The organism is Streptomyces sp. NPDC001204 (genome assembly GCF_053598035.1).
Genome location: NZ_JBSFJL010000037.1, coordinates 1 through 55,391 on the forward strand (window position 1 = coordinate 1; position 55,391 = coordinate 55,391).

Consider the following 55,391-nt stretch of genomic DNA (forward strand, 5'->3'; position numbering starts at 1 on the left):
GCGGCGCCCCCCGCCACCCCCCCCCCGCCCCCCCCCCGCGGGGGGGGGGGGCCCGGGGGCGGCCGGTCGGGGTGTGGTGACGGTCGATGTGAGGCGGCACGCCCGGTGGCGGCCTGCGGGGGCGGTCGGTGGTGCCGACCGACCCGTGGCGGGAGGACGCGGCCGAACGGAGTCGGCAGGGCGGTCGGGAACGATCAGGACGTGATCCGGTCCGGAGACGGGGCCGGGCCGGTCGGCCGGCCCGTGCGGGTCAGCCCGCCAGGTTGTCCGCCAGTTCGTCGGCGAGGTTCGCCTCGGTGCCGGGGATGCCGAGGTCGGAGGCCCGCTTGTCGGCCATGGCCAGCAGGCGGCGGATACGGCCGGCGACGGCGTCCTTGGTCAGCGGGGGGTCGGCGAGGGCGCCCAGCTCCTCCAGGGAGGCCTGCTTGTGCTCCATGCGCAGGCGTCCCGCGGCGGCGAGGTGCTCGGGGACGTCGTCGGCGAGGATCTCCAGGGCGCGGGCCACCCGCGCGCCGGCCGCGACGGCCGCGCGCGCCGAGCGGCGCAGGTTGGCGTCGTCGAAGTTGGCCAGGCGGTTGGCCGTGGCGCGCACCTCGCGGCGCATCCGCCGCTCCTCCCAGGCCAGCACGGACTCGTGGGCGCCCAGACGGGTCAGCAGGGCGCCGATCGCGTCGCCGTCACGGACCACCACCCGGTCCACGCCCCGCACCTCCCGGGCCTTCGCGGCGATGGACAGCCGGCGCGCGGCACCGACCAGCGCGAGGGCCGCCTCCGGGCCCGGGCAGGTCACCTCCAGGGAGGAGGAACGGCCCGGCTCGGTGAGCGAGCCGTGGGCCAGGAAGGCGCCGCGCCAGGCGGCCTCCGCGTCGCAGGTGGCCCCCGAGACCACCTGCGGCGGCAGGCCGCGGATCGGCCGGCCCCGACCGTCGACCAGACCGGTCTGGCGGGCCAGCTGGTCACCGCCCGCGACGACGCGCACGACGTAGCGCGAGCCGCGGCGCAGCCCGCCCGGCGCCATCACGATCAGCTCGGAGCTGTGACCGAAGATCTCCAGGATGTCCCGCTTCAGGCGCCGTGCCGCCATGGCGGTGTCCAGTTCCGCCTCGATCACGATCCGTCCGCTGACCAGGTGGAGGCCGCCGGCGAACCGCAGAAGGGCGGAGACCTCCGCCTTCCTGCAGCAGGTCCGGGTGACGGGGAGCCGGGAGATCTCGTCCTTCACCGCTGCCGTCATCGCCATGGGCCGATCCTTCCATGCATCCGAAAAATACGGTCGTACGCGGCGGCCAGCAGCTCCGGGTCGTGCCGCGGAGTTCCGTCCCTCCGGGCCACCGGCGCGAGCTCGACCGCGGCGCCGAACCGCTTGGCGGCCTCGGTCAGCACTTCGCGGTCGGGCACGGCGGCCTCGTCGGCCAGCACCACGTCCAGGGCGAGTTTAGGGGCGTGTCGTCCCAAAACCTCCAAATGACGCTGCGGGGAGAAGCCCTCGGTTTCTCCCGGCTGCGGCGCGAGGTTCAGGGACAGCACCCGGCGTGCCCTGGTCGCGGTGAGCGCGTCCAGAAGCTCGGGCACCAGCAGGTGCGGAATGACCGAGGAGAACCAGGAGCCGGGTCCGAGCACCACCCAGTCCGCGTCCAGGACCGCGTCCACGGCCTCGGGCACGGCGGGCGGGTCGTTCGGCACCAGGTGCACGGACTGCACCTCGCCCGAGGTGAGCGCGACGGTGGCCTGGCCGCGCACGGTGTCGACGTCCTCGGGCCGCTCCGGATCGTGCCCCTTGACCAGGGCCTGGAGCTCCAGGGGCACGGCGGACATGGGCAGCACGCGCCCGTGCGCCCCCAGCAGCTTGCCCACCAGGTCCAGCGCCTGGACATGGTCGCCGAGCTGTTCCCACAGGGCGACGATCAGCAGGTTGCCCACCGCGTGGTCGTGCAGGTCGCCCTGGGAGGTGAAGCGGTGCTGGATCACCCGGGCCCAGGTCTGGCCCCAGTCGTCGTCGCCGCACAGCGCGGCCAGCGCCTTGCGCAGGTCCCCGGGCGGCAGCACGCCCAGCTCGTCGCGCAGGCGCCCGCTGGAGCCCCCGTCGTCGGCCACCGTGACGACGGCGGTGAGGTCGCCGGTGATCCGGCGCAGTGCGGCGAGCGAGGCGGACAGGCCCATGCCGCCGCCGAGGGCGACCACCTTGGGCTGAGCGCCGCGGCGGCGCGCCCGGCCGCCCCGCGCCTCGGCCGGGCGCCCCGCGCGCGCCGCGATCGCCTGACGTGCCGAACGCCCCTCCGGCACCACCCGGCGCAGCCTGCTCAGCCGCGGAGTACGTCCGCTCACTCGCGCCCCATGTCCCGGTGGACGACGACGGTCTCCACGCCCTCGGCCGCGAGCCGCGCGGCGAGCTTCTCCGACGTGGCCACCGAGCGGTGCTTGCCGCCCGTGCAGCCGATCGCGATGGTCACGTACCGCTTGCCCTCGCGCCGGTAGCCGGCCGAGATGAGCCGCAGCAGCTCGGCGTAGCGGTCGAGGAACTCCTTGGCGCCGGGCTGGTTGAAGACGTACGCGGCGACCTCGTCGTTCAGGCCGGTGTACGGGCGCAGTTCGGGAACCCAGTGCGGGTTGGGCAGGAACCGCATGTCGGCGACCAGGTCGGCGTCGACCGGCAGGCCGTACTTGAAGCCGAACGACATCACGGTGGCCCGCAGTTCGGGCTCCTCCTCGCCGGCGAACTGGGCGTCCATCTTGGCGCGCAGTTCGTGCACGTTGAGGCTGGAGGTGTCGATCACCAGGTCGGCGTCGCCGCGCAGCTCGCGCAGCAGCTCACGCTCGGCGGCGATGCCGTCGACGATGCGTCCGTCGCCCTGGAGCGGGTGGGGCCGGCGCACCGACTCGAAGCGGCGCACCAGGGCCTCGTCCGAGGACTCCAGGAAAACGATCCGCCGGGTGACGTTCTTGGCCTCCAGGCCGGCCAGGGACTCGCGCAGGTTGTCGAAGAAGCGGCGGCCGCGGACGTCGACGACGACCGCGATGCGTGCCACGTTGCCCTGCGAGCGGGCACCGAGCTCCACCATGGTGGGGATCAGCGCCGGCGGCAGGTTGTCGACGACGAACCAGCCGAGGTCCTCCAGACATTTGGCGGCCGTGGACCGGCCTGCCCCGGACATGCCGGAGATGATCACCAGCTCGGGAATGGCCGCGTCGGGGACGCCGGCCGTGTCGATGCCCGTACTCACCTGTGCTCCGTTTTCCTTGGCCGCGCGCTCGTTCCGTTCCTCGCGTGGTCCCTCGTGGGACTGATCTCGCTCGGCGCTTCGCCGTGCGTCGTGCTCGGTCATGTCTCCTGCCCCCGTCGGTCGTCCGGAACGCCCGTGGACACGGGCGTCTCCGCGTCATCCGCCGTCGTCGCCGGTGGCGCTTCTTCCACGTCTTCCATGATCTCTCCAGTCGCCGTGTTGACGGCGGGTGCGGCCGGGGCCGCCTGGGCGAGTGCCGCGGCGATGGTCTCGGCCGTCTTGCGGCCTATACCGGGTACCCCGCAGATCTGGTCGATTGTCGCGGACCGCAGCCGCTTCACCGAGCCGAAATGCTTGATCAGCGCCTGTTTGCGTGTCTCGCCGAGGCCGGGCACGTCGTCCAGGGGCCCGGCCCGGAAGCGCTTGGCCCGTCTGGTGCGCTGGTAGGTGATGGCGAACCGGTGGGCCTCGTCGCGCACGCGTTGCAGCAGGTACAGGCCCTCGCTGCTGCGGGGCAGGACCACCGGGTCGTCGTCGCCGGGCAGCCAGACCTCCTCCAGGCGCTTGGCCAGTCCGCACACGGCGATGTCGTCGATGCCGAGTTCGTCAAGGGCCCGCTGGGCGGCCGCGACCTGGGGCTGCCCGCCGTCGACGACGACGAGCTGGGGCGGGTAGGCGAAGCGCTTGGGACGGCCGTCGTCCTCGGTGAGGGCACCGACGGGGCCGCCGGGTGCGCCGTCGAGCGAGCCGTCGAGGGAGCCGCCGGGTGAGCCGTTCACGGGGACGTCCTCGCCGTCGGCCCACTCGCCGGTCCTCTCCTTCTCCGCGAGGTAGCGCCTGAAGCGGCGGGTGATCACCTCGTGCATGGAGCGGACGTCGTCCTGGCCCTCGCCGTGCCAGAGCTGCGTGTCTCCGGCACGACCCTTGATCTGGAAGCGGCGGTACTCGCTCTTGCGCTGGAGGCCGTCCTCGAAGACGACCATGGAGGCCACCACGTCGTCGCCCTGGAGGTGGGAGATGTCGTAGCACTCGATCCTGAGGGGGGCGCTGTCCAGGTCGAGGGCCTCGGCGATCTCCTCCAGGGCACGCGAGCGCGTGGTGAGGTCGGAGGCGCGCTTGGTCTTGTGCAGGACGAGCCCCTGCTGGGCGTTGCGCTGCACGGTCTCCATGAGGGCCTTCTTGTCGCCGCGCTGCGGGATGCGCAGCGAGACGTTCGACCCGCGGCGCTCGGCGAGCCACTCCTGGACCGGTTCGACCGGGTCGGGCAGGGCCGGGACGAGGACCTCCTTGGGCACGGCGTCCCCGCTCTCCTCGCCGTACAGCTGCTGCAGGGCGTGCTCGACGAGGGCGGCGGTGGTGACGTCCTCCACCTTGTCGGTCACCCAGCCGCGCTGGCCGCGCACCCGTCCGCCGCGCACGTGGAAGATCTGCACCGCGGCCTCCAGCTCGTCCTCGGCGACGGCGATGAGGTCGGCGTCGGTCGCGTCGGCGAGCACGACCGCGTTCTTCTCCATGGCCTTCCTCAGGGCCTCGATGTCGTCGCGCAGGCGGGCGGCCCGCTCGTACTCCATCTCCTCGGCCGCCTCCGTCATCTGCTTCTCCAGGCGGCGCAGATACGTGCCGGTGCGGCCGGCCATGAAGTCGCAGAAGTCCTCGGCCAGTTCGCGGTGCTCCTCGGCGGAGACCCGGCCGACGCAGGGTGCGGAGCACTTGCCGATGTAACCCAGCAGGCAGGGGCGGCCGGTGCGGGCGGCGTTCTTGAAGACACCGGCCGAGCAGGTGCGCACCGGGAAGACGCGCAGCAGCAGGTCGACGGTGTCGCGGATGGCCCACGCGTGCCCGTACGGCCCGAAGTAGCGCACGCCCTTCTTCTTGTGGCCGCGCATCACCTGCACGCGAGGGGACTCCTCGTTCATCGTCACCGCGAGGTACGGGTAGCTCTTGTCGTCGCGGTACTTGACGTTGAACCGGGGGTCGAACTCCTTGATCCAGGAGTACTCCAGCTGCAGCGCCTCGACCTCCGTGGACACCACCGTCCACTCCACGGACGCGGCCGTGGTGACCATGCTGCGGGTGCGCGGGTGAAGGTTCGCGAGGTCCTGGAAGTAGTTCGCCAGGCGCTGGCGCAGGCTCTTGGCCTTTCCGACGTAGATGACCCGGCGGTACTCGTCACGGAACCGGTAGACCCCGGGGGAGTCCGGGACGTCTCCCGGCTTGGGGCGGTAGCTGGAGGGGTCGGCCATGACTCAACCCTACTGTCGAGCACCGACACCGCGGCGGCCCTCCACGACCCGGGCCGCGACGTGCCCCGGCCGGGGCTGCTTCCTTGGCCAGGAGCGCACTCCTGTCGGGTCTCAGGTGTTGTCGGGACTTGGTCAACACGCTTCAATGCCTTGGAACTCGGGGCCGTGAACGACGGCCTACGGATGTGAAGAACCCTGCCTTCGCGCGGGGCGGCCCCGACGACCCGCGTGAGGGGTCCGCCCGCCGAGCCGCCCGCACCTTCACAGAAAGGCCCGCGCATGCCGCACGCCCCACAGCAGGCGGACGTCGCCACCGCGGAACTGGACACGGTCCTGCGGGGCGGCCCCTTCCACGTGGCGCTGCGCGCCGCGATCGCCGCTCGTGGACTGCCGTTGCAGCGCGTGCAGCACCATCTGACGCGCTACGGGGTGAAGGTCGGCGTCACCAGCCTCAGCTACTGGCAGCAGGGTGCCCGGCGCCCGCAGCGCCCGGAGTCGCTGCGGGCCGTACGGGCGCTGGAGGAGATCCTGCGGTTGCCGGACGAGTCTCTGATCCGGCTGCTGGCCGACGCCGACGAGCACACGGCCGGCGGGCGGCCCGCCGTCCGCTCCTACCGCTCCCTGGTCCGGGCCTCGGACGTGCTGCGCGGGCTGCTGGCGGAGCTGGACTGCCCGCCCGGCGGCGGGCTGCACGTGCTCGGGCACCACGAGCGGGTGCTGATCGGAGCGCGGCGCGAACTCGCGGGCCGCGAGTCCGAGCACATCGTGCGCGCCCACCGGGACGGCGTGGACCGTTTCGTGGCCGTCCATCACGGCGATCCGGGCTGCGCGCCGGAGCGGATGACCGTGCGGGCCCTGGAGAACTGCCGCACCGGCCGGATACGCCGGCACCACGACACCGGGGTGCTGGTGGCCGAGCTGCTCTTCGACACCCGGCTGCGGGCCGGCGACACGTTCCTGTTCCGGCACGGCGTGGACGACGGAACGGCCGGGACGACGCGCGAGTACGTCCGGGAGTTCTCCTCCGCGGGCGGCCAGTACGCTCTTCAGGTCCGATTCGACGCCGGCACCCTGCCGGTGCGCTGCCACCGGTTCACTCAGGCGTCGGCGGCGGCTCCGCGCAGCGGCCGCAGGGAGCTGCCGGTGAGCGAGCGGCACCGTTCGGTGCACCTCGTTGAGCCGCGCGTGCGGTCGGGGACCGTGGGGGTCGGCTGGGAGTGGGAGTGAGCGGGCCGGGCGACGGTGAACGTCAGGCGCCGGGTCCGGCGACGAGCCTGCCGCCCTCGGCCCGCACGGGCAGTTCGGGCAGCGGCGTGCTCGCCGGGGAGCGCACCACCTCGCCGGTCGTGGCGTCGAACTCGCTGCCGTGGCAGGGGCAGATCAGCTTCGTCCCCTGGAGCTTGTTGATCGGGCACTGCGCGTGCGTGCAGATCGTGCTGAACGCCTTGAGGGTGCCGTCCGCGCCCCGGCTGACCACCACGTTGTGGTCCCGGTACAGCTTGGCGCCGCCCTCGGGGACCTCGCTCTCGGCGCCGAGGTCGACCGGCGCGGTGGGCGTGGCGCGGGTCGTGACGCCGCCGCCGATCGGTCCGCAGGCGGTGAGCCCGAGCGCGACGGCGGGGGTGAGGGCCGCTCCCCGCAGGATCGTGCGGCGGCTGGCGGAGGGGCGGCCGGACATGAAGGCCTCCACTGGTCAAGGGGCTGGACAACGCCGACGATACCCACCGGGCCCGGACCGGACGGGGGCGGGTCGGACGGACGCGGACGACCCGGGCCGGCGTTGTACCACCGGCGCGCAATGGGATAGCTTCCCGGCCCGAGCTGTCCGAGAGAGGAACCGACTCGTGATCGTCGTCGCCGGTGAGGCCCTGATCGACCTGGTACCGCGGGGAAGGGGCGCCCTCGCGGACCTCAGACCGGCGCTCGGCGGCGGCCCGTACAACACGGCCGTCGCGCTGGGCCGCCTCGGTTCGCCCACGGCGTTCTGCTCCCGCACGTCGTACGACGCCTTCGGCGAGGCCCTGCTCGACGGGCTGCGGGGGGCCGGGGTGGACGTGTCCGGTGTGCAGCGCGGCGCCGAGCCGACGACGCTGGCGGTCGCCACGGTCGGCACCGACGGCTCCGCCGCGTACTCGTTCTACGTCGACGGCACCGCCGACCGTCTGTTCACAGCGCCCGCCGCCCTTCCCGCCGGAACCCGCGCGGTGTCCTTCGGCACCTGCTCGCTGGTGCTGGAGCCGGGCGCGACCGCCTACGAGGAGCTGATGCGGACGGCTTCCGCGCAGGGTGTGTTCACCGCGCTGGACCCGAACGTCCGGCCCGGACTGATCGCGGACGCCGACGCCTACCGGGCGCGTTTCGCGAGCTGGCTGCCCTCGGTGTCGCTGCTGAAGCTCTCCGAGGAGGACGCGGGGTGGCTGGGCGGCACTCCGCGCGAGTGGCTGGCCGCCGGGCCCGGGGCGGTGGTGATCACCCACGGCGGCGACGGGCTCACCGCGTACACCCGGGACGGCGCGGAGCACTCCGTTCCGGGCGAGAAGGTGGACGTCGTCGACACCATCGGCGCGGGCGACACCGTGAACGCGGCCCTGCTGCACGGACTGGCCGTGCAGGACGCCCTCTCCCCCGAGGGCCTCGCGGGCCTCGGCGCCTCGGGCTGGAGCCGGCTGCTGCGGTTCGCGGCCCGCGCGGCGGCGATCACTTGCTCGCGCGCGGGAGCGGAGCCGCCGTACGCGGCGGAGGTGGGCGCGCCGTAGACCTCCGGTGCGAACAGCGCCCCGCGGGCGTACCCGCGGGGCGCTTGCCGGACTGGCTCAGGCCTTGCGGGCCCGCGTCGTCTTCTTCGCGGGCGTCGCCTTCTTCGCGGGCGTCGCCTTCTTGCTCGCCGTGCTGTTGGCCTTGGTCGTCGTCCTCGCCGTGGCCGTCTTGCGGGTCGTCGACGCGGCCGCGACGGCCTTCTTGGCTGCGGTCCCGCGCGGGGCCTTGGCCGAGGATGCGGCATCGCTGATCCGGTCCGGCTGAAGGATCTCGCGCAGGAACTTCCCGGTGTGGCTGGCCGGGACGCCGGCGACCTGCTCGGGCGTGCCCTCGGCGATGACCAGGCCGCCGCCGGCGCCGCCCTCGGGGCCCATGTCGACGACCCAGTCGGCGGTCTTGATCACATCGAGGTTGTGCTCGATGACGATGACCGTGTTGCCCTTGTCAACCAGTCCGGACAGCACCTTCAGCAGCTTGCTGATGTCCTCGAAGTGCAGACCGGTGGTGGGCTCGTCCAGGACGTAGACCGTGCGCCCGGTGGAGCGGCGCTGCAGCTCGCTGGCGAGCTTCACGCGCTGCGCCTCACCGCCGGACAGGGTGGTCGCGGACTGCCCGAGCCGGACGTAACCGAGGCCGACGTCCTTGAGGGTCTTGAGGTGGCGGGCGATCGCCGGGACCGCCTCGAAGAACTCGGTCGCCTCCTCGATCGGCATGTTGAGCACGTCGGCGATGGACTTGCCCTTGTAGTGGACTTCCAGGGTCTCCCGGTTGTAGCGGGCGCCGTGACAGACCTCGCAGGGGACGTAGACGTCCGGCAGGAAGTTCATCTCGATCTTGATGGTGCCGTCGCCCGCGCAGTTCTCGCAGCGCCCGCCCTTGACGTTGAAGGAGAAGCGGCCGGGCTGGTAGCCCCGGACCTTCGCCTCGGTGGTCTCGGCGAACAGCTTGCGGATGTGGTCGAAGACGCCGGTGTACGTCGCCGGGTTGGACCGCGGGGTACGGCCGATGGGCGACTGGTCGACGTGCACCACCTTGTCCACGAGGTCGTCGCCGTCCACGCGCGTGTGCCGGCCGGGCACGTTGCGGGCGCCGTTCAGCTCGCGGGCCAGGTGGGTGTACAGGATGTCGTTGACCAGCGTCGACTTGCCGGAACCGGAGACTCCGGTGACCGCCGTGAACAGGCCGAGCGGGAAGGACACGTCGATGTCCTTCAGGTTGTTCTCCCGGGCGCCGTGCACGGTGAGCTGGCGGGACGGGTCGAGCGGGCGCCGGATGTCGGGCAGCGGGATCGCCTTCTGGCCGGACAAGTACTGCCCGGTCTGCGACTCGGCGTTGGCGAGCAGTTCCTTCAGGGAGCCGCTGTGCACGACCTTGCCGCCGTGCTCGCCCGCGCCGGGGCCGATGTCGACGATCCAGTCGGCGGTCTTGATGGTGTCCTCGTCGTGCTCGACGACGATGAGCGTGTTGCCCATGTCGCGCAGCCGGACCAGGGTCTCGATCAGCCGGTGGTTGTCGCGCTGGTGCAGGCCGATGGACGGCTCGTCGAGGACGTACAGGACGCCGACGAGGCCGGAGCCGATCTGGGTGGCCAGGCGGATGCGCTGGGCCTCGCCGCCGGAGAGCGTGCCGGCCGCGCGGTTCAGCGAGAGGTAGTCGAGGCCGACGTCGACCAGGAACCGCAGCCGCTCGTTGACCTCCTTGAGGACGCGCTCGGCGATCTTCTTGTCGCGCGCGTCCAGCTTCAGTCCGCGCAGGAAGTCCGCGCAGTCGCTGATGGACATCGCGGAGATCTCGGCGATCGACTTGCCCATGAGCGTGACCGCGAGGACGACCGGCTTCAGGCGCGTGCCCTCACAGGTGGGGCAGGGCACCTCGCGCATGTAGCCCTCGAAGCGCTCGCGGCTGGCGTCGCTCTCGGCCTCGCTGTGCCGGCGCTTGACGAACGGCACGGCGCCCTCGAAGGGCGTGGTGTAGACGCGCTCGCGCCCGTACCGGTTGCGGTAGCGGACCTCGATCTGCGTCCTGTGGCCGTAGAGCAGGGCCTTCTTGGCGCGCTGCGGCAGGCCCGCGAAGGGGATGTCGGTGCGGAAGCCGAGGGCGTCGGCGAGGGCGCCGACCAGCCGGCCGAAGTAGTCCTTGGTGTGCCCGTGCGACCAGGGGTGGATGGCGCCCTCGTCGAGGGACTTCTCCTCGTCCGGGACGATCAGCTCCGGGTCGACCTCCATGCGGGTGCCGATGCCGGTGCACTCGGGGCAGGCGCCGAAGGGCGAGTTGAAGGAGAAGGAACGGGGCTCCATCTCCTCGAAGGACAGGTCGTCGTACGGGCAGTACAGGTGCTCCGAGTACATCCGCTCGCGCTCGGGGTCGTCCTCGGGCAGGTCGACGAAGTCGAGCACGACCATGCCGCCGGACAGGCCGAGCGCGGTCTCGACGGAGTCGGTGAGGCGGCGCTTGGCGGAGTCCTTCACCGTGAGGCGGTCGACGACCACCTCGATGGTGTGCTTCTCCTGCTTCTTCAGCGTGGGCGGGTGGGAGAGCTGGATGGTCTCGCCGTCCACGCGCGCGCGGGAGTAGCCCTTGGTCTGGAGGTCGGCGAAGAGGTCGACGAACTCGCCCTTGCGCTCGCGCACCAGCGGAGAGAGCACCTGGAAGCGGCTTCCCTCCGGCAGCTCGAGCACCCTGTCGACGATGGCCTGCGGCGACTGCCGTGAGATCGGGCGGCCGCACTCGGGGCAGTGCGGCTTGCCGATGCGGGCGAAGAGCAGGCGCAGGTAGTCGTAGACCTCGGTGATGGTGCCGACCGTCGAGCGCGGGTTGCGCGAGGTCGACTTCTGGTCGATGGAGACCGCCGGCGAGAGACCCTCGATGAAGTCGACGTCCGGCTTGTCCATCTGGCCGAGGAACTGGCGGGCGTACGAGGAGAGCGACTCCACGTAGCGCCGCTGGCCCTCGGCGAAGATGGTGTCGAAGGCCAGGGAGGACTTGCCCGACCCGGACAGGCCCGTGAAGACGATGAGCGAGTCCCGAGGCAGGTCGAGCGAGACGTTCTTCAGGTTGTGCTCGCGCGCGCCACGGACGATGAGACGGTCGGCCACGCCGGTCCGCACCTTTCTTGAGAGAAGTGACAGGGGCGGGGCCCCCGTGCTTTCTCAGACTAGGGGGAGCCACTGACAACGCCGGGCGGGATTCCCGGATGCGCCCGGATACACAACAATCCCCGGCTCTCCAGCATGCCCGATGCCGCATCCGACCTTATAGCACGTACATTCGATTTATGGCCGTCCTTCACCGCCTTCACCCGAAGGTGTGGCGGGACTAGGGTCGGCGTCATGATTGATCACGCGCGCGACCTGGCGTCTGTGCAGGACGCAACCGAACGACTGCTGACCGCTGTCGGCAAGCTGGACAACGCGGCTGTGACCGACCAGTCACGACTGCCCGGCTGGACCCGGGGCCACATCCTGGCCCACCTCGCCCGCAACGCGGACGCGCTGGTGAACGTTTTCGAGGGCCGTCCCATGTACGCGTCCGCCGAGGCCCGGGACGCCGACATCGAGCGGGACGCCCCGCGCCCCCTCGACGCCCAGGTCGCCGACGTGCGCGACACCGCGGCCCGCTTCCAGCGGACGGCGGCCGAGCCCGCGGACTGGTCGCGGACCGTGGAGCTGCGCAACGGCGTCACCGACTCCGCGTCCCGGGTGCCCTTCCGGCGCTGGGTGGAGGTCGAGCTGCACCACGTGGACCTCGGCATCGGCCACGAGCTCGAGGACCTGCCTGCGGAGTTCGTCGAGCGGGAGATCGAGTTCCTGGCCCAGCGGTTCTCCGGGCACCCGGACGTGCCGCCGGCCCGGCTGACGGACGGCACGCACGCGTGGGACACGGGCCGCGAGGCGGACGAGCCCGCGGTCACGGTCACGGGGGGCCGGGCGGACCTGCTCGGCTGGCTCGCGGGGCGCCGCGACGGATCCGCCCTGACGGTGGCGGGCGGCGCGCTCCCGGCACTGCCGCCGCTGTAACCGCGTGCGCGGTCCCCGGGCGGCTGCCCCCGCTATAGGCTGACGGCCATGACGTACAGCGGAGAGGTGAAGGTCGGCGGCCCGGCGGACGTGCACGAGCTGAAGGACCTGATGATCACCAAGATCGCGGTCGGCCCGATGGACAACAACGCCTATCTGCTGCGCTGCCGGGCCACGGACGAGCAACTGCTGATCGACGCGGCGAACGACGCGCACACGCTGCTCGGCATGATCGGTGACGACGGCATCGCCTCCGTCGTCACCACCCACCGGCACGCCGACCACTGGCAGGCGCTGGCGGAGGTCGTGGCGGCCACGCGCGCGCGTACGTACGCGGGACGGGACGACGCCGAGGGCATCCCGGTGCCGACCGACGTCCTCGTGGGCGACGGGGACACCGTGCGGGTGGGGCAGGTGGAACTCACCGCGCGCCACCTCGTCGGCCACACCCCCGGCTCGATCGCGCTGGTCTACGACGATCCGCACGGGCATCCGCACGTGTTCACGGGCGACTGCCTCTTCCCCGGCGGGGTGGGCAACACCCACAAGGACCCGAAGGCGTTCGCCAGCCTGATCCACGACGTGGAGACGAAGATCTTCGACGTCCTCCCGGACGAGACCTGGGTCTACCCGGGCCACGGCAACGACACCACGCTGGGCGCCGAGCGCCCGCATCTGCCGGAGTGGCACGCGCGCGGCTGGTGAACGGGCGGTGGCTGGCTGAACGGGCGGCGGGTGGTGAACGGGCGGCTTACGGCCGCTCACCGTTCCCTGCCCGTGCGCCCCGCGCACCCCGTGTGAACCCCTTGCACACAGCGGCGGCACGCACCCGCTCCCCCTCCGCGTCGTCGCGCAGTCGACTGGGGGCAGCCCCGCACGGGAAGACGGCTCCCGCGCGGTACGGGCCGCCGGTCTTCTGTCCCGCCCTCGACCGGCGGCCCCGGCCACGCGCCGCGGGCGGCTACGCGTCGGCCGCCCGCTGTGCGCCGGCCAGTGCCGCGACCCGCTCCACCGCGAACGCGTAGCCCTGCACTCCGCACCCGGCGATGACGCCGTCGGCGCGCAGGGAGACGTAGGAGTGGTGCCGGAACTGCTCGCGCTGATGGATGTTGGAGATGTGCACCTCCACCACCGGCATCCCGTCGCAGGTGTTGAGCGCGTCGAGGATGGCGACGGAGGTGTGCGAGTAGGCGGCGGGGTTGATGACGATTCCGCAGTGGTTCAGCCGGGCCTCGTGGATCCAGTCGACCAGTTCGCCCTCGTGGTTGGACTGGCGGAAGTCGACCGTGCCGCCGTGCGCCGCGGCTGCCTTGGCGCACAGTGCCTCGACGTCCGCGAGCGTGTCGGAGCCGTAGATCTCCGGCTGCCGCTGGCCGAGCAGGTTCAGGTTGGGGCCGTTCAGGACCATGATCGGCGCAGTCGCGAGGGTGCGGGCGGGACGGGTCATATCGGGCCTCCGGTGAGATCGGTGCTTCGGTGGAGGTCTATCACGCGGCACCGGAGGCCCGTCCGCCGTTAAGGATTGATCGCCAGTTCCAAATAGGCGGCCAGCAGAACCAGATGGACACCGCCCTGCAAGGGGGTGGCCCGCCCCGGGACCACGGTGAGGGTGCCGACGACGATGGTCAGCGCGAGCAGCACCATATGGGTGGCTCCGAGGCCCAGCATCAGCGGCCCTGGCAGCCAGAACGACGCGATCGCCACCGCGGGGATGGTGAGGCCGATACTGGCCATGGCCGAGCCGAGCCCGAGATTCAGGCTGATCTGCACCCTGTCGCGGCGGGCGGCGCGCACCGCGGCGATCGTCTCCGGCAGCAGGATGAGCAACGCGATGAGCACACCCACCACGGCGTGCGGCAGGCCGGCGCTGTCGATGGCGGTTTCGATGGTGGGCGACACGCCCTTGGCCAGGCCTACGACGCCCACAAGGGCCATACCGAGCAGGGCGAGGCTGGTGAGAGTGACCCGGGTGGTGGGCTTTTCGATGTGCTCCGGGGCCGAGATGACCTCGCCCTGGCGGGTCAGAGGGAGGAAGTACGCGCGGTGGCGCACGGTCTGGGTCGTGACAAACAATCCGTAGAGCACCAGGGAGGCCAGCGCGGCGAAGGTGAGTTGGGCCGGGGAGTACTCCGGTCCGGGCTTGCTGGTGGTGAAGGTCGGCAGCACGAGGCAGAGAGTGGCCAGGGTGGCGACCGTCGCGAGGGCCGCGCCGGAGCCCTCGGGATTGAAGATGGCGACCTTGTGCCGCAGCGAACCCACGAGCAGGCTCAGACCGACGATGCCGTTACAGGTGATCATCACCGCGGCGAACACGGTGTCGCGGGCGAGCGTGGCGCTCTTGTCACCGCCGTCGATCATCAAGGTCACGATGAGCGCGACCTCGATGACCGTGACGGCGACCGCGAGGATGAGGGAGCCGAAGGGTTCGCCCACCCGGTGGGCGACGATCTCGGCGTGGTGCACCGCGGCCAGGACCGCGCCAGCCAGGACCAGGGTCAGCAGCCCGACGATCCCACCGGGCAGGGAACGACCCCAGGTGAAGACCAGGAGGACGACCGCTAGCACCGGCACAACGGCCGTCCACTGCGCCATGAGGAAGTCCCTGAGCCGCGGGATCACGCCTCGATCCTTACAGGGTTGCGGGTCCTTCGCATGCGCGGTGCCCGCTCGTGCCTCGTCCTGGTGATCAAGCATTCACACGGTCCTTCGTCTCGTCGCCGTGATGTTCCTGCACCTCCTCCGCCTCAGCCTGTTTCCTGGCGGCAATCAGGCTGGTGACGGTGGTGACGGCCAGAACCGCGCAGATCACGCCGAGGGAGACCGGGATGCTGATCTCGGGGACATGCACGCCGGACTCGTGCAGCGCGTGCAGCACCAGCTTGACGCCGATGAAGCCGAGGATCACCGACAGGCCGTAGGACAGGTGGACCAGCTTCTTGAGCAGGCCGCCTATCAGGAAGTACAACTGCCGGAGGCCCATCAGCGCGAAGGCGTTGGCGGTGAAGACGATGTACGGGTCCTGGGTGAGGCCGAAGATCGCGGGGATGGAGTCGAGGGCGAACAGGATGTCGGTGGTGCCGATCGCGAGCATCACGACCAGCATCGGCGTCATCACCCGCTTGCCGTTCTGCCGGATCCACAGCCGGGTGCCGTGGTAGCGGTCGGCCACGCCGAAGCGGCGCTCGGCGGCCTTGAGCAGCTTGTTCTCCTCGAAATCCCCTTCCTCGTCCCCGCCGGAGCGGGCCTCCTTGATGAGCTTCCAGGCGGTCCAGATCAGGAAGGCGCCGAAGAGGAAGAACACCCACGAGAAGCTCGCGATGATCGCGGCTCCGGCGGCGATGAAGCCGGCCCGCAGCACCAGGGCTATGAGGACGCCGATCATCAGCACCCGCCGCTGGTACTGCGACGGCACGGCGAACTTGGCCATGATCAGGACGAAGACGAAGAGGTTGTCGACGCTCAGCGACTTCTCGGTGATGAAGCCGGCGAAGAACTCGCCGGCCGGCCGGCCGCCGCCGAAGACGAGCAGACCGAGCCCGAAGAGACCGGCCAGGACGACCCAGACGGCCGTCCAGATCCCGGCTTCCTTGATCGACACGTCATGGGGTTTGCGGCCGATGAAGAAGTCGACGGCGATCAGGGCGGCCAGGCCGATGATGGTCAGGACCCACAGGGACAACGAGACATTCACAGGACAAAACGGTACCCGAACACCAAGGAATGGTAAAGCGAAAGGCAAAGGAAAGATCAAAGTGGCAGGTCAGAAGGGTTTACGATTCCTTGGGAAGAGGTGGTGCGGGGCGTGTACCCGGGTTCAGCGGTTCCAGTCGCGACGACTGAGGCGACCGAGGCCCCGGTCGGGACCGCTCAACGGTTCCAGTCGCGCCGGGCCGCCGCGGCCTCGGTGAGCACCAGTTGGAGCACCTGGCTGCCCGGCGGCACCACCGGCGGCTCGTACGTCCAGGCGTGTCCGACCCAGGGGTCGGCGAGGTGGTCGTCGGGCACCGGGGTCAGCCGCATCAGCGAACGCCACAGCGGGTCGAGCAGCGGGCCGTAGGCGGCGGCGTCCTCGCGGTCGGCGACCATCATCAGGTGGACACCCACGGCCGGACCCTCGTCGGCGAGGTAGCGCAACTGGGTCACGGCGCGGTCGTCGAATCCGTGCGGGAAGTCGTTGACGATCAGCAGCTGTTCGGCGGCGTCGAAGCCGGGCGGCAGCGCGTCCGGCGCGCCCCCGCGCACGGCCATCTGCACCAGGTCGACCCGCTGGGTGAGCCGGCTCAGGACATCGGCGACCCCGGCGGCGCCGGCCGCGGGCGGTCCCGCGAGCACGCCCGTGTGCACCAGGGGCGCGAGTGCCCGCGCTCCGGATCCGGCCGGGTCGATGACGTGGACGCCGAACTCGCCCGCCGGGTAGACGGCGATCAGCCGGGCCGCGTGCGCCACGGCCGCCTCCATCGCCAGGCGGCGCCGTTCGCCCGCGTCCGCGAAGGATTCGTCGGGGGACGCCCAGCGGCCGCTGTCGATCCACAGGCCGCGCTCCAGCGGCAGCCGGATCAGCATGGGGATGCGCAGGAACGGGTCCTCGGGCAGGTGGAGATCGCCGAGGCGTACCGCCATGGGGATCTCCATCGGCACGCGGTAGCCGTGCCAGACCGGGTTGTCCCAGCGGGCGTACGCCGCCGGCAGAGCCGGCTCGACGACCTCGGACTCGTCGGTGAGCTGGGCCAGGTCTCTGTCGAGCGACGCTCTGGCCTGGTCGACGAGCCGCGCGTGCTTGGCACGGGCCGCCTCCCGGGCGGCATCGCCCTGACCGCCGATGCGGCTGCGCGGGTCGGACAGGACCTGGTCCAGCTCCTTCTCCATGCGCGACTCGGCGAAGTCGACGGCACTGCGGTAGGCGGCCGTGGTGCGGGCCAGGTCCTCGAACATCCCCCAGACCTGGTTGTAGAGCCGCTCCTCCATCGACCACCCGGTCGCGTCCCCCGCGACGGGTCGCGCGGGCTGCCCGTCGTGGCCAGGACTCGCGGCCGGTGCGGCCGGCGGCGCCGCGGGCTGCCCGGACGGGGCCGAAGGCTGTCGGGACGGGGGTGCGGGCTCTCCGGGCGGGGGCGGGGGTGCGGGCTGTCGCCGCGGGTGCCGGTAGTCGATGGTTCCGCCCGCGGGCACCGATGTCGCCGGTCCGGCCGCGGGGGTCCCGCCTCCGGATCCTCCTGGGCCCGCGGGCTGCGGCGCCGAGGGGCCGGCGGTCCCGGAGACCTGTCCCTCGTGGGAAGAACCCTCGTGGGAGGAAACGGAAGCAGCGGGGTTCGGCCGGGGCGGCGCGGAGGCCTGGTGGGAACGGGCGTCATCCGTCGTGCGCGGCGGGGGTGCCGCCACTGAGCGGGCCAGGCCCTCGGCCACCGCCTCCTCGGCTGCGGTGGCCAGTTCGGCGGCCTGGGTCAGCCCCAGGTCGCTGAGAAGTTCGGTGAGACCGCCCGCGTAGCCCTGGCCGACGGCACGCACTTTCCAGGCATCCTGGCGGCGGTACAGCTCCACGGCGATCACGGCGGACTCGGCGTCCAGGCCGGTGATCGTGTAGCTGGCGAGTTCGGCGCCGTCCGGGCCGGTGACCGCGACGAAGGGGGCGGCGACCGCGCCGAACCGGCTCGGGCCCCCACCCGCGGCGGGCAGGGCCAGCAGCACGTCGAGGCGGTGCACCGCCTCGGGTATGGCACCCAGGTCGACGGCGAGCCGGTGGTCGGCTGCTGCCTGGCGCGAGACCTCCAGACCGGGCAGGACGGGAGCGCCGGGGTGCACCACCCACTCGGCGCCCCGCGCCCTGCCGCTGTCGTCGCTGAGCGTGGCCGCCGCCACGACCGGACAGCCGGCCGAGATCCGGATCTCCAGGCGGACCTCGGAGAGCGGGTGGTTCTGCCCCCGCACCAGCTCGGCCGTCATCGCCTTCGTCCCCCTGGTGTCATGTGCTGTCGTGCGCCGACCGTCCGGACAATCCGAACCGTTCGGGCCGTTCTACAGGTGCGGCAGGATCGTCGGCATCAGGTCCTGGAAGGTGCGGCCGTTGGCGGGGACGCCGAGAGCCGTCATCGTCCAGGCGCCGTTCACGCGGTGCACCTTCGCCATGATCTGGGCGGTGTAGTTGCCACCGCCGGCGAGGGTGTAGCGGGCGAGCTCCTGGCCGTTGGTCTCGTCGACCAGGCGGCAGAACGCGTTCTGCACCTCCTGGAAGGTCTGGCCCGTGAAGGAGTTCACGGTGAAGACGATCTGGTCGATGTGGACCGGGACACGCTGGAGGTCGACGAGGATCGACTCGTCGTCGCCGCCCTGGCCCGCGCCGCCGACCAGGTTGTCGCCGGTGTGGCGCACGGAGCCGTCGTCGCTCACCAGGTGGCGGAAGAAGACGACGTCGACCGGCTGCTTCTCGGCGAAGAGCACGGCGGAGGCGTCGAGGTCGATCTCGCGCGTGCGCGAGCCGAACAGGCCCCGGCGCGGAGCCGCCTGCCAGCCGAGACCCATACGGACCGCGGCCAGGCTGCCCCCGTCGTTCTTCTGCAGACTGATGGCCTGACCCTTGGTCAAGTTGACGGTCACGGCTGATTCCCCTCTCGAGCTACGCCCCTGTCGCCGCCGGTACCGCGGCTGCCAAGAACCCTACGCAGAGGCAGTGGCTCCGCCGCACACGGGTCCGCACTTTGTGTCGGTCTTGCAACACAGCGCAGTCGGTCAGGACAGCCCCGCCTCGCGCATCTGACGCAGTTCCTTCTTCATCTCCGCGACCTCGTCGCGCAACCGGGCCGCGACCTCGAACTGGAGGTCGGCGGCGGCGGCGCGCATCCGCTCCGTCATCTCCTCGATCTGCTCGGCGAGTTCGGCGGCGGGACGGTCGGTGGGCACCGTCTCCTTCGCCTTGCCCTTGGCGGACTTGGCGGATTTGGCCGGCTTTGCGGCACCGGCGGCCTTGGCGCCGTGCTCGCCGCGGGACGGCACCGGGGTCTTCGCGCCCTTGCCGTCCTTCCCCTTGCGGTACCCGGAGCCGAGCAGCTGCTCGGTGTCGACCTCCTCGCGGGCGATCTGCGCGACGATGTCGTTGATCTTCTTGCGCAGCGGCTGCGGGTCGATGCCCTTCGCCTTGTTGTACGCGATCTGCTTCTCCCGGCGGCGGTTGGTCTCCTCGATGGCCTTCTCCATCGCCGGGGTGATCTTGTCGGCGTACATGTGGACCTGGCCGGAGACATTGCGCGCCGCGCGGCCGATGGTCTGGATCAGCGAGGTGCCCGAGCGCAGGAAGCCCTCCTTGTCGGCGTCGAGGATCGCCACCAGCGACACCTCGGGCAGGTCGAGGCCCTCGCGCAGCAGGTTGATGCCGACCAGGACGTCGAACTCGCCGCTGCGCAGCTCGCGCAGCAACTCGACCCGGCGCAGGGTGTCGACGTCGCTGTGCAGGTAGCGCACCTGGATGCCGAGCTCCAGGAAGTAGTCCGTCAGGTCCTCGGCCATCTTCTTGGTCAGCGTGGTGACCAGGACGCGCTCGTCCTTCTCCACGCGCCCGCGGATCTCGTGCACCAGGTCGTCGATCTGGCCCTCGGTGGGCTTGACGACGACCTGCGGGTCGATCAGGCCGGTGGGGCGGATGATCTGCTCGACCTGCCCGTCCGAGCGGGACAGCTCGTACGTGCCCGGCGTCGCCGACAGGTACACCGTCTGTCCGATGCGCTTCTGGAACTCCTCCCACTTCAGCGGGCGGTTGTCCAGGGCGGACGGCAGCCGGAAGCCGTGCTCGACGAGGGTGCGCTTGCGGGAGGCGTCGCCCTCGTACATGGCGCCGATCTGGGGCACGGTGACGTGCGACTCGTCGATGACGAGCAGGAAGTCGTCCGGGAAGTAGTCGAGCAGGGTGTTGGGCGGGGTGCCGGGCGCGCGGTCGTCGAAGTGCATCGAGTAGTTCTCCACGCCGGAGCAGGTGCCGATCTGGCGGAGCATCTCGATGTCGTAGGTGGTGCGCATCCGCAGCCGCTGGGCCTCCAGCAGCTTGCCCTGCTTCTCCAGCTCGGCCAGGCGCTCCTCCAGCTCCTTCTCGATGCCCCTGATCGCCCGCTCCATGCGCTCGGGGCCGGCGATGTAGTGCGAGGCCGGGAAGACGTACAGCTGCTGGTCGTCGCTGATGATCTCGCCGGTGAGGGGGTGCAGGGTCGACAGCGCCTCGATCTCGTCGCCGAACATCTCGATACGGACGGCCAGTTCCTCGTAGACCGGGAAGATCTCGATGGTGTCGCCGCGCACCCGGAAGGTGCCGCGGGTGAAGGCCATGTCGTTGCGCGTGTACTGGATGTCCACGAAGCGGCGCAGCAGCTCGTCGCGGTCGATCTCGTCGCCGATCCGGAGGGGCACCATGCGGTCCACGTACTCCTGCGGGGTGCCCAGACCGTAGATGCAGGAGACGGAGGCGACCACGACGACGTCGCGACGGGTGAGCAGCGAGTTGGTAGCCGAGTGGCGCAGGCGCTCGACCTCCTCGTTGATCGAGGAGTCCTTCTCGATGTAGGTGTCCGACTGCGGGACGTAGGCCTCGGGCTGGTAGTAGTCGTAGTACGAGACGAAGTATTCGACCGCGTTGTTCGGCAGCAGTTCGCGGAACTCGTTGGCCAGCTGGGCGGCGAGCGTTTTGTTCGGCGCCATGACGAGGGTCGGGCGCTGAAGCTTCTCGATCATCCACGCCGTGGTGGCGGACTTTCCGGTGCCGGTGGCGCCGAGCAGGACGACGTCCCGCTCCCCCGCCTCGATGCGCTGGGCGAGTTCGGCGATGGCCTGCGGCTGGTCGCCGCTGGGCTGGTAGGGGCTGACGACCTCGAAGGGCGCCACCGTGCGTTCGATGTGAGAGACGGGCCGCATGACATCCACCGTACGACCCGCCACTGACAACGGGTCCGGATCAGCGGTTCTGCGGAACGCGGGGGCGTTCACGGACCGTCTCGCGGCCGGGGCCGCGGTGGGCGCCGGCCGGGGGGCGCCCGGAGGAACGGGCGACGAGTTCACGCGCCGGCACGCCCGGCTTGTGCTCGGCCGGGGTCCAGTCGGATCTGCCCGTGATCATCAGCGGGTCGAACAGCACGACGGCACCGGTGAGCAGCAGGAAGACGAGCGGGCCGATCAGCATCGGCGTGAGCAGGGCGGCCGACGACTCGCCGGTGGCGGCGCCGCTCGTTTCGTGCAGGTGGACGCTGAGGGCGGCCATGCCCGTGTAGTGCATGCCGACGACGGCGAGACCCATGACGAGGCTGGCGCCGACGCTCCAGAGGAACCCTTTCGCCCGCCCGGCCGCCCAGAGGGCCGCGGTCGCGGCGACGACGGCGATGACCACGGAAGCCGCGACGGTGAGGGTGTTGTACTCGAGCGTGCCGTCGAGCCGCATCCCGGCCATGCCCAGATAGTGCATGCTCGCGACGCCGAGCCCGGTGATCGTGCCGCCGGTGAACAGGGCGGAGCCGGTCGCACCTCGGTATCCGACGATGAAGATCCCGATCCCCGTCATCACGATGGCGACGGCGAGGCTCGCGAACGTCGTCGGCCTGTCGTAGCCGATCGACGCCTCTTCGACGGTGAAGCCGGTCATCGCGACGAAGTGCATCGTCCAGATGCCCGAGCCGATCGCGGCCGAGCCGAGGGCGAGCCAGCCGGGGCGCCAGGAGCGGGCGACGAGCAGGGCGCGGGTGGTGCAGCGCAGACCGAGGGCCCCACCGAGGCAGGCCATGAGACAGGCCACCAGTGGGGTGACGAGCCCGTAGCTGAATCCGTCGACGGTGCCGTGCATGCGCGGTTGCCCTTCCGCCCTCTTGAAGTCCCGGAAATCGTGAATGCCCCCCGTCCCAGGACCGCCACGCGGTCAAGGTTGACGCTGAGAGTATGACTGCCACCGGAATGGCCGAACGACTTTCCGGCAAAGAAGCACGGCCTCGTCGCAGATGTGCGGCACCCGTGAGCGAGCACGGTCGGTTCCGTGTGGTCCGTGACTTCACCCGTGGCTCTTCCGCAAGCGACTCGTTGACTCTGTGCTGTCACTCTTGCACTGTCCGTGATCGCTCTTCGCGAGGAGTACGTATGCACGCGCGCGCAGTCGCCGCCCTGGCCACCGCCCTGGCGGCGGTCGCCGCCCTGTTCCTGCCCGGCGCGGAGGTACGGGCCGCGGAGGCCCATCGGCCGCAGCCCGTGGTCGTCGCCCACCGGGGTGCCTCCGCCCACGCCCCGGAGAACACGCTGCCCGCCATCGACAAGGCGGCGGCACTCGGCTTCTCCTGGGTGGAGAACGACGTCCAGCGCACCAGGGACGGCAAGCTCGTGGTCATCCACGACGCCACCCTGAAGCGGACGACCAACGTCGAGCAGGTCTTTCCCGGCCGGGCCCCGTGGAAGGTGAAGGACTTCACCGCCGCCGAGATCGCCCGCCTGGACGCGGGCAGCTGGTTCTCCCCCAAGTTCGCGGGTACGCGCGTGCCGACGCTCGACCAGTACATGCGCCGGCTCGAACGCAACCACGAGAACCTGCTCCTGGAGATCAAGAACCCAAAGCTGTATCCGGGGATCGAGGCACAGATCCTCAAGGTGCTCGCCAACGACGGCTGGCTCGACCACCGGCACCTGGCGAGCCGGCTGATCGTGCAGAGCTTCAGCGCCAACAGCGTGCGGACCGTGCACGCGCTGAAGCCCGCCGTCCGCACCGCTTTCCTCGGCCGCCCGGACACGGCGGACCTGCACCGGTACGCGGCCTTCGTGGACCTGATCAACCCCTCCTACCGCACGCTGTCGGCGAACTACGCGGCGGCCGTCCGCACGCACCGGGGACCGCACGGCGTCCCGCTGGGGATCTTCACCTGGACGGTTGACAACGCCGCCAATGCCCGGACCGTCGCCGGCTTCGGCGTGGACGGCATCCTCACGAACAAGCCCGAAGTGGTGCGCAGGGCGCTCAAGACCGTCTGATCGCCCGAGACCGTCTCATCGCCCAAGACCGTCTGGTCCCGCGACGGTGCAGGTCAGAGGGCGTTGTCAGTGGCGGGCCGTACCGTAATCGCATGGACCACCACGAGCAGGACGAGCATGGGGCCGTACCGGACGAGCAGCGGGTCGTGTGGGCCGTCGTCGATACCGGCATCGGCCCCCTGCTGCTGGCCGCGACCCCCGAGGGCCTGGTCAACGTCGTCTTCCACGCCACCGACGCGATACGGCAGCGCGCGCTGGACCGGCTGGCGTCCCGGCTGGGCACCGAGCCGGTCGAGGCGCCCGGCTCCCCGCTGCTCGCGGAGACGATACGCCAGGTGCGGGCGTACTTCGCGGGCGAGCGGCAGGACTTCGAGCTGCCGCTGGACTGGTCGCTGATCTCGGGCTTCAACCGGCAGGTGCTGCGCGAACTGGCGTCGGGCGTGCCGTACGGCACGGTCGTCGGGTACGGCGATCTGGCCGGCCGGGTGGGGCAGCCGGGTGCCGCCCAGGCGGTGGGCGCGGCGATGGGCGCCAATCCGCTGCCGGTGGTCGTGCCGTGCCACCGGGTCGTCGAGAGCGACGGGGGCATCGGCGGCTTCGGCGGCGGCCTGGAGGCCAAGCGCAGGCTGCTCGCGCTGGAAGGTGTGCTGCCCGAGCCGCTGTTCTGAGGCGCCGGGCGCGAGGCGCACTGCCCGTACGGGCGCGAGGCGCGCTGCTCGTAGTACCTGGCCGGGTGTGCCCTCCTCGTGGTGCCGGACCGCGCGTGCGCTGGTCACCGCGCGTGCGCGTGTCGTAGTGCCGCACCTCGAACGGGGTGGCGCGCGCCACCGGCCGCGCCGGGGACCATGCTCATGCGTTCGGTCATGTCGAGCGGGGCGAGGTCGAGGATCGTCTCCTCGTTCAGGCGTACGGAGGGGAAGGACGCCTCGCATGCGTCCCAGGCCGGACCTCGCGGCACGGGCCGCAAGGGTTTGGCCCGGTGCGGCACCCGCCAGAGATGAGGGGAGACGCGACAGACGGGAGGCAGGCGCGTGCTGGTGGTGTCCGAAGAGGTGCGGGAGGCGCTGGCCGCGCGTCGTCCCGTGGTGGCCCTGGAGTCCACGATCATCGCCCATGGGCTGCCGCGCCCGCGCAATCTCCAGGTGGCGCTGGAGCTTGAGGGCGCGGTACGGCAGGAGGGCGCCGTGCCCGCGACCATCGCGGTGCTGAACGGCCACCCTCACATCGGCCTGGACAAGGGGCAGTTGGAGCGGGTCGCGAACGAGGAGGGGATGCGCAAGCTCGGCCACCGCGACCTGCCGCTCGCGATGGCCGCGGGGGCGAGCGGGGCGACCACGGTGTCGGGGACGGCGCTGCTGGCCTCGCTGGCGGGCATCCGCGTGTTCGCCACGGGCGGGCTGGGCGGAGTGCACCGCGAGTGGACGGTGACGCAGGACGAGTCCGCCGACCTCGGACTGCTGGCGCGTACGCGGGTCACGGTCGTGTGCGCCGGGGTCAAGTCGATCCTGGACGTGCCGGCGACGTTGCAGCGGCTGGAGACGCTGGGGGTCGCGGTGGCCGGGTACGGCACGGACCGCTTCCCCGGGTTCTACCTGTCCGACTCCGGTCATCCGGTCGACTGGACACTGCGGACGCCGGAGGACGTGGCCGCGGTGATGCGGGCGCAGAACGCGCTGCGGGCGCCGGAGTCGGCGCTGATCGTCGCCAACCCGGTCCCGCTGCACGAGCAGTTGGATCCCGAACTGCACGCGCGCGTGCTCGCCGACGCGCTGCACGCGTGCGAGGAGGAGGGCGTCACGGGGCAGGCGGTCACTCCGTTCCTGCTCGACTACCTGGTGCGGCACACCGACGGCGCCTCGCTGCGCGCCAACCTGGCGGCCGTGCGCGGCAACGTGCGGCTGGCGGCGCTGATCGCGGCGGCGTGGGCCCTGCCGTGACGGGCACTGCCGTGACGGACGGCGGGGGCGGGGCGCTGCTGGTGGTCGGGGACGTCGTGACGGATGTCGTCGTACGGCATCGGGGCCCTCTCGCCACCGGCACCGACACCTCCGCCGCGGTCCGGATGCTGCCCGGCGGGGCGGGTGCCAACGTGGCCTGCTGGGCGGCCCACAGCGGGTGCCAGGAGGTCCGGCTGCTGGGGCGGGTGGGCGCGGAGTCGGCGGCCTGGCACGAACGGGCGCTGGTCGCCTCGGGAGTGCGCCCCCACCTGGTCGTCGATCCCGGGGCGCCGACCGGGACGGTGGTCTGCCTCGTCGACTCCTCGGCGGCGGCCGAGCGCACGTTCCTCACGGACAGCGGGGCGTCGCTGCGCCTTGAGGCGGGTGACTGGTCCGACGCGCTGCTCGACGGGGTGGCCCGGCTGCATCTGTCGGGCTACCTGCTGTTCTCCGGTACGGGCCGGGCGCTGGTGGCGAGTGCCGTCGCGGCGGCCCGCGCGCGTGGCGTGCCGGTGAGCCTGGATCCCGCGTCGGCCGGGTTCCTCGTCACGCTGGGCGTGGACCGGTTCCTCGGGCTCATCGAGGGGGTGGACGTGCTGCTGCCGAGCCGCGACGAGGCCTGCCTGCTGACGGGCCTGCCCGACCCGGCGGACGCGGCGGCCGAGCTGAGCCGCCACGTCCCGCTGGTGGTCATGAAGCAGGGCGCCGCCGGGGCACGGGTGGCACACGCGGGTGCCGTCCGCGCCCACGTACCCGCGGTGCCTGCCACCGCGCGGGACACCACCGGCGCGGGCGACGCCTTCACCGGCGCCTTCCTCGCCGCCCTTCTGGCCGGAGCCGCCCCCGGGGCCGCGGCAGCTCGTGGATGCGCGGCGGGCGCGCTCGCGGTGGCGCGGGTGGGCGGGAGGCCTCCGAGAGCCCGGTGGCGTTCCGATGCCTCCGAGAGCCGGTGACCTTCCGGTCAGCGGCCCCCAGGTGCTACGGCTTGGTGCCCCAAGCGGAGATCATCGGTGCTGTGGTCAGGTCCATGGTGCCGGATGCCACGTTGGCCAGGTGCTGGTCGATCTCCTCGTCGGTGGCCAGGCCCGCGGTGACGAGGCGGGTGCGGATCTGCCGGACCGTGGCCGACTCCAGGGCGGTGCAGGCCGGGGAGGTGACCGGGAAGTAGGCGTCGGCCTCCACCTGGTGCAGGCCTGCCTCGCGCAGCAGGCGCGGGAGTCTGCGGCCGTAGGACAGGTCGGCGCCGCGGTCGGCCAGCAGACGGCGGAAGCCGCGGCGCAGCCGGTTGGCCAGTTCCTCCGCCGGGCCGTGTTCGTCCGGGCAGAGCAGGGGCTGGAGGGCGGGGTCGGCGTCCTCCAGCAGCAGCCGTCCGCCGGGACGCAGTGCCCTGATCATCGACCGCAGTGCCCGTTCCCGGTCCGGCACGTGGACCAGGACGAGCCGGGCGTGCACGAGGTCGAAGCCCTCGCCCGGCGGCTCCTCGGCGCCCACGTCGTGCACCCTCACTTCCACCGGCGGGCGGGCGGCCTCGGCGACCAGTGAGGTGTCGATGTCGGTCGCGACGACCGTGCCGGTGGGGCCTACCCGCTCGGCCAGCCAGGAGACGACGGAGGTGCCGCCGGCGCCGACCTCCCAGCAGCGCCATCCTGGTCCGACGCCGAGTCCTTCGAAGTGACGGAACGTCGTGGGATCGAAGAGGGTCGCGAAGGCGTCGAAGCGCTCGCCGGCCTCGGTCTGCCGGTTCTCGAGCAGATATCGGCCTCCACCCGGGCCCTCGCGCCGCCCCTCGCGTCGCCCCTCGCCCCGGCTCTCGGGCTGACCCGCTTCCCGGCCGCCCTCGTTCCCGTCCTTGTCCTGGTCGGTGTCCGCGCCCGAATGCCCGTCCGGATGCCCGTCGCTGTGCGTCATACCGGGATCATCCCAGCCTTGCCCGGCGCCTGCCGTGCCCGTCCACAGGCGGGAACAAAGCGGAATGTGCGGTTTCCACAGGCTTACCCGGCGCTCACGTGAGCCTGGCAGACTGGCTCGACCAGGCGGCAAAAGGTGCACGCGAGGAGATCCGGATGTCCATGGCGGGGAATCTGCGGAAGGTGGCTCGGCTGGCCCGAGGGCGGCGCCGGGTCGACCTGAGCCATCCCGCCCGGTCGCCGCTGGGCTCCTCCGTGGTGAACTGCGTGGCCTACCAGGACGGCGAGCGGGTTCCGGAGGCCGGTGATCTGGTGGAGGCCGTGGCGCGGGTGCGCAAGGCCCGTGACGGTTTCGTCTGGCTGGGACTGCACGAACCGACGGACGAGGAATTCGCGGGCATCGCGGACCTCTTCGACCTGCACCCGCTGGCGGTGGAGGACACGGTCAAGGCGCATCAGCGCCCGAAGGTGGAGCGGTACGGCGAGACGCTGTTCGCGGTGTTCAAGACGGTGTGCTACCTCGAACACGAGAAGCTGACGGCGACCAGCGAGGTGGTCAGCACCGGCGAGATCATGGTGTTCACCGGGGAGGACTTCGTGATCACGGTGCGGCACGGCCGGCACGGCTCGCTCGGTCCGCTGCGCGAGGAACTGGAGTCCGATCCGGGGCAGCTCGCCAAGGGGCCGGCGGCGGTGCTGCACGCGATCGCGGACCATGTGGTCGACGACTACCTGAGCGTCACCGACTCGTTCCAGGAGGACATCGACGAGGTGGAGGCCGAGGTCTTCGCGGAGGACGGCGCGCGTGTCGATCCGGGGCGGATCTACCAGCTCAAGCGGGAGCTGCTGGAGCTGAAGAGGGCCGTCGTGCCGCTGGGGCGCCCGCTGGAGGAGCTCTCCGCCCGGCCGATGAAGGTGGTCGGCGCGGAGATACAGGCGTACTTCAGGGACGTCCTCGACCACCAGACCCGGGCCAAGGAGCAGATAGCCGCCTTCGACGAACTGCTGAACTCGATTCTCCAGGCCCACCTCGCGCAGGTGACGGTGGCGCAGAACGAGGACATGCGCAAGATCACGGCATGGGCCGCGGTGATCGCCGTGCCGACCATGGTGTGCGGGGTGTACGGCATGAACTTCCGCGTGATGCCGGAACTCCACTGGCGGTTCGGCTATCCGCTGGTCATCTGCCTGATATCGGCCGTGTGCGTGTCGCTGTACCGCGGCTTCCGCCGCAACGGCTGGCTCTGAGCCGCCGGCCCGCCACGGCAGACGGTTGACCCGGGAACCGGGTAACTGGGTGGTGTCTCAGGGACCGGCCGCCGGGACCGGGAGCCACGGCCGGGACAGGTGCCGCAGGGACCGGGAGCCACAGCCGGGACCGGAGACCGCAGGGACCGGCCGCCGTGACCGGGTGCCGCAGGGGCCGACAGTCGCGGTGACCAGGGGGCGCGCCGGGGCTCAGCCGTTCCAGGCCGGGTGCCGGAGGTCGTCGGCGCGTACCAGGACATCGGCGGTGCGGGCCGGGTCGGTCTCGGCGTCGTAGCGCTCGAAGGCGGGCAGCGTCCAGTGCTCGGCCTCCGGGGTACGGCGGCGCAGGGCGCCCGGGGAGAGGAGGACGTGGACGGTCAGGTCGAAGGGGAACCAGTGACGGAGCAGGAAGGGGCCGTGCAGCAACAACAGGGAGCCGGACGGGAGCCGGGCGTAGGCGCTGCGGGTGGCGCGGTCGGTGACCGGGTCCCACAGGTCGGGCAGGACGCGTCCGTCACCGCCGGGTTCGAGCGGGCCGAAGACCTCCCGCCACAGGGCGCCGGTGTCGAGCCAGCCGTTGTAGTAGGACTCCTCGTCCCGGTGGCCGTGTTCCAGCCGGAGGGAGGCCGGTCGCAGGAAGCCCTCGGTGCCCACGACCAGCGCGGAACGGCCGAGCGGCCGCAACGCCTCGGCGACGCGGTGCGCCAGGTCGCCAGGGAGGGCGGCGGGGGCACCGTCGAAGGCGATGCGCGGCCAGGGGCTGCCGTCGGCGGGCTTCAGGTCGAGCAGACGTTCGGCGAGGAGGCCGCCGAGCCGTTCCCAGGTGATCGCTTGAAGTCGCACACGGCCCATGATGCGTCAGGGCGGAAGCGGGGTGCGGCGGGAGGAGCGTCCGGGTACGCGCCCGGGAATGTACGTCGTATGGCACCGCGTATGGCCGCGCTCCCGTCCCCTCGACCGTCCGACGGCCTCCTCGTCCTCCAGCCGGTGCGGCGCAAGCAGTGTGCCGCGTGCCGGCGCGGCCCGCTGCCGCTGCTCGTACTGGAGGAGGGGGTGCCGCGGTGCCTGGACTGCGCCGACCTCGGGCACCTGGTCTTCCTGCCGCGCGGCGACACCGCGCTGACGCGCCGGTCGCGGGAGGAGAGCGCGCTCTCGGCGGTGGTGGTGCGGTTCAACCGGCGCAGAAGCCGGTACGAACGGCAGGGCGTACTCGTCGAGGAGGCGGCGCTCGCCCGCGCGGAACTGCGGTGCCTGGAGGACGCCGAGGCGCGGCGCCGGCGCCGCGCGCGCGACGCACGGCGGCGGGCGGCCGAGGACATACGGTTCGCGGACGCGTTCGCGGCGGAGATCATGCGGCTCTTTCCCGCCTGCCCACCGGACCGCGCGCGGGCCATCGCCGGGCACACCTCCCTGCGCGGCAGCGGACGGGTCGGCCGCAGCGCGTCGGGGCGTGCTCTGTCCGAGACCGCGGTCACCTCGGCGGTCGCGGCCTCCGTACGTCACCTGGACACGCCCTACGACCGGCTGCTGATGAGCGGGGTGGCACGGCCCGAGGCCCGGCAGCGGATCAGGGCCGACGTGGACTCGGTGCTGCGGGCCTGGCGGGAGCAGAACCCGAGCGCGTAGCACCCGCCCGAGCCGCCGGCTCCGCACGTACCGCTCCACGGACAAACCCGGCTCCGTGCCCCGCAACAAGCCGAGCCGCGCACACCCCTCACCACAGACAAGCCCAGCCACGCACACCGCCCGCACCACAGACAAGCCCAGCCACGCACACCCCGCAGCACGGGCATACCCGGCTCCGCGTGCCCCCCCCACGACGGCATCCCGGGCTCTGCGCCCGGGGCCCGGCGGTCGTATCGTGGCCGGAAAGAGGTGGTGCCCGAGGCAAGGGGGACGGCCATGGCCGATCCCAAGGGTTTCATGACCACACCCCGCCAGGAGTGGCCCCGCAGGCCGGTCGAGGAGCGGGTGCGGGACTGGCACGAGGTGTACGTGCCGGGCGGGCTGCTTCCGATCATCAGCAAGCAGGCCGACCGGTGCATGGACTGCGGGGTGCCGTTCTGCCACGAGGCCTGTCCGCTGGGCAATCTGATCCCCGAGTGGAACGACCTGGTGTCCCGGGAGGACTGGCGGGCGGCCGCCGACCGGTTGCACGCGACGAACAACTTCCCCGAGTTCACGGGGCGGTTGTGCCCGGCTCCGTGCGAGGCGGGATGTGTGCTGGCGATCAACCAGCCCGCGGTCACCATCAAGAACGTCGAGTGCGCGATCGCCGACCGGGCCTGGGAGGAGGGGTTCACCCCGCCGCGCCCGCCGGACCGGCTGTCCGGCCGAACCGTCGCAGTGGTCGGGTCGGGGCCGACCGGGCTCGCCGCGGCCCAGCAGCTGACGCGCGCGGGACACACGGTCGCCCTGTACGAGCGGGACGACCGGCTCGGCGGACTGATGCGGTACGGCATTCCCGCGTTCAAGATGGAGAAGCACCACCTGGAGCGGCGGTTGGAGCAGATGCTGGCCGAGGGGACGAAGTTCCGTACGTCGACGGAGGTCGGGCGCGACGTCGGGGCGGGGGAGCTGCGGGCGCGCTACGACGCCGTGGTGATCGCCACGGGCGCCACGGCCTGGCGTGAACTGCCGGTACCAGGGCGGGAGTTGGCTGGAATCCACCAGGCGATGGAGTACCTGCCGCTGGCCAACCGGGTGTGTGAGGGCGACGTGGAGACCTCACCGGTGTCCGCGGCCGGCCGGCACGTGGTGATCGTCGGCGGCGGGGACACGGGGGCCGACTGCCTGGGCACGGCGGTGCGGCAGGGCGCCGCGTCCGTGACCCAGCTGGACATCTACGCCCAGCCGGGCGCGGAGCGCGACGAGGACCTCGAGCCGTGGCCGACCTACCCGAAGATCTACCGGCTGTCGCCCGCGCACCAGGAGGCGGGCGACCTGGGCACGGCGCCGGTCGCGGACGTCGACGCGCGGCTGTTCGCCGCGTCGACGCTCCGCTTCGCCGGTGACGCCGACGGGCATGTCCACGAGCTGCACCTGACCGAGGTGGACGCGGCACGGCGCCCCCTGCCGGGCACCGAGCGCACGCTCCCGGCCGATCTGGTGCTGCTCGCACTGGGTTTCTCCGGCCCGTCCCAGGAGGACGGTCTCATCGACCAGTTGGGCCTGAGGCTCACCCCGCGTGGCACGATCGCCCGCGACCCCGCCTTCGCGACCAACGTCCCGGGCGTGTTCGCCGCCGGGGACGCCGCCCGCGGCCAGTCGCTGATCGTCTGGGCCATCGCCGAGGGCCGCGCGGTCGCGGCGGCCGTGGACCACCACCTGACGGGCGTCTGGAGCCTCCCGTCCCCGATCGGCCCGTACGACCGTCCGATGCGGGTGTGATGCCGACGGCGCCCCACCCCGGCCGACCGTGCCCCGCCTGGCCGACGGCGCCCCGCCCGGCCGGCGGGGCGCCGCGGACATCACTCCGTCATGGCTTCCGGGCCACCGCCCCGTAACCCGGGATGACTCCGTCGTCCTGGCCCGGAACCGGTTCGCCCAGTTCCGGGTGCCACTTGTGGACGACCTCCACGCCGGGTTCGACGAGTTCCAGGCCGTCGAAGAAGCGGGTGAACTCCTCGCGGGTGCGGAGGGCGAGGGTGACGCCTCCCGCCTTCAGTTTGGCCGTGGCCGCCGCCGACTCCTCCGGGGTGAAGTCCGAGGTGGCATGGGTCATCATCAGATAGCTGCCGGAGGGCAGTTCGGCGAGGAGACGCGCGACCAGGTCGTGGGCGCCGTCCTCGTCGGTGATGAAGTGGAGCAGCGCCACCAGTGACAGGGCCACGGGTTGGCCGAAGTCCAGGACCTTCCCGGCGCCCTCCAGGATCGTGGCCGGGTCGCGGACGTCGGCCTGCACGTACTCGGTGATGCCACCCGGCGCGCTGCGCAGCAGGGCTGCCGCGTGGGCCAGCACGATCGGATCGTTGTCGCAGTAGACGACACGCGCGTCGGGTGCGACCGACTGGGCGACCTGGTGCAGGTTCGGCTCGGTGGGTATGCCCGTGCCGATGTCCAGGAACTGCCGTACGCCCTGGCCGGCCAGCCACCGCGTCGCCCGGTGCATGAACGCGCGGTTGACCTTGGCCATCACCGGCACCCGCGGATCGAGTGCCAGCATCTGCCGGCCCAGTTCCTCGTCGACCGGGTAGTTGTCCTTGCCGCCGAGGTACCAGTCGTACATCCGCGCGGGGTGCGGCTTGCTGGTGTCGATCTCGGTCATACGGCACCTCGTAAGCGTCTGGAATGAGCAGTGATCATGATCAAGTCAGTACCAAGATTAGGGAGTTGAGTTAGCCAACAGACAGGGTCGTTCAAGTCAGCAGGAAGTCCGCCTCTCCGGCCTTCGCGCCCTCGATGAACGCCGTCATCTCGTCGGTGGTGTAGATGAGGGCCGGTCCGTCCGGATCGGTGGACTGACGGACCGCGATCCGGCCGTCGTCCAGCTTCATGGCCTCCAGGCAGTTGCCTCCGTTGCCCCCGCTCCACGGCTTGTGCCAGCCCTCGCTGCCGAGTTCACCGGCGGGCATGCCGTTGTAGATCCCGCGGCGCAGCCGCGGCTTGGGCTGGGACGTGATGCGTTCCATTCACAGCTCCTTGCGGAAATCCCGGAGGATCTCCTTCGTGCGATGTGCAGTAGCGGCCTGCGCCGCCATGCGGTCCATGACCTCGAGGTGGCTCGCCACCTCCTGACGCGCGTCCAGGTAGACCGCGCCGGTCAGGTACTCGCTGTAGACCATGTCCGGCAGTTCGGGCATGGCGAATCGGAACAGCACGAAGGGCCCGTACGTGCCGGCGTGCGGCCCCGCGGAGAACGGGGCGACCTGCAACGTCACGTTGGGCAGTTTCGCGGCTTCCAGCAGCCGGTCGATCTGAGCACGCATCACCTCGGAGTCGCCGACCTGCCGGCGCAGCGCGGTCTCGTCCATCACCACCCAGATCCGGGGAGCGTCCGGACGGGTGAGCAGATCCTGGCGTTGCATGCGCAGCGCGACATGGCGCTCTATGTCCTCGGGGCTGGTCTGGCCGACGGCGCCGGACTTGAGCACTCCGCGCGCGTAGTCCTCGGTCTGGAGCAGTCCGGGGACGAAGTGCGGCTCGTAGGACCGGATGAGGGCGGCGGCACCCTCCAGGCTGACGTACATCGAGAACCAGCCCGGCAGGATGTCGTGGAACCGCTGCCACCAGCCCGGCTGGTTGGCGTCCTCGGCCAGCCGCATGAAGGCCTCGGCCTCCTCGTCGGAGACGCCGTACGCCTTCAGCAGCAGCTGGAGGTACGGGATTTTGAGGGCGACCTCGGCCATCTCCATCCGGCGCACGGTGGCGGGGGCCACGTGCAGGATGCGGGCGGCCTCCTCACGCTTGAGCCCCGCGCCCTCCCGCAGGTCCAACAGGCGCCGGCCGAGCACGACCTGCCCGACTGTCGGCGCGGACCGCGGCTCACTCACACTCCACCTCCACTGACCCAAGAGCGAACTGTAAGGACGGACGTAAGGATTCAGGAGGTTCCCGTCATGAATCCCGCACAGCCCTCGGCAACCGTTCGAAGACCCGTTCGAAAATCCGGTGGACCCGGCGGTCCCAACTGGCGCCGCTCGACGTGCTGTTGCGAGCAGTGTGCCATGGCCCCTGAGCGCGTCACCAACACTCTGCAATTTCCAGAGTGCCACTTGCCAAGTGTTCACGGCGGGGCGATAGTGGCAAGCGTGATTCCGTCTCCGCCCTTAGGAACAGACGCCGCCGCGATCCAGCTGACCCGCGGCGCGAGTACGGGAGCGGGCCCCGGCGGGGCCGTTGCCGAGCGTCGGTTCCGTTTCGAGCTGGCCCCGCATCCCGGTTCCCCCGCGCGGGCCAGGCGCCTGACCCGGACCCGCCTGACCGGCTGGTCCGTGTGCGAGGACACCTGCGACGCGGCGGCCCTGGTCGTCTCCGAGCTGGTCACCAACGCCATCGTGCACACCGCCAGCAGGCAGATCGTGTGCGAGCTGCAGGACGAGGACGAGCTGGTGCGCATAGCCGTGCGCGACGAGGGGTGCGCGCCGGGTGAGCCGCAGCCGTCGCCGCGGCAGCCCGAGGAGGAGCACGGGAGGGGACTGCTCCTCGTCGACGCCATGTGCCTGGCCTGGGGAGCCCAGGAGCAGGGCACCGGCCTGGTGGTGTGGGCGGAGCTGCCGCGCCGTTCCGCTCCCGCCCGGAGCGACCTGGGCTGGGGCGCCCGGCCCAAGCCGGCCCCTGCCCGCGACACGGACGACAAGAACGGAGCGCAGGCTCACGGCCAGGCGCACCGGCAGACGCATCGGCAGGCACATCACGGAACGGGGACCGCATGGCTGTGACCGGCGCCGGCTCCTTGGGCGGCTCCGGCCAGTCGCTCAACCTGGACACGCTCGTACGCCTGGGGCGCGGTCTGCGTACCCACGGCACACCCCGGCGGCTGTCCGTACCCGAGGGCATGACCGTCCCCCTGGGCTGCGACGCGGTCGCGATCCCCGCCCGCCTCGGCCCGCAGCTCATGCCCCGGCTGCCACGCGTGGGCTGCGTCTTCGCCGACCGAGCGCACTGGTGGTGGATCGTCCCCGCGGACTCCGACTACGCCCTGCGCTGGCCCGCCCCGGCCCACTACTCCCCGGGCGCGACAGTCCCCGCCTCGCCGACGGCGCCCGTGCTCGTGCACCGCCCGGCGGGCACGATCCCCTACACCCCGCCGATCCCCCTCTATCTGGCCCTGTGCCGGATCACCGGGGCGACACCGGCCTGGTCCCGCACCGTCAGCGCGTGACCGACCGGACTGATCCGGTCGCCGGCTGCCGGGTCACGCCTTGGCGCCACCGCCGGACTCTGCGCCCCGGACGATCACCAGGAACGTGTCTGTCGCGAGGTCCATGACAACCTCGGCGGGCAGGCCTTCCAGACGCCGCGCATGCGCGAACTCCTCCGCCGGCCACGACCCGCGCGGACCGCCGGCGGGAAAGCGCTCGAGCACCGTTCGCCCGTTCACCCTGCACCTCCACGTTCAATGCTGTACTTGCAGATTTAAACGCCTTGCAGGGGCCGAACGCCTCTCCTGGTGACCCTACTGAGACGTACGTGACATCAGTTCACCACCAAGGGTGCGTCCCACTTCACATTTCCGGGCGGTACGAGCACCATCCGCGCCGATCCGCGTACACCCCGTGTTCACCCTTGCGCCGCGCGGACACACCGGTGCCCCGTGACCCAGGGCGAGGGTCACGGGGCACCGTCACCTTCAGTGCCGAGCGGCGAACCCGACGAATTCGGCCCAGGCCTCCGGCTCGACGATCACCGCAGGACCGGCCTTGTCCTTCGAGTCGCGCACGTGCGTGGCGCCCGACCAGGAGGCGACCTCGACGCACTCGCCGCCTTCGCCGCTGCTGTAGCTGCTCTTGACCCAGGCCGACTCGGGTACAGCGTTCATGTCTCTCCCAGCAACTTCTCAATGAGGGCCAGCGATTCACGCGGACTGAGCGCAGCGGCACGAAGAAGCCCGTACTGCTCTTCAAGCTCCCGGACCGACTCGCGCTCCGTGTAGAGGCGGCTGTCCTTGTACGCCTCCACGTACGCGATCCTCCGCCCATCCCTGGTTTCGATCAAGGTGAACGGACCGGCCAATCCGGCGTGCTCCTCTCGCACGGTCGGCATGACCTGGATCTCCACGTTCCGCTTGTCCCCCCGCAGAAGAAGCTGCTCCAGCTGACCTCGCATGACGGTCGAACCACCCAGTGGCCTGTGCAGTACCGACTCCTCGATGACAAAGCTGATGACCGGCATCGGCGTTCGGCAGAAGATCTCCTGCCGGGCCAGTCGAGCGGCGACACGCTGCTCGATGATCTCTTCCGCCAGCAACGGACGGCGCATGGTGAACACCGCTCGTGCGTACTCGTCCGTCTGCAACAGCCCGGGCACGACCTGGTTGGCGTACACATGCAGGACGACCGCGTCGGCCTCCAACCTGGCCGCATCCCGGAAGAACGCCGGATACTGCGCCCGAGCCACCCCTTCCTTCCCCGCCTTCAACACCCCACCGGCGTTCAGCAGGTCGTCGGCCTGGTCGATGAACTTCGGCGGCGGGATCCGCCTCCCCTGCTCGAAGGAGGCGATCGTCGAGGCCGAGTAGCCGACCCGGCCGCCGAACTCCGCCCGGTCGAGCCCCGCCCGTTCACGGCACAGCTTCAACTGCCGTCCGAAGATGTGCAGGATCCCCGAACCGGGCTCGTACTCGCGCTCCCGCTCGTCCTCCGCCTGCGTTTCCTCCACGCCCGGCACCTCCCCGTACGTACCGCTCCCGCCGAACACCGAACCCGCGCCACGACCGCTCGCGGAACCAACGCGCCGCGCGGAGGGCCGGTCACGCCTCACACGCGTACAGCCGCGTACCGGCTGCGTACAGCCGGTGGCGGTGGCAGCGTCACGCCTGGTCGACGTCACGTACAGGCAGCGAACGTTTACCCCATGAGATCAGCGACTTCCCCACAAGGACGTACGCCGCGTGACCCGGCGGCGGTGCGCGAGTTCGCGATGCGGTTCACGTCGACGCCGAGAGGGGCGCGGCTGGCCCGCCGACTGGTGGCGCACCGGCTGAACGACTGGGGGCACCCATACGCCTCGTCCGTGAACGAGACCGTCACCCTGGTCACGGCGGAACTGACCGCGAACGCCGTCCGGCATGGTCATGCCCCCGGGCGGGACTTCCATCTCCGGCTCACGGAGAGCCGGGGCATCCTGCGCGTCGAAGTCACGGACACCCGTACCGAGCGGCTGCCCGCACGCGGGGACCCGTGTCCTGACGGGGAGTCGGGGCGCGGTCTGCTCCTGATCGAGGCCCTGGCGGACGACTGGGGTGTGGTTCCCCGGCCTTCTGGTCCCGGCAAGACCGTATGGGCTGAGTGCGCCTGCCCCGTATGACCGGCATGCCGCACGGGCCCCAAGTGGGCACCTTACGTGCCGGCTTGGTGGAGTTGTCGTGGGCACGATCTCTGCATTCCGTTCCATGAGCGTTCAACTCGCCGTCCCCGCACTGGTCGTGTGCCGTCCCTACGGTCCTTGAGGTCTGCGAAGGAAGGGACTCATGGACACACTCCTCGCGATCCGGGCGCGCGGGACGACCAAGTGTTTCGGCGATGTCGTCGCACTCGACGGCGTCGATCTGACCGTGGAGCGCGGCAAGATCCACGGCTTGGTCGGACCGAACGGCGCCGGCAAGACGACACTGCTCGGCCTGCTGCTGGGCCTGGCCGTCGCCGACAGCGGGTCCCTCGAGATCCTGGGGACGCCGGTCGGGCGGGCGCCGGCCGCTCCCGACGGTGTCGCCGGGTTCGTGGACGGGCCCGGCCTCTACCCCTCGCTCACCGCACGGCAGAACCTCGCAGCGCTGGCCGCTCTGCGCGGCCTCGACGCGCGGACGGCGCGGATCGACGACGTGCTCGACCAGGTCGGGCTCACCGATGTCGCCCACGACCCGGCCCGCGGCTTCTCCCTCGGGATGCGTCAGCGGCTGGGACTCGCCGCGGCCCTGCTCACGAAACCCCGGCTGCTCGTGCTCGACGAACCCGCCAACGGCCTCGACCCGGCCGGCAAGAAGCACGTGCACGGTGTCCTCACCCGGCTCGCGGCGGACGGGACCTGCGTCGTGCTGTCGAGCCACCGCATGGAGGACCTGGAGGCGCTGTGCTCCGAGGTCACCATCCTGGCCACCGGCCGGGTCGTCTTCTCCGGCCCGCTGAGCAAGCTGGCCGCCGAGAACCGTGAACTCGACTACCGGCTGCTCACCTCCGATCCCCGGACCGCCCGCCAACTGGCCGCCGGCACGGCCGGGATCCGCGTCGTCGACGGCGCCGGGACACGGTACGGCGCCGAGACGTTCGTCGTGCGCGCGCCGGTTCCCGCTCTCGACGAGCTGGTGGCGCGGCTTGTGGGCGCGGGCATCGCGTTGCGCGAACTCGCCCCCGTGGTGTCGCCGTTGGAGGCCGCGTTCCTCGCCCTGACCGAGCAGCAGGAGGCCGGCCGATGACCGCGACCGCCGCGCACGAGCACGCCGTCGGTGCCCGCCGCGTCCCGGTGACCCGCGCCTACCGCTTCGAACTGGTCAAGCTGGTCTCGCAGTGGCGGATTCGCCTGCTGGTCCTCGCCTGCTGGATCGTGCCGGGGCTCTTCGTCGCCGCGGTGAGCCTGCAGAGCACGCTCCCCTCCGACACCCTCTTCGGCCGCTGGATGCACGCCACCGGATGGGCCGGACCGCTGGTGATGCTCGGTTTCGCGGGCACCTGGGCGCTCCCGATGCTGACCTCGGTGGTCGCCGGCGACGTGTTCGCCGCCGAGGACCGGCTCGGCACCTGGCGCCACCTGCTCGTGGCGGTCCGTTCGCCCCGGCGGATCTTCGCGGCGAAGGCGCTGGCGGGCCTCACCGTCATCCTGCTGCTCGTGGCCGGACTGGCCTGTTCCAGCACCGTCGGCGGCGTCCTCGCGGTCGGCAACCAGCCGCTGGTCGGCCTCGACGGCCACCTGCTGACGCCCGCGGACGCCGCCGGCAAGGTCCTCCTCGCCTGGCTCTGCGTACTCGCCCCCACCCTGGCCCTCGCCGCGATCGGACTGCTCGGGTCCGTCGCGCTGGGCCGGTCCCCGATGGGGCTGCTGCTGCCCGCGCTCGCCGCGCTCGCGATGCAGCTCGCCCAGATGCTGCCCCTGCCCGTCGCCGTGCGCCTCGCCCTGCCCGGCTGCGCCTTCATCACCTGGAACGGCCTGTTCACCAGCCCGGCGCAGCTCGGCCCGCTCCTGATCGGCATCGTGGTCGCCCTGGTGTGGACGGTGGCCGCCACGGCCCTGGCGTATCTGCTCTTCCTGCGGCGCGACTTCACCAACCCCGCCTACGACGGCTCCGGGCGCCGCGCGATCACCACCGGACTCCTGCCGCTGGCCGGGCTGACCGGGCTCACGGTCGCGGTCGTCGCCGTGGCGACTCCGTCGACGGGCTCCGGAGTCGAGCAGGACAAGGTGCAGCGGTCGGTCGCCACGGCGTTCGCGCACCTCTACCGCATGCAGACCGAGCAGCTCAACCGCCCAGAGGTCACCGAGGCGCGGCTGCGGGTCACGGCGGCGTGCGACAAGGGCGGCGGCCAGGTCGCCGCGCAGGGGCCGGGCAACGACTGGCGCTGCGTCGTCACCTGGCATCTCCCCGGCGTCGAGGCCCCGGGGACGGCCGTCTACCAGCTCGACGTCACCGCGGACGGCCGGTTCGTGGCCGACGGCGACGGACCGAAGGAAGTGAACGGCTACTTCCTGGTGCGGACCCCGACCGGGGACACACCGAACCCGCTCTGGCAGTTCGACGGCAGCGTCGAGCTGCTCAAGCCCACTCCGAAGGGATGATCCATGCAGGTAACCCGGCGCCGCCGGCATGTCGAGCAGAAGCAGGCCGGCCTGCTCGGCAGACACTTCGACCGCCGGACCTCGCTGGTGACGGCGTGCATCGCCACGGCCGCGCTGGTCGTCTCCGGTACCGCTTTCGCCGAGACGCACCAGTTCGGAACCCAGCAGGTCGGCCAGATGACCGACCAGGGCCTGGTCCTCTCCAGTGACCAGTACATCGCCCCGTACGGCGACCGCCTCGTCATCGACAACGGCAAGATCATGTCGTCGTCGGTCAGCCCGGACGGCACCCACGTCGCCGCCTCGGTCACCGACGGTGGAATGGCGCTCGCCATCGTGGACCTGAAGGACTGGAAGGTGCAGCAGCTCGTCGGCAACAACGCGGCGGCGAATCCGCGCATCAGCGGCAACGACGTGGGCCAGGAAGGCCCCACGTACTCGCCCGACGGTTCGCAGCTGTGGCTGGGCCAGGCCGACGGCTACACCAGGTTCACCGTGAACCCGGACGGCAGCGTCGCCAACCCGACGTCCGTCAAGATCCCGGCGGACGGGTCCAAGCGCGCGCTGGTGGGCGCGGCGGTGTTCTCGGCCGACGGCTCCACCGTGTATTCCGCGGTCAACGGCCAGAACCGGGTGGTCGCCATCAACGCGGCGACCGGGGCCATCGAGCAGAGCTGGGCCGTGGGCAACGCCCCGCGTGGCATGGTCCGGGTCGGCACCAAGCTCTACGTCAGCAACGAGGGCGGGCGTCCGGCGAAGCCCGGCGACACCACGATCAACTCGTACGGCACCCAGGTGCCGGCCGACCCGAAGACCGGCGCCACGACCACGGGCACGGTCAGCGTCATCGACCTGGCGGACCCGTCCGCCGCCGGGAGCATCGACGTCGGTCTGCACCCGACCGCCATGTACGCCAAGAACGGGGCGGTGTTCGTCACCAACACCGCCACCAACGACGTGTCGGTCATCGACACGCGCCGCGACAAGGTCGTGCAGACCATCGCCACCCAGCCGTGGCCGGAGGCGTCGGTGGGCTACCACCCCAACGCGGTGACGCTCACCGACGACGGCCATCTGCTGGTGACGCTCGGCGGCGCCAACGCGGTCGCCGTCTACCGGTACACGTCCCCGCAGGAACCGGTCAGCTATGTCGGATTGCTCCCGACGGACTACGTCCCCGCGGAGATCGCCACCGTCGGCAACGAGGTAGTGGTCTCCAACACCCGTGGTATCGACGCCCGCCGCCCCACCAACAGCGCCGGGCACGGCACTCACGACACGACGTCGAGCGTGCAGCGGTTCACGCTGCCGGGCGACCACGTCATCAAGTCCGAGACGGCCAAGATCTTCAAGCGGAACGGCTGGACCAACGGCTCGGTCAAGCTGGCCCAGGGCAAGGGCCTGGGCCGGACCCCGGTGCCGGTCCCGACGAAGCTCGGCGACCCCTCGACGATCAAGCACGTCTTCATGATCGTCAAGGAGAACCGGACCTACGACCAGGTCCTCGGCGACATCCCGCAGGGCAACGGCGACCCGTCGCTGACGCAGTTCGGCGAGAACGTGACGCCGAACCAGCACGCGCTGGCCAAGCAGTTCGGGCTGTACGACAACACGTACGACATCGGCACCAACTCGGCCGAGGGTCACAACTGGCTGATGCAGGCCGACAACCCGGAGTACACCGAGTCCTCGGCCGGTGAGTACGTGCGCAGCTACGACACCGAGGACGACGCTCTCGGCCACCAGCGGACCGGCTTCCTCTGGAGCGGTGCGCAGGCGGCGGGCAAGACCGTACGGAACTTCGGCGAGTTCCACCAGTTCCTGACCAAGCCGGCGGACGCAACCTGGCAGAACCTGTACTGCGACAGCAAGAACATGGAGGCAACCGGTCAGGACACCGCCTACACCCTGAAGTCGTCCTCCCCGATCCCGTCGCTCAACGACGTGTCGGTGCCCGGCTTCCCGAAGTACGACCTCAGCGTCCCGGACGTCTACCGGGCCCAGATCTGGAAGCGTGACTTCGAGAAGAACGGGCCGGCGAACCTGAACATGTTCTGGCTCTCCAGCGACCACACCGGCGGTCCGGCGAGTGCGGCCGCTCAGGTCGCGGACAACGACCTCGCGGTCGGCAGGATCGTGGACACGATCTCGCACAGCAAGTACTGGAAGGACTCGGCGATCTTCGTTGTCGAGGACGACTCCCAGGCCGGCCTCGACCACGTCGACGGCCACCGGGCCCCGATCCAGATCATCAGCCCCTGGGCCCAGCACGGCACCGTCGACAGCCGCTACTACTCGCAGATCACGATGATCCGCACCATCGAGCAGATCCTCGGGATCCACCCGATGAACCAGAAGGACAGCGCGGCCAGCCCGATGCGTGGGGCGTTCACCGAGCAGCCGGACTTCACGCCGTTCACCACTCTGCCCAACCGGACCCCGCTCACCGATGGTGTGAAGACCGCGCCTTCCTGCGGTCTGGACACCCCGGCGCCGCAGAACCCCAAGGCAGCGGCCGTGGCGCCGGCGACGGTGCCGGCGGACCAGCAGGCGGTCGCGGCGAAGTGGGACAACTGGAAGTCGAAGCAGCGGCTGACCGGTCCGAACGCCAAGCCGGACTTCGCGAACCCCGCGCAGATGAACCACTTCACCTGGTACGAGACGCACGGGTGGAGCAAGCCGTACCCGGGCGAGAAGAAGATCTTCACGCCGGAGGACGTGCCGGGCGCGTACATCCCGTCGCCGGAGTCGGACGGCTGACGGCTGACGGCTGACGGCTACTTGATCGCGTGAAAGGGCCCCTGGCCGGCATCACAGCCGGCCAGGGGCCTTGCGGCTCACGTCTCAGGCCTCCCTTTTCACACCTTCGGCATGCAGCCGCCGAGCAGGGCTTCGGCGTCCGTGAGGCCGGCGGTCAGGGCCGCGGGTCCCGGTTCGAGTCCCGCCACGATGTCGTCGACCGCACTCAGGCCGGCGCGGCCGGTCAACCCCTTGTCGTTGGTGGTCCACTCCCCCCGCGCGGCCAGTACCGCGTGGGCGGTCTGGGTCGCCGCGAGGGCGATCGCACCGGCGACCTGGGTGAGGTCGCCTTTCGGGGCGTGCCCGGACTTCGCGTAGGCCAGGGTGGCCGTGGCCAGCCCGTACCAGTGTCCGGGCGCCGAACGCCGAAGGGCGGGCGGGTAGGCGGCTGGGCGGGGCAGCTCGCCGCGCAGCACCCGGTTGACGGCGAGCTCCGCGACGACCAGATAGCTGGGGATCCCCGCGAGATGGAACAGCAGCGGCTCCACGCGGAACCGCCCTTCCTCCGCCTCCGCGCACTCGTGCTCCACCACGTCCAGGCCGCGGTAATGCACGTCGACGCGCCGCCCGTCGATGGTCAGCCAGGCGCCCCCGTTGAACACGCCCCCGCCCCATCCGCCGATCTCGGACACCTCGCCCTCCCAGCCGACGGCCCGCAGATCGGCGGGGTCGAAGCGGCCCCTGTAGTAGACGGCCAGGTCCCAGTCGCTGTCGGGCCGGTGGGTGCCCTGAGCACGAGAGCCGCCGAGAGCCACCGCGCGGACTCCGGGAAGGGCGGCGAGGCGGTCGGCGGTGGTGTCGAGGAAGGAGGAATCACGCGTCACCGTCCCTGACTACGCCGACCAGCACCGCGGCGCCAGCGAATTCCGCTTGCGGCCTGCGGCGAGGACCGGGAACCGGGACGGTTCCTCACTGTGACCGCGGTCCTGACCGCCCATTCGTGTGACCGCGGTCCCGACCACTAATTCGGCTGCGCCGCGGAGGGCGGCCGCGCATGATCGGGAAGTTGCCCGTGTCCGTCCCCGTCCAGGAGCTCGCCGTGATCCGTCGTGTCACCGTCCCCGGCCTCTTCCCACCCCCCGCCTACTCCCACGCCTGCGTCGTCGAGGCCGGGACGAGGCTGGCGTTCCTGGCCGGATCCGTGCCGCTGGACGCCCGGGGGAAACTGATCGGTGCGGGGGATCCCGTGCGCCAGGCCGAGCAGGTGATCGCCAATCTCACCGAGCAACTGCGCGAGGTCGGCAGTGACCTGGCGCATGTCCTGGCGACCGACGTGTACGTCGTCAGCAGCGAGCCCGCCGTGCTCTCCGCCGTCTGGGAGGTCGTCGAGGCGTCCGGACTCAGCACGGGACCGCACGCGTCGACGCTGATCGGGGTCGCCTGCCTCGGGTACACGGGGCAGCTCGTGGAGATCACGGCGACGGCGGTCGTGCCGGAGGCGGAAGAGGGCGCACGGGACGCGGATACGGTGAACGGTGTCGTGCTGCGGCGGGCCGGTGGGGCGGATGCGCGGGACGCCGCCGACGTGTGGCTGCGGTCCTTCGCCGCCGCGCTGCCGGGCGTTGTGAGGCCGCACTCCGACGACGCGGTGCGCGCCTGGTTCCGGGACGTGGTGGTGCCGCGGCAGGAGACCTGGGTCGCCGAGGCCGGCAATGGCAGTGGCGTCGTGGGGGTCATGGTGCTCGACGACGACATGCTGGAGCAGTTGTACCTCGACCCGGACTGGCGTGGACGCGGCCTCGGCGACCGTTTCGTCGCCCTCGCCAAGGAGCGCAGGCCGCAGGGCCTTTCCCTCTGGACCTTCCAGGTCAACCGGCCCGCCCACCGCTTCTACGAGCGCCACGGCTTCGTGGCCGCCGAATACACCGACGGCGGCGGGAACGAGGAGCGGGAGCCGGACGTGCGGTACGTGTGGCGTCCGTGAGACCGGGCCGGGCCGCCTAGTGCTGCGCGTACTTGTCCGTCGCGGCCACCAGGGCCTCCACCACGCCCGGTGCTCCCGAGTCGTGACCGGCCTCGTCCACGACGGTCAACTCGCTGTCCGGCCAGGCCCGGTGGAGGCGCCAGGGGGTGCCGAGGAGGTTGCCGAAGTCGAGGCTGCCCTGGACGAGGGTGCCGGGTACGCCCCTGAGCCGGTGGGCGTCGCCCAGCACCACGCCCTCGTCGTTGCCCTCGCCGAGGAAGTGGTCGTTGCCGAAGTAGTGCGTGACGGTACGGGCGAAGCCCATGCGGAACGCGGGGTCCTCGTAGCGCTCGACGGAGCGGGGCGGAGCGGGGACGGTCGCCGTCTCCCAGTCGGTCCAGGCGCGCGCGGCCCGCTCGCGCACCGCCGGATCGGGCGACTCGATCAGCCGGTTGAAGGCGGCCGCGAGGTTCCCGGCGCGGTCCGGCTCGGGCAGCTCGGCGAGGAACCGCTCGAAGGCCTCGGGGAAGACCCTCCCCAGGCCGTGGGTCAGCAGGGTCACCTCGGGGTTGGAGCCGGTCGCGATCCCCGTCAGCACCAGCTCGGAGACCACGCCGGGACGCGTCTGCGCGTAACGCAGCGCCAGCACCGACCCCCACGAAGCGCCCCACACCAGCCACCGCTCGACGCCCAGGTGCCGCCGCAGCAGCTCCAGGTCGGCCATCAGGTGCTCGGTCGTGTTGACGCTCATGTCGGTGCCGTACACGCTCGCGTGCGGCGTGGAACGGCCGCAGCCACGCTGGTCGAGCAGCACGATCCGGTACGCGGCCGGGTCGCAGTAGCGCCGGTGGCCCGGCGTGCACCCGGAACCCGGCCCACCGTGCAGCATCAGGGCCGGCTTGCCGCGGGGGTTGCCGCAGACCTCCCAGTACACGCGGTTGCCGTCACCGACGTCGAGCAAGCCCTGGTCGTACGGTTCGATCTCCGGATACAGGCCCATCGGGGCACCGTAACGGGCGTACGGCGGCCGCATCGTCTCATTTCCCCAGATGACAGGAGGGCTACCGCACCGGAAGCCCTGCCACTTGCGCCGCCGTCCGCAGGACGTCCCGGAGCATGCCGGGGGTGAGCCTGCCGGTGAAGGTGTTGCGCTGGCTGACGTGGAAGCAGCCGAAGAGGTCGAGGCCGTCGAGGGACACCCGGGTGCCGTGGACGAAGGGCGGGCGGGGACGGGGTACGGGCCAGCCGGCTTCGGTGAAGGCCGGGAGGGCCGCCTGCCAGCCGAAGGCGCCCAGGACGACCGCGGCGCGGAGGGTGGGGCGCAGCAGGGTCAGTTCCTGGACCAGCCAGGGGCGGCAGGTGTCGCGTTCGCCGGGGGTGGGTTTGTTGGCGGGGGGCGCGCAGTGGACGGGGGAGGTGACGCGTACCCCGTACAGCTCCAGGCCGTCGTCGGCGGACGTGGAGGTGGGCTGGGAGGCCAGGCCCAGCTCGTACAACGCCTCGTACAGCACGTCGCCGGAGCGGTCGCCGGTGAACATGCGGCCGGTGCGGTTGCCGCCGTGCGCCGCCGGGGCCAGTCCGACGATCAGCAGGCGGGCGTCCGCCGGTCCGTAGCCCGGTACCGGACGGCCCCAGTACGTCCAGTCGGCGAACGCGGCCCGCTTGGTGCGGGCCACTTCCTCCCGCCAGGCGACCAGCCGCGGGCAGGCCCGGCAGCCGGCGATCCGCTCGTCGAGGGCGGCGAGGCTGCTGCTGTCCATGGCTCCACCGTAATTACCTCCGGTCCGGAGCGGTCGGGCCGCTAAGGTCGGATGCATGGCTTCGCAGGACGACCGAGACGTGGATTCGAAGACCGCCGCCGCCGCCGTCGCCGCCGAGGCGGCCGGGCCGGCGAGCGGGGAGAACGTGCGGATCGACAGCTGGATCTGGGCCGTCCGGCTGGTCAAGACCCGCTCCGCCGGCGCCACCGCCTGCCGGGGCGGGCATGTCCGGGTGAACGGGGAGCGGGTGAAGCCCGCCCACTCGGTGCGTGTCGGCGACGAGGTGCGGCTGCGGCACGAGGGCCGCGAGCGGATCGTCGTCGTCAAGCGGCTGATCCGCAAGCGCGTGGGCGCTCCCATCGCCGTCCAGTGCTACGTCGACAACTCCCCACCGCCCCCGCCCCGCGAGGCCGTCGCCCCGATCGGCATCCGCGACCGCGGCACCGGCCGCCCGACCAAGCGCGACCGCCGCGAGCTGGAACGGCTGCGGGACCTAAGCGGTCCGGGTGGTTCCGGAGGCAGCCCGAGCGCGGGGAGCCGTCCCAAGGGGCGGTGACGCCGGTCCGTGCGAGCCGGTTCGCCGCGGTCCGGATTGTCGCGGTCCGGATTGTCGCGCCCTTCATGCCTGCCGCCGCAGCAGCCGCAGCAGCCGCGCGTTGTGGTCGCGGCGGGCCCAGGCGATGACCGCCAGCGGAACGATCAGGACGATCGGGGTCGCCGCGTTCTGCCCGTCGAAGGCGGTCAGCTGCACGATGAACGCCCCCACCATCAGCGCGCTCAGCGCCACCGCCGACACCGACTGGAGCACCGGGATCAGCAGTGCCACGCCGCCGGCCAGCTCCAGCGCCCCGATGCCGTACATGCCCGCACTGCCCCAGCCCATCTCGTCGAAGACCTCGACCGCCGTCGGATGCGCGATGAGCTTGGGCAGCGCACTGGCGAACACGAAGAACAGCCCGAGCAGCACCTGCACGGCCCGCAGCGCGACACGGGCGGCGCGGTGGCCGGAGGCGGGCGTCCCGGCGGCGACGGACGCCGGGACGGACGTGGTGGGTGCGATGGGGGCGGCGCGCTCGGACATGTGGGTCTCCCTGTGTGCGGCGATGAGCAACGGCTGTCGTGCTTTCGCAGGGGTAGACCGGTCCGCGCCCCGGAACTCATCGCTGTCCGGGCTCCATCATCGCTGTCCGGGCTCCGTCATCGCTGTCGGGGCTCCGTCAAGGACACTCCTTCCGCGCCTCCGGAACCGCCCGCACCCACGTCCCGTCCTCGGTCAGACACCTGTCCACCCTCAGGCCCGCCTCCGCCAGCGCCTCCTCGAACTCCTCCTCGGTCAGCGGCCGGGACCTGAAGGTCTGGGTCCAGGTCGCGTCCGGGAACACGTACTCCGCGCGCACCGCGTTCACCCCGTCCCCGACCGGCTCGGCCGACAGGATCCGCACCGTGAAACCCGCCGGGTCCTTCCGCTCGCGCGGCACATTGATGTGGTAATCGCCGCCCTCCCTCTGGATCAGTACGCAGCCGCCCTCCGCGACATGCCGTGCGCAGGTGCGCAGCAGCCCGCGCCGTACCTCGGGGTCGCCCGTGTGCACCAGGAACGACGCGAGCACCACGGCGTCGAAGGTCTCCCTCACGTCCAGGCGCTCGATGGGGCTGCATATGGTCCGTGCCCCACGCACCCGCTCCAGCATGTCCGGTGACTCGTCCACCGCCGTGACGGTGAAGCCGCGCTCCAGCAGCGGACGGGTCACGCGGCCCACACCGCAGCCCAGCTCCAGGATGTGCGCGCCCGCGGGCACGGCCGCGGCGATGACGTCCGGCTCGCTCCCCACGGGCAGCCGCGCGTACAGCTCCACCGCGCAGCCGTCCGGCGTGATCGCTCCTGGTCCCGTCCCCTGATGGCCCTCGCGCATTCTCAGCTCCATGCCCGGACAACGGCCCGCCTCCGCACGACCGTTCCCCTCCCGGTCTGGTTCACCCGTCCGAGTGAGGCCGGCACGGCTTTGGGGTGCGGCCCGGGCCAGAGTTACGTTGCAAGGAGGAGTGGAGATCGGCGATGCGTACAGGCAGTGAACCCGCCACCGCTCGCAGTGCCCTGCGGGCGCGGTTCTGGCTGAGTGTGTGGGGGCTGGTCTGGGCGGGCTTCGGCACGGTGATCTTCGTGCTGGTCGGACGGCCCGGCTGGGCGGCGGCCTGCGGGGTGCTGTGGCTGGTGATGGCCGTCGACCTCACGGTGGTCGTCCGGCACCTGCGGCAGGGTCCGCACTACCAGCCGGGGCGGGACGTACCGCCGTACTGGCCGCCGGACGACCGACAGCGGTAGCCGCGGGCCGCCGGCCACGCGAAGAATGGCCGGCCGCGGGCGGCCGTCAGGTGTCGAACCGCGCCCGTTTCAGGTACTCCGGGTTCGGGTCCAGCGCGGCGGCCAGCCGGAAGTGGCGCCTGGCCTCGTCGGGGCGGCCCTGCCGCTCGTAGGTGCGGGCGAGCGCGAAATGCGCGTACGCGTTGTCCGGTTCGCGCTCCAGCACGATGGTGAACTCCAGCTCCGCGGGCCGGAGCTGGGCGGCTGCGAAGAAGGCGCGGGCGCGCAGCAGCCGGGCGGAGGTGTTCTCTGGATGGGCGGCTATGACCCGGTCGAGCAGCTTGACCGCGCCCCGCGGGTCCCGCGCGGCGAGCAGCTTCTCGGCGGCGCGGTAGTCGATGACGTGAGTCTCCGGAGTACGTTCGGGCACGACTGCTTCCTTCCCTGGCCGAGGGGGTTCAACGCCCCGGCCGGGCAGCCCTATTCCTGGGATCCCCGTTCCCGGTACGCCCGACGGGGCGTGTGCGCCCCGCGGACCAGCTCCGCCCAGACCTCCCGCACCCGCCGCTCGAGCCGCTCCAACGGTACGTCGTTGTCGATGACGATGTCCGCGATCTCCAGGCGCTTCTCCCGGGTCGCCTGCGCGCCCATGCGCGCGCGTGCGTCCTCCTCGGTCATCCCGCGCAGCCGCAGGAGCCGGTCGAGCTGCGTCGCCGGGCTCGCGTCCACGACGATCACGAGGTCGTAGAGCGGGGCCAGGCCGTTCTCCGTGAGGAGCGGGACGTCGTGGACCACGACGGCGTCCTCGGCGGCGGCCTCCTCCAGTTCGCGGGAGCGGGCGCGCACCAGGGGGTGCACGATCGAGTTCAGGACGGCCAGCTTCCCGGAGTCGGCGAAGACGACGGAACCCAGCCTGGGCCGGTCCAGGCTCCCGTCCTCGGTCAGCACGTCCGGGCCGAAGGCGTCGACGACCGCCGCGAGGCCGGGCGTGCCCGGAGCGACGACCTCGCGCGCGATGCGGTCGGCGTCGATCAGCACCGCCCCGCACTCCACGAGCAGCCGCGACACCTCGCTCTTACCGGCACCGATGCCCCCGGTGAGGCCCACTCTCAGCATGAGCGGCAGCTTAGGCCCTGTCCCCGGCGGCCCGCCCGCCGGGTGGGCACCACCTCTTGCCCTCCCCCGCCGGCTCACGCACCCCGCGTCAGTTCTCGCCCTCCCGCTCCGCCAGGAAGCGTTCGAACTCGCGGCCGATCTCGTCCGCCGACGGGATCTCGACGGGCTCGGCGAGCATGTTGCCCCGGGTCTCCGCGCCCGCGGCGGCGTCGTACTGGTGCTCGAGGCCCTGGACGAGGGAGGTGAGCTCCTCGTCGCCCTCGCGGATCTGCCGGTCGATCTCGGTCTGGGTGCGGTGGGCCTCGTTGCGCAGGGAGTGGGCGACGTTCGGCAGGACCAGCCCGGTGGCCGAGGTGATGGCCTCCAGGGCCGTCAGCGCCGCGTCCGGGTACGGGGAGCGCGCGATGTAGTGCGGCACGTGCGCGGCCACGCCCAGCACGTCGTGCCCGGCCTGCATCAGGCGGTACTCCAGCAGCGCCTCCGCGCTGCCCGGCACCTGTGCCTCCTCGAACGGGCTGCGGTGGCCCGGTACCAGGTCACTGCGGTTGCCGTGCGGGGTCAGGCCCACCGGGCGGGTGTGCGGGACGCCCATGGGGATGCCGTGGAAGTTCACCGACAGGCGTACGCCGAGACGCTCGACGATCTGCCGTACAGCCGCCGCGAAACGCTCCCACTCCACGTCGGGCTCGGGCCCGGACAGCAGCAGGAACGGCGCGCCGGTGGCGTCCTGGACGAGACGCACCTCGATGCCCGGCACCTCGTACTCGGTCCAGCGGTCCCGCTGGAACGTCAGCAGCGGGCGGCGCGCCCGGTAGTCCACGAGCCGGTCGTGGTCGAAGCGCGCCACGACCTGGTGGGGCTGCGAGTCCAGCAGCCGATCGACGATCTGGTCGCCGGTCTCCCCCGCGTCGATGTATCCGTCGAAGTGGTAGAGCAGGACAAGACCGGCCGACTCCTGGGCGAGCGCCATGTCGACGACGGCCAGACCCTTCGGCTCCCATGCGTACAAACCCTGCGGATCAAGCACTGTGTGACCGCCCCTCCTCGTATTCGTAGGTTCACAACGAGCTGTGGGACGTTCGCATTCCCCGTCGGCCGCAAGTGGCCGCGAGGTACTCCGAACAGCCCGAAGGGCCGCACCCGGAACGGGTGCGGCCCTTCGAGTCATCGGCTGAGCCTCAGCGGCTGGGCCCCTGTGCGGGAGCTCAGCTCTGGCCGCCGGCCAGCTTCTCGCGGAGCGCGGCCAGCGCCTCGTCCGACGCCAGGGCGCCGGAGTTGTCGCCGCCCTCGGAGGAGTACGAACCGCCGGACGCGGCCGGAGCGGCGGCCTCGCCACCCTCGGCGGCGGCAGCGGCGTCCGCCTCGCGGGACTTGATGACCTGCTGCTGGTGCTGCTCGAAGCGGGACTGCGCCTCGGCGTACTGGCGCTCCCACTCCTCGCGCTGCTTCTCGTAGCCCTCGAGCCAGTCGTTGGTCTCGGGGTCGAAGCCCTCGGGGTAGATGTAGTTGCCCTGGTCGTCGTAGGACGCGGCCATGCCGTACAGGGTCGGGTCGAACTCGACCGCGGACGGGTCGGCACCGAAGGACTCGTTGGCCTGCTTCAGCGAGAGGCTGATGCGGCGACGCTCGAGGTCGATGTCGATGACCTTGACGAAGATCTCGTCGTTGACCTGGACGACCTGCTCCGGGATCTCCACGTGGCGCTCGGCCAGCTCGGAGATGTGGACCAGACCCTCGATGCCCTCGTCCACGCGGACGAACGCACCGAACGGAACCAGCTTCGTGACCTTGCCGGGCACGACCTGGCCGATCTGGTGGGTGCGGGCGAACTGCTGCCACGGGTCTTCCTGGGTCGCCTTCAGCGACAGGGAGACACGCTCGCGGTCCATGTCGACGTCGAGGACCTCGACGGTGACCTCCTGGCCGACCTCGACAACCTCGGACGGGTGGTCGATGTGCTTCCAGGACAGCTCGGAGACGTGGACCAGACCGTCGACGCCACCCAGGTCCACGAAGGCACCGAAGTTGACGATCGAGGAGACCACACCGGAGCGGACCTGCCCCTTCTGGAGGGTCGTGAGGAACGTCTGGCGGACCTCGGACTGGGTCTGCTCCAGCCAGGCACGGCGGGACAGGACCACGTTGTTGCGGTTCTTGTCCAGCTCGATGATCTTGGCCTCGAGCTCCTTGCCGACGTACGGCTGGAGGTCGCGGACACGGCGCATCTCGACGAGGGAGGCCGGGAGGAAGCCACGGAGGCCGATGTCGAGGATGAGACCACCCTTGACGACCTCGATGACGGTACCGGTGACGATGCCGTCCTCTTCCTTGATCTTCTCGATGGTGCCCCAGGCACGCTCGTACTGGGCGCGCTTCTTCGAGAGGATCAGGCGGCCTTCCTTGTCCTCCTTCTGGAGGACCAGGGCCTCGATCTCGTCGCCGACGGCCACGACCTCGTTCGGGTCGACGTCGTGCTTGATCGAGAGCTCGCGGCTCGGGATGACACCTTCGGTCTTGTAACCGATGTCGAGCAGGACCTCGTCCCGGTCGACCTTCACGATGACGCCGTCGACGATGTCGCCGTCGTTGAAGTACTTGATCGTCTCGTCGATCGCTGCGAGGAAGGCTTCCTCGTTACCGATGTCGTTGACCGCTACCTGCGGGGTGGTGGCGGTGGTCTCGGTGCTGCTCGTCATGTGGGAAAGGGCTCCGGTACGGACATTGAAGTCGTAGGTACTGCATTACGCCGGGAGCCCGTTTCGCTCTGCAGAAGCCGGACAGCCAAGGAAGCGCCACACAAAATCGGTGACGCCTCGACAACCGAGGGGACATACAACAGATGCGAGCGCAGCCTGCTCCGTCTGAGGCGCGCAGGCCCGCAGCGCAACTTGTAGCATACGGGGGCAGCCGGACAGGGTCAATGCGCGAAGCCGCACAGCCGGGGCAAAACACCTCATATCCGGCAGAAAACCCGTCTCCCGAGGCCACGCAGACCCGAGCCGGTCCCTCTGTTGACAGTGCCGGGACCAGTCGGACGGGAGAGCCCGCAGATTAGTACGAGGGAGCCGATCATCCAAGAGTCAGCACCGTCCGAACAGTTCGAACCGGCCGAACCGGAGGCCACCCGGCGCGAGGCCGGTGCCGCGGAGAGCTCCCGGGCCAACCGGGGCTGGTGGGACCGCAACGCGGACGAGTACCAGATCGAGCACGGCACGTTCCTCGGCGACGACCGTTTCGTGTGGGGACCGGAGGGCCTGGACGAGGTGGAGGCGGGGCTGCTCGGCGACCCCGAGGACCTCAAGGACAAGGACGTCCTGGAGATCGGGGCCGGCGCGGCCCAGTGCTCGCGCTGGCTGGCCGGGCAGGGGGCGCGCCCGGTCGCCCTTGACCTGTCGCACCGCCAGCTCCAGCACGCGCTGCGCATCGGCGGAGCGTTGCCGCTGGTGTGCGCCGACGCGGGCGCGCTGCCGTTCGCGGACGGCTCCTTCGACCTGGCGTGCTCGGCGTACGGGGCGCTGCCGTTCGTCGCCGACCCGCGCGCGGTGCTGCGGGAGGTGCGCCGGGTGCTGCGGCCGGGCGGGCGGCTCGTGTTCTCGGTGACGCATCCGATCCGCTGGGCGTTCCCGGACGAGCCCGGCCCGGAGGGGCTGTCGGTGTCCGGCTCCTACTTCGACCGCACGCCGTACGTCGAGCAGGACGAGGACGGCCGCGCGGTGTACGTCGAGCACCACCGGACCGTAGGGGACCGGGTGCGCGACGTGGTGGCGTCGGGCTTCCGGCTGGTGGACCTGGTCGAGCCGGAGTGGCCGGCCTGGAACACCTCCGAGTGGGGCGGCTGGTCGCCGCTGCGCGGGAGTCTGATCCCGGGAACGGCGATCTTCGTCTGCGTACGGGACTGAACGCGGCAGTGAGTGCGGGACCGGGGGACCGGGTGCGGGAGTACGGGACCGATCGCGTGATCCGCCACGCCGAGCTGGGCGCGCTGCCGGTGCGCGGCGCGCTGCCGGCCCTTCACGAGGCCCTGGACGACCACGGGACCGCGGTCCTGGTGGCGCCGCCCGGCACGGGCAAGACCACGCTGGTGCCTCTGGCGCTGGCCGGGCTGCTGGGTGAGGGGCCCGCACGGCGGGTGGTCGTGGCCGAGCCGCGACGGATCGCTGCGCGTGCTGCGGCCCGGCGGATGGCGTGGCTGCTGGGCGAGAAGGTCGGCGCAAGCGTCGGCTACACCGTGCGCGGGGAGCGTGTCGTCGGGCGCCACGCGCGCGTGGAGGTCGTCACGACCGGTGTGCTGCTCCAGCGACTCCAGCGGGACCAGGAGCTGGCCGGCGTCGACGTGGTGGTGCTCGACGAGTGCCACGAGCGGCATCTGGACGCGGACACGGTGGCGGCGTTCCTGTGGGACGTGCGCGAGGCACTGCGGCCGGAGCTGCGTCTTGTGGCCGCCTCGGCCACCACGGACGCGCGCGTGTGGGCGCGGCTGCTGGGCGGGGCGCCGGTGGTCGAGGCGCACGGCGTGTCGCATCCGGTGGAGGTGGTGTGGGCACCGCCGGCCCGGCCGGTACGGCCGCCGCACGGGATGCGGGTGGACCCCGCGCTGCTGACGCATGTGGCGTCGGTGGTGCGGCGGGCGCTGGCCGAGTGCGCGGGGGACGTGCTGTGCTTCCTGCCGGGCGTGGGCGAGATCGGGCGTGTCGCGGGTCTGCTGGGGGACCTCGGGGACGTGGACGTGCTCCAGGTGCACGGGCGGGCGCCGGCGGACGTGCAGGACGCGGTGCTGGTGCCGGGGCGGCGGCGCCGCGTGGTGCTCGCGACCTCGGTCGCCGAGTCGTCGCTGACGGTGCCCGGGGTGCGGGTGGTCGTCGACTCGGGGCTCGCGCGGGAGCCCCGCGTGGACCACGCGCGCGGGCTGAGCGCGCTGACGACGGTACGGGCCTCGCGGGCCTCCGGGCGGCAGCGGGCTGGACGTGCCGGGCGTGAGGCGCCGGGCGCGGTGTACCGGTGCTGGGCGGAGGCCGAGGAGGCACGTCTGCCCGCCTTTCCCGCGCCGGAGATCAAGGTGGCGGATCTGACGGCCTTCGCCCTTCAGGCGGCCTGCTGGGGCGATCCGGACGCCTCCGGCCTCGCGTTGCCGGACCCGCCGCCGGGCGGGGCGATGGCGGCGGCCCGGGAGGTGCTGACGGCCGTGGGCGCGGTGGACTCCGCCGGACGGGCCACGGACCGGGGGCGGTCGCTGGCGCGGCTGGGGGTGCATCCACGGCTGGGGCGGGCCCTGCTGGACGCGTCCGCCGTCGGCGGGGCCGAGCGGGCCGCGGAGGTCGTCGCACTGCTGAGCGAGGAGCTGCCGCGGGAGTACGGGGACGATCTCGCCACGGCGCTGCGGACCGCCCGGCGCGGCGGTGACGCGTACACGGCGCGGTGGCGAGCGGAGGTCCGGCGACTGCGGGCCGCCGTGTCGGAGGTCTCCGGCAGGTCCCCCGGGACGGCCCGCTCACGGACGGACCGCCAGGCCGAGACGGTGGGCCCGGAGGGGAGGGCCGCGGAGGCGCTGCCCGGCTCCGGGCGCGAGTCCCGACCCGGGGCCGCCGCGGAAACAGGCCCCGCCGGACCCCCACCCGCACACTCACGGACCGACCGCGAAGCGAGGGCGGTAGGCCCGGAAGGGAAGAACACGGAACCGCTGCCCAGCTCCGGGCGCGAGTCCCGACCCGGGGCCGCCGCGGAAACAGGCCCCGCCGGACCCCCACCCGCACACTCACGGACCGACCGCGAAGCGAGGGCGGT

General features: G+C 71.6%; 53 protein-coding genes and 1 pseudogene. 23 read left to right on the forward strand and 31 right to left on the reverse strand.

Going from position 1 to position 55,391, the window contains the following annotated elements:
- Positions 1–250: 250 nt before the first annotated feature.
- From whiA to uvrC, 4 genes are read right to left on the reverse strand one after another with little or no spacing between them, the layout of a single operon-like run.
- Entirely contained in the window at positions 251–1,240 is a 990-nt protein-coding gene (gene whiA, locus ACWC91_RS34910) for a DNA-binding protein WhiA (RefSeq protein WP_141362000.1), read from the reverse strand.
- Positions 1,231–2,325, reverse strand: a complete 1,095-nt coding sequence (locus ACWC91_RS34915; protein WP_225074155.1) for a gluconeogenesis factor YvcK family protein — start codon at positions 2,323–2,325, stop codon at positions 1,231–1,233. The genes whiA and ACWC91_RS34915 overlap by 10 nt, the downstream gene beginning before the upstream one ends.
- Positions 2,322–3,323 (reverse strand): RNase adapter RapZ, encoded by a 1,002-nt coding sequence (gene rapZ / locus ACWC91_RS34920; RefSeq protein WP_225074156.1) that lies wholly within the window; start codon positions 3,321–3,323, stop codon positions 2,322–2,324. Before rapZ ends, ACWC91_RS34915 begins: the two co-directional genes overlap by 4 nt.
- On the reverse strand, positions 3,320–5,464 hold the full coding sequence (gene uvrC, locus ACWC91_RS34925) for an excinuclease ABC subunit UvrC (RefSeq protein ID WP_450640590.1): 2,145 nt from the start codon (positions 5,462–5,464) through the stop codon (positions 3,320–3,322). Before uvrC ends, rapZ begins: the two co-directional genes overlap by 4 nt.
- Before the next feature lie 279 nt (positions 5,465–5,743).
- On the opposite strand from uvrC, the gene ACWC91_RS34930 reads away from it, so the two are divergent.
- A complete protein-coding gene (locus tag ACWC91_RS34930; RefSeq protein WP_281157246.1) occupies positions 5,744–6,691 on the forward strand; it encodes a hypothetical protein in 948 nt (315 codons plus the stop codon).
- Positions 6,692–6,713: 22 nt separating this feature from the next.
- Here the strand turns inward: ACWC91_RS34930 and ACWC91_RS34935 are convergent, their stop codons facing one another.
- Positions 6,714–7,142: a Rieske 2Fe-2S domain-containing protein gene (locus ACWC91_RS34935; RefSeq protein WP_450640589.1), complete on the reverse strand. Its 429-nt coding sequence runs from the start codon at positions 7,140–7,142 to the stop codon at positions 6,714–6,716.
- Between the two features lie 166 nt (positions 7,143–7,308).
- On the opposite strand from ACWC91_RS34935, the gene ACWC91_RS34940 reads away from it, so the two are divergent.
- Positions 7,309–8,220, forward strand: coding sequence for a carbohydrate kinase family protein (locus tag ACWC91_RS34940; protein ID WP_225074159.1), 912 nt, complete (start codon positions 7,309–7,311; stop codon positions 8,218–8,220).
- Between the two features lie 57 nt (positions 8,221–8,277).
- On the opposite strand, the gene uvrA is transcribed toward ACWC91_RS34940, so the two are convergent.
- Entirely contained in the window at positions 8,278–11,316 is a 3,039-nt protein-coding gene (gene uvrA, locus ACWC91_RS34945; protein WP_225074160.1) for an excinuclease ABC subunit UvrA, read from the reverse strand.
- A 234-nt stretch (positions 11,317–11,550) separates the two neighbouring features.
- On the opposite strand from uvrA, the gene ACWC91_RS34950 reads away from it, so the two are divergent.
- On the forward strand, positions 11,551–12,237 hold the full coding sequence (locus ACWC91_RS34950) for a maleylpyruvate isomerase family mycothiol-dependent enzyme (protein ID WP_225074161.1): 687 nt from the start codon (positions 11,551–11,553) through the stop codon (positions 12,235–12,237).
- Positions 12,238–12,285: 48 nt separating this feature from the next.
- Positions 12,286–12,942, forward strand: a complete 657-nt coding sequence (locus ACWC91_RS34955; protein WP_225074162.1) for an MBL fold metallo-hydrolase — start codon at positions 12,286–12,288, stop codon at positions 12,940–12,942.
- A 256-nt stretch (positions 12,943–13,198) separates the two neighbouring features.
- On the opposite strand, the gene aroQ is transcribed toward ACWC91_RS34955, so the two are convergent.
- The 7 genes from aroQ to ACWC91_RS34990 all read right to left on the reverse strand — a co-directional run bounded on the left by aroQ (position 13,199) and on the right by ACWC91_RS34990 (position 22,045).
- The gene (aroQ, locus tag ACWC91_RS34960) at positions 13,199–13,684 is read right to left on the reverse strand and encodes a type II 3-dehydroquinate dehydratase (protein ID WP_225074163.1); all 486 of its coding nucleotides are present in this window, start codon (positions 13,682–13,684) and stop codon (positions 13,199–13,201) included.
- Between the two features lie 68 nt (positions 13,685–13,752).
- Positions 13,753–14,856: a calcium:proton antiporter gene (locus ACWC91_RS34965; protein WP_225074164.1), complete on the reverse strand. Its 1,104-nt coding sequence runs from the start codon at positions 14,854–14,856 to the stop codon at positions 13,753–13,755.
- Between the two features lie 67 nt (positions 14,857–14,923).
- Entirely contained in the window at positions 14,924–15,928 is a 1,005-nt protein-coding gene (locus tag ACWC91_RS34970) for a TerC family protein (RefSeq protein WP_281157243.1), read from the reverse strand.
- A 176-nt stretch (positions 15,929–16,104) separates the two neighbouring features.
- Positions 16,105–18,177, reverse strand: coding sequence for a TerD family protein (locus ACWC91_RS34975; protein WP_376505566.1), 2,073 nt, complete (start codon positions 18,175–18,177; stop codon positions 16,105–16,107).
- A gap of 72 nt (positions 18,178–18,249) precedes the next feature.
- Entirely contained in the window at positions 18,250–18,828 is a 579-nt protein-coding gene (locus tag ACWC91_RS34980) for a TerD family protein (protein ID WP_225074167.1), read from the reverse strand.
- 132 nt (positions 18,829–18,960) lie between these two features.
- A complete protein-coding gene (gene uvrB / locus ACWC91_RS34985; RefSeq protein WP_376505564.1) occupies positions 18,961–21,126 on the reverse strand; it encodes an excinuclease ABC subunit UvrB in 2,166 nt (721 codons plus the stop codon).
- A gap of 40 nt (positions 21,127–21,166) precedes the next feature.
- Positions 21,167–22,045, reverse strand: coding sequence for an MHYT domain-containing protein (locus ACWC91_RS34990; RefSeq protein ID WP_225074169.1), 879 nt, complete (start codon positions 22,043–22,045; stop codon positions 21,167–21,169).
- A 287-nt stretch (positions 22,046–22,332) separates the two neighbouring features.
- On the opposite strand from ACWC91_RS34990, the gene ACWC91_RS34995 reads away from it, so the two are divergent.
- Both ACWC91_RS34995 and ACWC91_RS35000 read left to right on the forward strand, forming a co-directional pair.
- Complete coding sequence (locus tag ACWC91_RS34995) at positions 22,333–23,211, forward strand: glycerophosphodiester phosphodiesterase (protein WP_450640585.1); 879 nt, start codon at positions 22,333–22,335, stop codon at positions 23,209–23,211.
- 92 nt (positions 23,212–23,303) lie between these two features.
- A complete protein-coding gene (locus ACWC91_RS35000; protein WP_450640583.1) occupies positions 23,304–23,879 on the forward strand; it encodes a methylated-DNA--[protein]-cysteine S-methyltransferase in 576 nt (191 codons plus the stop codon).
- Between the two features lie 104 nt (positions 23,880–23,983).
- Here ACWC91_RS35000 and ACWC91_RS35005 read toward each other — a convergent pair whose 3' ends face one another.
- Positions 23,984–24,169 carry a hypothetical protein gene (locus ACWC91_RS35005; protein ID WP_376505558.1) on the reverse strand — a complete coding sequence of 62 codons (186 nt, stop codon included), beginning with the start codon at positions 24,167–24,169 and terminating at the stop codon, positions 23,984–23,986.
- A gap of 73 nt (positions 24,170–24,242) precedes the next feature.
- On the opposite strand from ACWC91_RS35005, the gene ACWC91_RS35010 reads away from it, so the two are divergent.
- Both ACWC91_RS35010 and ACWC91_RS35015 read left to right on the forward strand, forming a co-directional pair.
- A complete protein-coding gene (locus ACWC91_RS35010) occupies positions 24,243–25,148 on the forward strand; it encodes a pseudouridine-5'-phosphate glycosidase (protein WP_225074172.1) in 906 nt (301 codons plus the stop codon).
- Positions 25,145–26,101 carry a carbohydrate kinase family protein gene (locus ACWC91_RS35015; RefSeq protein WP_450640581.1) on the forward strand — a complete coding sequence of 319 codons (957 nt, stop codon included), beginning with the start codon at positions 25,145–25,147 and terminating at the stop codon, positions 26,099–26,101. The genes ACWC91_RS35010 and ACWC91_RS35015 overlap by 4 nt, the downstream gene beginning before the upstream one ends.
- Positions 26,102–26,126: 25 nt before the next feature.
- On the opposite strand, the gene ACWC91_RS35020 is transcribed toward ACWC91_RS35015, so the two are convergent.
- Positions 26,127–27,056, reverse strand: coding sequence for a methyltransferase domain-containing protein (locus tag ACWC91_RS35020; protein WP_225074174.1), 930 nt, complete (start codon positions 27,054–27,056; stop codon positions 26,127–26,129).
- A 155-nt stretch (positions 27,057–27,211) separates the two neighbouring features.
- Here ACWC91_RS35020 and ACWC91_RS35025 point away from each other — a divergent pair, with 155 nt between their 5' ends.
- Positions 27,212–28,303 (forward strand): magnesium and cobalt transport protein CorA, encoded by a 1,092-nt coding sequence (locus tag ACWC91_RS35025; RefSeq protein WP_225074460.1) that lies wholly within the window; start codon positions 27,212–27,214, stop codon positions 28,301–28,303.
- Positions 28,304–28,513: 210 nt separating this feature from the next.
- On the opposite strand, the gene ACWC91_RS35030 is transcribed toward ACWC91_RS35025, so the two are convergent.
- Entirely contained in the window at positions 28,514–29,155 is a 642-nt protein-coding gene (locus tag ACWC91_RS35030; RefSeq protein WP_450640580.1) for a uridine kinase, read from the reverse strand.
- 69 nt (positions 29,156–29,224) lie between these two features.
- On the opposite strand from ACWC91_RS35030, the gene ACWC91_RS35035 reads away from it, so the two are divergent.
- Together ACWC91_RS35035 and ACWC91_RS35040 are read left to right on the forward strand one after the other, a co-directional pair.
- The gene (locus ACWC91_RS35035; protein WP_225074176.1) at positions 29,225–29,929 is read left to right on the forward strand and encodes a DUF2293 domain-containing protein; all 705 of its coding nucleotides are present in this window, start codon (positions 29,225–29,227) and stop codon (positions 29,927–29,929) included.
- A gap of 276 nt (positions 29,930–30,205) precedes the next feature.
- Positions 30,206–31,693 (forward strand): glutamate synthase subunit beta, encoded by a 1,488-nt coding sequence (locus ACWC91_RS35040; RefSeq protein ID WP_450640578.1) that lies wholly within the window; start codon positions 30,206–30,208, stop codon positions 31,691–31,693.
- An 88-nt stretch (positions 31,694–31,781) separates the two neighbouring features.
- Here the strand turns inward: ACWC91_RS35040 and ACWC91_RS35045 are convergent, their stop codons facing one another.
- The 3 genes from ACWC91_RS35045 to ACWC91_RS35055 all read right to left on the reverse strand — a co-directional run bounded on the left by ACWC91_RS35045 (position 31,782) and on the right by ACWC91_RS35055 (position 33,795).
- On the reverse strand, positions 31,782–32,570 hold the full coding sequence (locus ACWC91_RS35045) for an SAM-dependent methyltransferase (protein ID WP_225074178.1): 789 nt from the start codon (positions 32,568–32,570) through the stop codon (positions 31,782–31,784).
- Positions 32,571–32,661: 91 nt separating this feature from the next.
- Positions 32,662–32,934 (reverse strand): DUF397 domain-containing protein, encoded by a 273-nt coding sequence (locus ACWC91_RS35050; protein WP_141361951.1) that lies wholly within the window; start codon positions 32,932–32,934, stop codon positions 32,662–32,664.
- On the reverse strand, positions 32,935–33,795 hold the full coding sequence (locus tag ACWC91_RS35055; protein ID WP_225074179.1) for a helix-turn-helix domain-containing protein: 861 nt from the start codon (positions 33,793–33,795) through the stop codon (positions 32,935–32,937).
- Positions 33,796–34,044: 249 nt separating this feature from the next.
- On the opposite strand from ACWC91_RS35055, the gene ACWC91_RS35060 reads away from it, so the two are divergent.
- Entirely contained in the window at positions 34,045–34,683 is a 639-nt protein-coding gene (locus tag ACWC91_RS35060; protein WP_450640575.1) for an ATP-binding protein, read from the forward strand.
- Complete coding sequence (locus ACWC91_RS35065) at positions 34,674–35,126, forward strand: hypothetical protein (protein ID WP_281156244.1); 453 nt, start codon at positions 34,674–34,676, stop codon at positions 35,124–35,126. Before ACWC91_RS35060 ends, ACWC91_RS35065 begins: the two co-directional genes overlap by 10 nt.
- 33 nt (positions 35,127–35,159) lie before the next feature.
- Here ACWC91_RS35065 and ACWC91_RS35070 read toward each other — a convergent pair whose 3' ends face one another.
- The 3 genes from ACWC91_RS35070 to ACWC91_RS35080 form a co-directional block, all read right to left on the reverse strand.
- Entirely contained in the window at positions 35,160–35,345 is a 186-nt protein-coding gene (locus ACWC91_RS35070; protein WP_225074182.1) for a hypothetical protein, read from the reverse strand.
- 249 nt (positions 35,346–35,594) lie between these two features.
- Positions 35,595–35,783 carry a DUF397 domain-containing protein gene (locus tag ACWC91_RS35075; RefSeq protein ID WP_225074183.1) on the reverse strand — a complete coding sequence of 63 codons (189 nt, stop codon included), beginning with the start codon at positions 35,781–35,783 and terminating at the stop codon, positions 35,595–35,597.
- Entirely contained in the window at positions 35,780–36,622 is an 843-nt protein-coding gene (locus tag ACWC91_RS35080; protein ID WP_450640572.1) for a helix-turn-helix domain-containing protein, read from the reverse strand. Before ACWC91_RS35080 ends, ACWC91_RS35075 begins: the two co-directional genes overlap by 4 nt.
- Before the next feature lie 195 nt (positions 36,623–36,817).
- Here ACWC91_RS35080 and ACWC91_RS35085 point away from each other — a divergent pair, with 195 nt between their 5' ends.
- From ACWC91_RS35085 to ACWC91_RS35100, 4 genes are all read left to right on the forward strand, one after another.
- Entirely contained in the window at positions 36,818–37,270 is a 453-nt protein-coding gene (locus tag ACWC91_RS35085) for an ATP-binding protein (RefSeq protein WP_450640571.1), read from the forward strand.
- Between the two features lie 163 nt (positions 37,271–37,433).
- Positions 37,434–38,375, forward strand: coding sequence for an ABC transporter ATP-binding protein (locus ACWC91_RS35090; protein WP_225074186.1), 942 nt, complete (start codon positions 37,434–37,436; stop codon positions 38,373–38,375).
- Entirely contained in the window at positions 38,372–39,730 is a 1,359-nt protein-coding gene (locus tag ACWC91_RS35095; protein WP_225074187.1) for an ABC transporter permease, read from the forward strand. The genes ACWC91_RS35090 and ACWC91_RS35095 overlap by 4 nt, the downstream gene beginning before the upstream one ends.
- Positions 39,731–39,733: 3 nt before the next feature.
- Entirely contained in the window at positions 39,734–42,490 is a 2,757-nt protein-coding gene (locus tag ACWC91_RS35100) for a bifunctional YncE family protein/alkaline phosphatase family protein (RefSeq protein WP_225074188.1), read from the forward strand.
- A 98-nt stretch (positions 42,491–42,588) separates the two neighbouring features.
- On the opposite strand, the gene ACWC91_RS35105 is transcribed toward ACWC91_RS35100, so the two are convergent.
- Positions 42,589–43,353: a nucleotidyltransferase family protein gene (locus ACWC91_RS35105; RefSeq protein WP_281156249.1), complete on the reverse strand. Its 765-nt coding sequence runs from the start codon at positions 43,351–43,353 to the stop codon at positions 42,589–42,591.
- A 170-nt stretch (positions 43,354–43,523) separates the two neighbouring features.
- Between ACWC91_RS35105 and ACWC91_RS35110 the strand changes: the two are divergent.
- Both ACWC91_RS35110 and ACWC91_RS35115 read left to right on the forward strand, forming a co-directional pair.
- A pseudogene (locus ACWC91_RS35110) lies at positions 43,524–43,901 on the forward strand (RidA family protein); the annotation flags it as partial.
- Between the two features lie 96 nt (positions 43,902–43,997).
- On the forward strand, positions 43,998–44,453 hold the full coding sequence (locus ACWC91_RS35115) for a GNAT family N-acetyltransferase (protein ID WP_281156257.1): 456 nt from the start codon (positions 43,998–44,000) through the stop codon (positions 44,451–44,453).
- A 16-nt stretch (positions 44,454–44,469) separates the two neighbouring features.
- Here ACWC91_RS35115 and pip read toward each other — a convergent pair whose 3' ends face one another.
- Together pip and ACWC91_RS35125 are read right to left on the reverse strand one after the other, a co-directional pair.
- On the reverse strand, positions 44,470–45,432 hold the full coding sequence (gene pip, locus ACWC91_RS35120; RefSeq protein WP_450640568.1) for a prolyl aminopeptidase: 963 nt from the start codon (positions 45,430–45,432) through the stop codon (positions 44,470–44,472).
- A 61-nt stretch (positions 45,433–45,493) separates the two neighbouring features.
- Positions 45,494–46,192, reverse strand: a complete 699-nt coding sequence (locus ACWC91_RS35125) for a uracil-DNA glycosylase (protein WP_225074191.1) — start codon at positions 46,190–46,192, stop codon at positions 45,494–45,496.
- A 55-nt stretch (positions 46,193–46,247) separates the two neighbouring features.
- Between ACWC91_RS35125 and ACWC91_RS35130 the strand changes: the two genes are divergently transcribed.
- Positions 46,248–46,748 carry an RNA-binding S4 domain-containing protein gene (locus ACWC91_RS35130; RefSeq protein ID WP_450640567.1) on the forward strand — a complete coding sequence of 167 codons (501 nt, stop codon included), beginning with the start codon at positions 46,248–46,250 and terminating at the stop codon, positions 46,746–46,748.
- A gap of 63 nt (positions 46,749–46,811) precedes the next feature.
- On the opposite strand, the gene ACWC91_RS35135 is transcribed toward ACWC91_RS35130, so the two are convergent.
- Positions 46,812–47,273 (reverse strand): DoxX family protein, encoded by a 462-nt coding sequence (locus ACWC91_RS35135; RefSeq protein ID WP_450640565.1) that lies wholly within the window; start codon positions 47,271–47,273, stop codon positions 46,812–46,814.
- Between the two features lie 136 nt (positions 47,274–47,409).
- Positions 47,410–48,105 (reverse strand): class I SAM-dependent methyltransferase, encoded by a 696-nt coding sequence (locus ACWC91_RS35140; RefSeq protein ID WP_281156252.1) that lies wholly within the window; start codon positions 48,103–48,105, stop codon positions 47,410–47,412.
- Positions 48,106–48,248: 143 nt separating this feature from the next.
- On the opposite strand from ACWC91_RS35140, the gene ACWC91_RS35145 reads away from it, so the two are divergent.
- Positions 48,249–48,515: a DUF6343 family protein gene (locus ACWC91_RS35145; RefSeq protein ID WP_141361913.1), complete on the forward strand. Its 267-nt coding sequence runs from the start codon at positions 48,249–48,251 to the stop codon at positions 48,513–48,515.
- Positions 48,516–48,561: 46 nt separating this feature from the next.
- Here the strand turns inward: ACWC91_RS35145 and ACWC91_RS35150 are convergent, their stop codons facing one another.
- From ACWC91_RS35150 to rpsA, 4 genes are all read right to left on the reverse strand, one after another.
- The gene (locus tag ACWC91_RS35150) at positions 48,562–48,924 is read right to left on the reverse strand and encodes a tetratricopeptide repeat protein (RefSeq protein ID WP_225074195.1); all 363 of its coding nucleotides are present in this window, start codon (positions 48,922–48,924) and stop codon (positions 48,562–48,564) included.
- A gap of 50 nt (positions 48,925–48,974) precedes the next feature.
- Positions 48,975–49,610, reverse strand: a complete 636-nt coding sequence (coaE, locus tag ACWC91_RS35155) for a dephospho-CoA kinase (RefSeq protein ID WP_281156253.1) — start codon at positions 49,608–49,610, stop codon at positions 48,975–48,977.
- Between the two features lie 88 nt (positions 49,611–49,698).
- Positions 49,699–50,637: a PAC2 family protein gene (locus ACWC91_RS35160; RefSeq protein ID WP_225074197.1), complete on the reverse strand. Its 939-nt coding sequence runs from the start codon at positions 50,635–50,637 to the stop codon at positions 49,699–49,701.
- 178 nt (positions 50,638–50,815) lie between these two features.
- Complete coding sequence (gene rpsA, locus ACWC91_RS35165; protein ID WP_225074198.1) at positions 50,816–52,306, reverse strand: 30S ribosomal protein S1; 1,491 nt, start codon at positions 52,304–52,306, stop codon at positions 50,816–50,818.
- A 315-nt stretch (positions 52,307–52,621) separates the two neighbouring features.
- Between rpsA and ACWC91_RS35170 the strand changes: the two genes are divergently transcribed.
- Complete coding sequence (locus ACWC91_RS35170) at positions 52,622–53,509, forward strand: class I SAM-dependent methyltransferase (protein ID WP_450640562.1); 888 nt, start codon at positions 52,622–52,624, stop codon at positions 53,507–53,509.
- 56 nt (positions 53,510–53,565) lie between these two features.
- Positions 53,566–55,391 (forward strand): DEAD/DEAH box helicase (locus ACWC91_RS35175; protein ID WP_450726197.1); only part of this gene is annotated, 1,826 nt, incomplete at its 3' end.

Bases quoted from the DNA above. Each gene is read 5' to 3' on its own strand.
- whiA (WP_141362000.1), bottom strand. From the start codon at position 1,240: ATGGCGATGACGGCAGCGGTGAAGGACGAGATCTCCCGGCTCCCCGTC.
- rapZ (WP_225074156.1), bottom strand. From the start codon at position 3,323: ATGACCGAGCACGACGCACGGCGAAGCGCCGAGCGAGATCAGTCCCAC.
- uvrC (WP_450640590.1), bottom strand. From the start codon at position 5,464: ATGGCCGACCCCTCCAGCTACCGCCCCAAGCCGGGAGACGTCCCGGAC.
- ACWC91_RS34930 (WP_281157246.1), top strand. From the start codon at position 5,744: ATGCCGCACGCCCCACAGCAGGCGGACGTCGCCACCGCGGAACTGGAC.
- ACWC91_RS34935 (WP_450640589.1), bottom strand. From the start codon at position 7,142: ATGTCCGGCCGCCCCTCCGCCAGCCGCCGCACGATCCTGCGGGGAGCG.
- ACWC91_RS34950 (WP_225074161.1), top strand. From the start codon at position 11,551: ATGATTGATCACGCGCGCGACCTGGCGTCTGTGCAGGACGCAACCGAA.
- ACWC91_RS34955 (WP_225074162.1), top strand. From the start codon at position 12,286: ATGACGTACAGCGGAGAGGTGAAGGTCGGCGGCCCGGCGGACGTGCAC.
- aroQ (WP_225074163.1), bottom strand. From the start codon at position 13,684: ATGACCCGTCCCGCCCGCACCCTCGCGACTGCGCCGATCATGGTCCTG.
- ACWC91_RS34975 (WP_376505566.1), bottom strand. From the start codon at position 18,177: ATGACGGCCGAGCTGGTGCGGGGGCAGAACCACCCGCTCTCCGAGGTC.
- uvrB (WP_376505564.1), bottom strand. From the start codon at position 21,126: ATGCGGCCCGTCTCTCACATCGAACGCACGGTGGCGCCCTTCGAGGTC.
- ACWC91_RS34990 (WP_225074169.1), bottom strand. From the start codon at position 22,045: ATGCACGGCACCGTCGACGGATTCAGCTACGGGCTCGTCACCCCACTG.
- ACWC91_RS34995 (WP_450640585.1), top strand. From the start codon at position 22,333: ATGCACGCGCGCGCAGTCGCCGCCCTGGCCACCGCCCTGGCGGCGGTC.
- ACWC91_RS35000 (WP_450640583.1), top strand. From the start codon at position 23,304: ATGGACCACCACGAGCAGGACGAGCATGGGGCCGTACCGGACGAGCAG.
- ACWC91_RS35020 (WP_225074174.1), bottom strand. From the start codon at position 27,056: ATGACGCACAGCGACGGGCATCCGGACGGGCATTCGGGCGCGGACACC.
- ACWC91_RS35025 (WP_225074460.1), top strand. From the start codon at position 27,212: ATGTCCATGGCGGGGAATCTGCGGAAGGTGGCTCGGCTGGCCCGAGGG.
- ACWC91_RS35030 (WP_450640580.1), bottom strand. From the start codon at position 29,155: ATGGGCCGTGTGCGACTTCAAGCGATCACCTGGGAACGGCTCGGCGGC.
- ACWC91_RS35035 (WP_225074176.1), top strand. From the start codon at position 29,225: ATGGCACCGCGTATGGCCGCGCTCCCGTCCCCTCGACCGTCCGACGGC.
- ACWC91_RS35040 (WP_450640578.1), top strand. From the start codon at position 30,206: ATGGCCGATCCCAAGGGTTTCATGACCACACCCCGCCAGGAGTGGCCC.
- ACWC91_RS35045 (WP_225074178.1), bottom strand. From the start codon at position 32,570: ATGACCGAGATCGACACCAGCAAGCCGCACCCCGCGCGGATGTACGAC.
- ACWC91_RS35050 (WP_141361951.1), bottom strand. From the start codon at position 32,934: ATGGAACGCATCACGTCCCAGCCCAAGCCGCGGCTGCGCCGCGGGATC.
- ACWC91_RS35065 (WP_281156244.1), top strand. From the start codon at position 34,674: ATGGCTGTGACCGGCGCCGGCTCCTTGGGCGGCTCCGGCCAGTCGCTC.
- ACWC91_RS35075 (WP_225074183.1), bottom strand. From the start codon at position 35,783: ATGAACGCTGTACCCGAGTCGGCCTGGGTCAAGAGCAGCTACAGCAGC.
- ACWC91_RS35085 (WP_450640571.1), top strand. From the start codon at position 36,818: ATGAGATCAGCGACTTCCCCACAAGGACGTACGCCGCGTGACCCGGCG.
- ACWC91_RS35090 (WP_225074186.1), top strand. From the start codon at position 37,434: ATGGACACACTCCTCGCGATCCGGGCGCGCGGGACGACCAAGTGTTTC.
- ACWC91_RS35095 (WP_225074187.1), top strand. From the start codon at position 38,372: ATGACCGCGACCGCCGCGCACGAGCACGCCGTCGGTGCCCGCCGCGTC.
- ACWC91_RS35100 (WP_225074188.1), top strand. From the start codon at position 39,734: ATGCAGGTAACCCGGCGCCGCCGGCATGTCGAGCAGAAGCAGGCCGGC.
- pip (WP_450640568.1), bottom strand. From the start codon at position 45,432: ATGGGCCTGTATCCGGAGATCGAACCGTACGACCAGGGCTTGCTCGAC.
- ACWC91_RS35125 (WP_225074191.1), bottom strand. From the start codon at position 46,192: ATGGACAGCAGCAGCCTCGCCGCCCTCGACGAGCGGATCGCCGGCTGC.
- ACWC91_RS35130 (WP_450640567.1), top strand. From the start codon at position 46,248: ATGGCTTCGCAGGACGACCGAGACGTGGATTCGAAGACCGCCGCCGCC.
- ACWC91_RS35135 (WP_450640565.1), bottom strand. From the start codon at position 47,273: ATGTCCGAGCGCGCCGCCCCCATCGCACCCACCACGTCCGTCCCGGCG.
- ACWC91_RS35140 (WP_281156252.1), bottom strand. From the start codon at position 48,105: ATGCGCGAGGGCCATCAGGGGACGGGACCAGGAGCGATCACGCCGGAC.
- ACWC91_RS35145 (WP_141361913.1), top strand. From the start codon at position 48,249: ATGCGTACAGGCAGTGAACCCGCCACCGCTCGCAGTGCCCTGCGGGCG.
- coaE (WP_281156253.1), bottom strand. From the start codon at position 49,610: ATGCTGAGAGTGGGCCTCACCGGGGGCATCGGTGCCGGTAAGAGCGAG.
- rpsA (WP_225074198.1), bottom strand. From the start codon at position 52,306: ATGACGAGCAGCACCGAGACCACCGCCACCACCCCGCAGGTAGCGGTC.